Source organism: Burkholderia arboris, from assembly GCF_038723655.1.
GTDB lineage: Bacteria > Pseudomonadota > Gammaproteobacteria > Burkholderiales > Burkholderiaceae > Burkholderia > Burkholderia arboris.
In genome coordinates this window covers 2,842,115-2,898,085 of record NZ_CP109822.1, presented here as the reverse complement: position 1 = coordinate 2,898,085, position 55,971 = coordinate 2,842,115, and the positions used below count along the sequence as shown (strand labels likewise).

The 55,971-nt window shown below is 67.8% G+C and carries 53 protein-coding genes (2 of these 53 only partly in view); 32 read left to right on the top strand and 21 right to left on the bottom strand.

All coding sequences use genetic code 11. The features are described 5' to 3' along the window. The 4 genes in view from OHZ10_RS30455 to OHZ10_RS30440 are tightly spaced (at most 44 nt apart) and all read left to right on the top strand, a layout consistent with a single transcriptional unit that may run on beyond the window. Positions 1-1,015: the 3' portion of a DUF4178 domain-containing protein gene (locus OHZ10_RS30455; protein WP_340624723.1), read on the top strand. It extends 503 nt beyond the left edge of the window; only the last 1,015 of its 1,518 coding nucleotides appear in the window; its start codon lies off the left edge, out of view; its stop codon occupies positions 1,013-1,015. Further along, positions 1,012-1,161, top strand: a complete 150-nt coding sequence (locus OHZ10_RS30450; protein WP_155291822.1) for a hypothetical protein — start codon at positions 1,012-1,014, stop codon at positions 1,159-1,161. Before OHZ10_RS30455 ends, OHZ10_RS30450 begins: the two co-directional genes overlap by 4 nt. After that, positions 1,158-1,541 (top strand): adenosylmethionine decarboxylase, encoded by a 384-nt coding sequence (speD, locus tag OHZ10_RS30445; RefSeq protein WP_256086100.1) that lies wholly within the window; start codon positions 1,158-1,160, stop codon positions 1,539-1,541. The genes OHZ10_RS30450 and speD overlap by 4 nt, the downstream gene beginning before the upstream one ends. Before the next feature lie 44 nt (positions 1,542-1,585). Continuing rightward, entirely contained in the window at positions 1,586-2,530 is a 945-nt protein-coding gene (locus tag OHZ10_RS30440; protein WP_342705252.1) for a RidA family protein, read from the top strand. Between the two features lie 31 nt (positions 2,531-2,561). On the opposite strand, the gene OHZ10_RS30435 is transcribed toward OHZ10_RS30440, so the two are convergent. From OHZ10_RS30435 to OHZ10_RS30425, 3 genes are all read right to left on the bottom strand, one after another. Then, on the bottom strand, positions 2,562-3,350 hold the full coding sequence (locus OHZ10_RS30435; protein WP_196486617.1) for a lysozyme inhibitor LprI family protein: 789 nt from the start codon (positions 3,348-3,350) through the stop codon (positions 2,562-2,564). A gap of 106 nt (positions 3,351-3,456) precedes the next feature. Next, positions 3,457-4,344: a DUF4261 domain-containing protein gene (locus tag OHZ10_RS30430; RefSeq protein WP_342705251.1), complete on the bottom strand. Its 888-nt coding sequence runs from the start codon at positions 4,342-4,344 to the stop codon at positions 3,457-3,459. Between the two features lie 148 nt (positions 4,345-4,492). Beyond that, positions 4,493-4,945 carry a type II toxin-antitoxin system RatA family toxin gene (locus OHZ10_RS30425; protein WP_059239678.1) on the bottom strand — a complete coding sequence of 151 codons (453 nt, stop codon included), beginning with the start codon at positions 4,943-4,945 and terminating at the stop codon, positions 4,493-4,495. A 191-nt stretch (positions 4,946-5,136) separates the two neighbouring features. On the opposite strand from OHZ10_RS30425, the gene OHZ10_RS30420 reads away from it, so the two are divergent. Together OHZ10_RS30420 and OHZ10_RS30415 are read left to right on the top strand one after the other, a co-directional pair. After that, on the top strand, positions 5,137-6,177 hold the full coding sequence (locus tag OHZ10_RS30420) for a bifunctional nicotinamide-nucleotide adenylyltransferase/Nudix hydroxylase (RefSeq protein ID WP_059239680.1): 1,041 nt from the start codon (positions 5,137-5,139) through the stop codon (positions 6,175-6,177). 73 nt (positions 6,178-6,250) lie between these two features. After that, on the top strand, positions 6,251-7,684 hold the full coding sequence (locus OHZ10_RS30415) for a nicotinate phosphoribosyltransferase (protein ID WP_342705250.1): 1,434 nt from the start codon (positions 6,251-6,253) through the stop codon (positions 7,682-7,684). Positions 7,685-7,732: 48 nt separating this feature from the next. Here the strand turns inward: OHZ10_RS30415 and OHZ10_RS30410 are convergent, their stop codons facing one another. Next, on the bottom strand, positions 7,733-9,193 hold the full coding sequence (locus OHZ10_RS30410; protein WP_059239684.1) for a PLP-dependent aminotransferase family protein: 1,461 nt from the start codon (positions 9,191-9,193) through the stop codon (positions 7,733-7,735). A 126-nt stretch (positions 9,194-9,319) separates the two neighbouring features. On the opposite strand from OHZ10_RS30410, the gene OHZ10_RS30405 reads away from it, so the two are divergent. Beyond that, complete coding sequence (locus tag OHZ10_RS30405) at positions 9,320-10,207, top strand: DMT family transporter (RefSeq protein WP_059239686.1); 888 nt, start codon at positions 9,320-9,322, stop codon at positions 10,205-10,207. A 57-nt stretch (positions 10,208-10,264) separates the two neighbouring features. On the opposite strand, the gene OHZ10_RS30400 is transcribed toward OHZ10_RS30405, so the two are convergent. Further along, on the bottom strand, positions 10,265-10,633 hold the full coding sequence (locus OHZ10_RS30400) for a VOC family protein (RefSeq protein ID WP_059239687.1): 369 nt from the start codon (positions 10,631-10,633) through the stop codon (positions 10,265-10,267). Between the two features lie 77 nt (positions 10,634-10,710). Here OHZ10_RS30400 and OHZ10_RS30395 point away from each other — a divergent pair, with 77 nt between their 5' ends. After that, a complete protein-coding gene (locus tag OHZ10_RS30395) occupies positions 10,711-11,412 on the top strand; it encodes a helix-turn-helix transcriptional regulator (RefSeq protein WP_059239689.1) in 702 nt (233 codons plus the stop codon). Between the two features lie 85 nt (positions 11,413-11,497). Here the strand turns inward: OHZ10_RS30395 and OHZ10_RS30390 are convergent, their stop codons facing one another. The 6 genes from OHZ10_RS30390 to lysA all read right to left on the bottom strand — a co-directional run bounded on the left by OHZ10_RS30390 (position 11,498) and on the right by lysA (position 17,267). Further along, on the bottom strand, positions 11,498-11,842 hold the full coding sequence (locus OHZ10_RS30390) for a DUF3088 domain-containing protein (RefSeq protein WP_174994430.1): 345 nt from the start codon (positions 11,840-11,842) through the stop codon (positions 11,498-11,500). Positions 11,843-11,918: 76 nt separating this feature from the next. Next, a complete protein-coding gene (metC, locus tag OHZ10_RS30385) occupies positions 11,919-13,100 on the bottom strand; it encodes a cystathionine beta-lyase (protein WP_059239693.1) in 1,182 nt (393 codons plus the stop codon). Positions 13,101-13,150: 50 nt separating this feature from the next. Further along, positions 13,151-13,876, bottom strand: coding sequence for an amino acid ABC transporter ATP-binding protein (locus OHZ10_RS30380; protein WP_342706005.1), 726 nt, complete (start codon positions 13,874-13,876; stop codon positions 13,151-13,153). A 43-nt stretch (positions 13,877-13,919) separates the two neighbouring features. After that, positions 13,920-14,579: an amino acid ABC transporter permease gene (locus OHZ10_RS30375; protein ID WP_059239696.1), complete on the bottom strand. Its 660-nt coding sequence runs from the start codon at positions 14,577-14,579 to the stop codon at positions 13,920-13,922. A 67-nt stretch (positions 14,580-14,646) separates the two neighbouring features. Further along, positions 14,647-15,447, bottom strand: a complete 801-nt coding sequence (locus OHZ10_RS30370) for a transporter substrate-binding domain-containing protein (RefSeq protein ID WP_256086106.1) — start codon at positions 15,445-15,447, stop codon at positions 14,647-14,649. Between the two features lie 581 nt (positions 15,448-16,028). Then, a complete protein-coding gene (gene lysA, locus OHZ10_RS30365; RefSeq protein WP_174994428.1) occupies positions 16,029-17,267 on the bottom strand; it encodes a diaminopimelate decarboxylase in 1,239 nt (412 codons plus the stop codon). A 109-nt stretch (positions 17,268-17,376) separates the two neighbouring features. Between lysA and OHZ10_RS30360 the strand changes: the two genes are divergently transcribed. After that, entirely contained in the window at positions 17,377-18,291 is a 915-nt protein-coding gene (locus OHZ10_RS30360) for a LysR family transcriptional regulator (RefSeq protein ID WP_059239703.1), read from the top strand. Between the two features lie 56 nt (positions 18,292-18,347). After that, entirely contained in the window at positions 18,348-18,947 is a 600-nt protein-coding gene (locus OHZ10_RS30355; protein ID WP_256086107.1) for a GNAT family N-acetyltransferase, read from the top strand. A 92-nt stretch (positions 18,948-19,039) separates the two neighbouring features. On the opposite strand, the gene OHZ10_RS30350 is transcribed toward OHZ10_RS30355, so the two are convergent. From OHZ10_RS30350 to OHZ10_RS30340, 3 genes are all read right to left on the bottom strand, one after another. Continuing rightward, the gene (locus tag OHZ10_RS30350; protein WP_059239707.1) at positions 19,040-19,618 is read right to left on the bottom strand and encodes a DUF4142 domain-containing protein; all 579 of its coding nucleotides are present in this window, start codon (positions 19,616-19,618) and stop codon (positions 19,040-19,042) included. Between the two features lie 380 nt (positions 19,619-19,998). Then, entirely contained in the window at positions 19,999-20,622 is a 624-nt protein-coding gene (locus OHZ10_RS30345) for an HAD hydrolase-like protein (RefSeq protein WP_059239710.1), read from the bottom strand. A 17-nt stretch (positions 20,623-20,639) separates the two neighbouring features. Further along, on the bottom strand, positions 20,640-21,470 hold the full coding sequence (locus OHZ10_RS30340; protein ID WP_342705249.1) for a substrate-binding domain-containing protein: 831 nt from the start codon (positions 21,468-21,470) through the stop codon (positions 20,640-20,642). Positions 21,471-21,657: 187 nt separating this feature from the next. Here OHZ10_RS30340 and OHZ10_RS30335 point away from each other — a divergent pair, with 187 nt between their 5' ends. The 3 genes from OHZ10_RS30335 to OHZ10_RS30325 all read left to right on the top strand — a co-directional run bounded on the left by OHZ10_RS30335 (position 21,658) and on the right by OHZ10_RS30325 (position 22,973). Further along, positions 21,658-22,059, top strand: a complete 402-nt coding sequence (locus tag OHZ10_RS30335; protein ID WP_342705248.1) for a DUF4087 domain-containing protein — start codon at positions 21,658-21,660, stop codon at positions 22,057-22,059. Positions 22,060-22,253: 194 nt separating this feature from the next. Further along, entirely contained in the window at positions 22,254-22,697 is a 444-nt protein-coding gene (locus tag OHZ10_RS30330) for a GNAT family N-acetyltransferase (protein WP_256086109.1), read from the top strand. Between the two features lie 57 nt (positions 22,698-22,754). Further along, entirely contained in the window at positions 22,755-22,973 is a 219-nt protein-coding gene (locus OHZ10_RS30325) for a DUF1653 domain-containing protein (RefSeq protein WP_006480837.1), read from the top strand. A gap of 55 nt (positions 22,974-23,028) precedes the next feature. Here OHZ10_RS30325 and OHZ10_RS30320 read toward each other — a convergent pair whose 3' ends face one another. The 3 genes from OHZ10_RS30320 to OHZ10_RS30310 form a co-directional block, all read right to left on the bottom strand. Next, complete coding sequence (locus OHZ10_RS30320) at positions 23,029-24,240, bottom strand: winged helix-turn-helix domain-containing protein (RefSeq protein ID WP_174994424.1); 1,212 nt, start codon at positions 24,238-24,240, stop codon at positions 23,029-23,031. A 377-nt stretch (positions 24,241-24,617) separates the two neighbouring features. Then, on the bottom strand, positions 24,618-26,006 hold the full coding sequence (locus tag OHZ10_RS30315; protein WP_059239718.1) for an MFS transporter: 1,389 nt from the start codon (positions 26,004-26,006) through the stop codon (positions 24,618-24,620). Between the two features lie 205 nt (positions 26,007-26,211). Continuing rightward, positions 26,212-26,493, bottom strand: a complete 282-nt coding sequence (locus tag OHZ10_RS30310; RefSeq protein ID WP_342705247.1) for a darcynin family protein — start codon at positions 26,491-26,493, stop codon at positions 26,212-26,214. 116 nt (positions 26,494-26,609) lie between these two features. On the opposite strand from OHZ10_RS30310, the gene OHZ10_RS30305 reads away from it, so the two are divergent. Together OHZ10_RS30305 and treA are read left to right on the top strand one after the other, a co-directional pair. Further along, positions 26,610-27,230: a TetR/AcrR family transcriptional regulator gene (locus OHZ10_RS30305; RefSeq protein WP_059239722.1), complete on the top strand. Its 621-nt coding sequence runs from the start codon at positions 26,610-26,612 to the stop codon at positions 27,228-27,230. Between the two features lie 136 nt (positions 27,231-27,366). Beyond that, positions 27,367-29,085, top strand: coding sequence for an alpha,alpha-trehalase TreA (gene treA / locus OHZ10_RS30300; protein WP_340624730.1), 1,719 nt, complete (start codon positions 27,367-27,369; stop codon positions 29,083-29,085). A 97-nt stretch (positions 29,086-29,182) separates the two neighbouring features. On the opposite strand, the gene OHZ10_RS30295 is transcribed toward treA, so the two are convergent. Beyond that, positions 29,183-30,670 carry a carbohydrate porin gene (locus OHZ10_RS30295; RefSeq protein ID WP_342705246.1) on the bottom strand — a complete coding sequence of 496 codons (1,488 nt, stop codon included), beginning with the start codon at positions 30,668-30,670 and terminating at the stop codon, positions 29,183-29,185. Between the two features lie 119 nt (positions 30,671-30,789). After that, entirely contained in the window at positions 30,790-31,059 is a 270-nt protein-coding gene (locus OHZ10_RS30290) for a hypothetical protein (protein ID WP_059239728.1), read from the bottom strand. Positions 31,060-32,141: 1,082 nt separating this feature from the next. Between OHZ10_RS30290 and OHZ10_RS30285 the strand changes: the two genes are divergently transcribed. Continuing rightward, positions 32,142-32,279: a hypothetical protein gene (locus OHZ10_RS30285; RefSeq protein WP_174994420.1), complete on the top strand. Its 138-nt coding sequence runs from the start codon at positions 32,142-32,144 to the stop codon at positions 32,277-32,279. 122 nt (positions 32,280-32,401) lie between these two features. Next, positions 32,402-34,048, top strand: a complete 1,647-nt coding sequence (locus OHZ10_RS30280) for an Nramp family divalent metal transporter (protein WP_059239731.1) — start codon at positions 32,402-32,404, stop codon at positions 34,046-34,048. Between the two features lie 131 nt (positions 34,049-34,179). Here the strand turns inward: OHZ10_RS30280 and OHZ10_RS30275 are convergent, their stop codons facing one another. After that, a complete protein-coding gene (locus OHZ10_RS30275; protein WP_059240938.1) occupies positions 34,180-35,088 on the bottom strand; it encodes a helix-turn-helix transcriptional regulator in 909 nt (302 codons plus the stop codon). Positions 35,089-35,372: 284 nt separating this feature from the next. On the opposite strand from OHZ10_RS30275, the gene OHZ10_RS30270 reads away from it, so the two are divergent. The 15 genes from OHZ10_RS30270 (at position 35,373) to asnB (ending at position 51,694) form a co-directional block, all read left to right on the top strand. Next, complete coding sequence (locus tag OHZ10_RS30270; RefSeq protein WP_059239732.1) at positions 35,373-36,221, top strand: helix-turn-helix transcriptional regulator; 849 nt, start codon at positions 35,373-35,375, stop codon at positions 36,219-36,221. A gap of 234 nt (positions 36,222-36,455) precedes the next feature. Beyond that, the gene (gene sctV, locus OHZ10_RS30265; protein ID WP_174994419.1) at positions 36,456-38,657 is read left to right on the top strand and encodes a type III secretion system export apparatus subunit SctV; all 2,202 of its coding nucleotides are present in this window, start codon (positions 36,456-36,458) and stop codon (positions 38,655-38,657) included. Continuing rightward, positions 38,654-38,932, top strand: coding sequence for a type III secretion system export apparatus subunit SctS (sctS, locus tag OHZ10_RS30260; RefSeq protein ID WP_006480854.1), 279 nt, complete (start codon positions 38,654-38,656; stop codon positions 38,930-38,932). The genes sctV and sctS overlap by 4 nt, the downstream gene beginning before the upstream one ends. Further along, on the top strand, positions 38,932-40,974 hold the full coding sequence (gene sctC / locus OHZ10_RS30255; RefSeq protein WP_342705245.1) for a type III secretion system outer membrane ring subunit SctC: 2,043 nt from the start codon (positions 38,932-38,934) through the stop codon (positions 40,972-40,974). Before sctS ends, sctC begins: the two co-directional genes overlap by 1 nt. Beyond that, the gene (gene sctD / locus OHZ10_RS30250; protein WP_059239738.1) at positions 40,955-42,292 is read left to right on the top strand and encodes a type III secretion system inner membrane ring subunit SctD; all 1,338 of its coding nucleotides are present in this window, start codon (positions 40,955-40,957) and stop codon (positions 42,290-42,292) included. The genes sctC and sctD overlap by 20 nt, the downstream gene beginning before the upstream one ends. Positions 42,293-42,433: 141 nt before the next feature. Further along, entirely contained in the window at positions 42,434-42,646 is a 213-nt protein-coding gene (locus OHZ10_RS30245) for a hypothetical protein (RefSeq protein WP_059239740.1), read from the top strand. A gap of 148 nt (positions 42,647-42,794) precedes the next feature. Then, positions 42,795-43,271 carry a hypothetical protein gene (locus OHZ10_RS30240; protein WP_340624734.1) on the top strand — a complete coding sequence of 159 codons (477 nt, stop codon included), beginning with the start codon at positions 42,795-42,797 and terminating at the stop codon, positions 43,269-43,271. Positions 43,272-43,321: 50 nt separating this feature from the next. Then, positions 43,322-44,209, top strand: a complete 888-nt coding sequence (gene sctJ, locus OHZ10_RS30235) for a type III secretion system inner membrane ring lipoprotein SctJ (RefSeq protein WP_342705244.1) — start codon at positions 43,322-43,324, stop codon at positions 44,207-44,209. Then, on the top strand, positions 44,206-44,955 hold the full coding sequence (locus tag OHZ10_RS30230; RefSeq protein ID WP_342705243.1) for a SctK family type III secretion system sorting platform protein: 750 nt from the start codon (positions 44,206-44,208) through the stop codon (positions 44,953-44,955). The genes sctJ and OHZ10_RS30230 overlap by 4 nt, the downstream gene beginning before the upstream one ends. Then, on the top strand, positions 44,937-45,566 hold the full coding sequence (gene sctL / locus OHZ10_RS30225) for a type III secretion system stator protein SctL (protein WP_027781117.1): 630 nt from the start codon (positions 44,937-44,939) through the stop codon (positions 45,564-45,566). The genes OHZ10_RS30230 and sctL overlap by 19 nt, the downstream gene beginning before the upstream one ends. Continuing rightward, the gene (sctN, locus tag OHZ10_RS30220; RefSeq protein ID WP_174991383.1) at positions 45,563-46,939 is read left to right on the top strand and encodes a type III secretion system ATPase SctN; all 1,377 of its coding nucleotides are present in this window, start codon (positions 45,563-45,565) and stop codon (positions 46,937-46,939) included. The genes sctL and sctN overlap by 4 nt, the downstream gene beginning before the upstream one ends. Then, positions 46,932-47,600, top strand: coding sequence for a hypothetical protein (locus tag OHZ10_RS30215; RefSeq protein ID WP_059239749.1), 669 nt, complete (start codon positions 46,932-46,934; stop codon positions 47,598-47,600). The genes sctN and OHZ10_RS30215 overlap by 8 nt, the downstream gene beginning before the upstream one ends. Further along, the gene (sctT, locus tag OHZ10_RS30210; RefSeq protein ID WP_059239750.1) at positions 47,594-48,403 is read left to right on the top strand and encodes a type III secretion system export apparatus subunit SctT; all 810 of its coding nucleotides are present in this window, start codon (positions 47,594-47,596) and stop codon (positions 48,401-48,403) included. Before OHZ10_RS30215 ends, sctT begins: the two co-directional genes overlap by 7 nt. 16 nt (positions 48,404-48,419) lie before the next feature. Further along, entirely contained in the window at positions 48,420-49,451 is a 1,032-nt protein-coding gene (locus OHZ10_RS30205) for an EscU/YscU/HrcU family type III secretion system export apparatus switch protein (protein ID WP_059239753.1), read from the top strand. A 275-nt stretch (positions 49,452-49,726) separates the two neighbouring features. Beyond that, a complete protein-coding gene (gene asnB, locus OHZ10_RS30200) occupies positions 49,727-51,694 on the top strand; it encodes an asparagine synthase (glutamine-hydrolyzing) (RefSeq protein WP_059239755.1) in 1,968 nt (655 codons plus the stop codon). Positions 51,695-51,739: 45 nt separating this feature from the next. Here asnB and OHZ10_RS30195 read toward each other — a convergent pair whose 3' ends face one another. Beyond that, positions 51,740-55,971, bottom strand: partial view of an LWXIA domain-containing protein gene (locus OHZ10_RS30195; RefSeq protein ID WP_342705242.1) — the final stretch only. 7,357 nt of this gene lie beyond the right edge of the window; only the last 4,232 of its 11,589 coding nucleotides appear in the window; its start codon lies off the right edge, out of view — the gene reads right to left on this strand; its stop codon occupies positions 51,740-51,742.

Sequence of the window (55,971 nt, the reverse complement as noted above, 5' to 3'; positions counted from 1 at the left end):
CGTCGACCTGCGTACCGGCAACGCATTCGCGACCTACGACTATTCCGACGCCGACGCGAACGGCGGCAGCCCGGCCGTCTACACGGGCGAAGCGCTGGAGTTCGATGCGCTCGCGTTCACCGGGTTGCGCGATACGGAGAACGACACACGCGAGAAGCGCGGCGCGGAGATGGTGCCGTTCGCGTGCCCGAGTTGCGGCGCGTCGCTGTCGTATCTGCCGAACGTGGCCGACTACGTCGTGTGCGGAAGCTGCCACGCGGGCGTGCAGTGCACGGCCGAGCAGCAGACCGTGTTCGCGGCGCAGCGCAAGCTCGACTCGGTGAAGGGCGCGCTGGAACTCGGTGCGATCGGCACGTTCGACGGCGTGAAATACACGGTGATCGGCATGATGCGTTGTCGCGTGCCGGGCGATGACGAGACCTGGGACGAATACCTGCTGCTGAACCCGAAGCGCGGCTTTCTGTGGCTCGTGCAGAGCGAAGGGCGCTGGGAGCGCGTGCAGGTGCTCGACCAATGGCCGACGATCGGCAGCGAGTCCGACGTGACCGACGGCGGCAAGACCTACCGCCTGCGCGAGGAATACGACTCGGAGGTCGTCTACGTGGTCGGTGCGTTCAACTGGCGCGTGCAGGTGGGCGATCGCACGTCGATCATCGACTATGGCTGGCAGAAGGACAAGCTGACGCGCGAGCGCAGCGACGCGGAGATCGTCTGGTCGCGTGCCCGGCCGCTGTCGGGCAGCGCGCTCGCCGAACGTTTCGCTACGCCGGCGCTCGCGACGGCTGCTGCAGCGGCCGCCACGGGGGCCGCTGCGTCCACGGGCCTGTTCGGCGCGAAAGGCCCGCACAGTTTCGCGCCGCTGCCGTGGGTGTTCAGCGCGTTGCTCGTGATCTTCAACATGGGTTCGCTGTTCTCGTTCAGCGGCCGCACCGTCTACGTGCTGGTCGGCCTGCTGGTGCTGTGGCTGCCCGAATGGCTGTGGAAGGGGTTTGCGTCGGACGGGGGCAAGTCGTGATCCGGTACATCCTCTACGGCATCTACGGCCTGATCGTCGTCACGCTGTTCAGCTGCGCATCGATCGGCGGCAGCGGCTCGGGCGGCAGCGGCTGGGGCAGTTCGTCGGCCCGCAGCGGCTACTCGTCGTACGGGTCGCACAAATGACCGCGCGGGACGGGATCGAGCCGCCATGCGCGACGCTCGGCTCGCACGTGCTGGCCGACCTGACCGGCATCGATGCGGCGCTGCTGCGCGACGCCGCGCGGCTCGAAGCGATCCTCACCGGCGCCGCGCAACGGGCCGGCGCGCGCGTGATCGGCGCGCATTTCCATCACTTCGGCGGCGAGCATGGCGTGACGGGGGTCGTGCTGCTGGCCGAATCGCACATCACGATCCATACGTGGCCCGAGCATCGCTTCGCGGCCGTCGACGCGTTCATGTGCGGCGCGGCGCGCGCAGCCGAAGCGGTCGATGCGATCGCCGCGGCGCTCGGCACGCACGCGCAAGTCCGGCAGCAGGTCGCGCGTGGCGGGGCGTTGACCTGAAAGGGCGTTGCACAACCGTGACCGGCATGCGTAAAAGAACCAGAATGGCCGCATCGATCGGCTTGGCGTGCTTCGTTGGCAACGTTATCGCGGAGTCGCCGCCAAAGCCGCCGGGGCCAGTCGTGATGGTCCATTTCGACTACAACGAGCGGGACAAGGCGCGGCTTCATGCGCTGGAGCAGCGGCTGGATCGCGCCGTGCGGCAGGTCGGCGCGGGCGAGCTCGGCGAGACCGAACTGCATCGCGACGGCAACGACGGCTATCTGTACTTCTATGGCGCCAGCGCCGACCGGCTGTATGCGATCGCGCGCCCGATCCTGAAATCGTCAGGATGGCTGACCGGTCTGGAAGTGACGTTGCGTCGCGAGCCGGGCGCGGAAGCATCTTCAAGGGGGGGCGTCCGGCATACGCTAGCGCGTGGGCGTCCAGATGCCGCAGATCGGGCCGGAAAGCGCGCTGCTACCATTCCGGGCGCGTCGGCGGGCAAGCCATTGCGCGTGCGTTCGTCATTGGCGGCGGGCGTGTCGTCCGCGCCGACGAGCGTGCGGCAAAGCCGTGTACGAGCGCCAGGGAGCGTGTCAATGATCGATCGTGAAGTGATTGTTCCGCCGACGATGCAGCGCGTCGTCGAGCGTGCGGGGTATGCGCCGGCCGTGCGGGTCGGTGCGACCGTCTACTGTGCGGGACAGGTCGGGCGCACGCCGGATCTCGATGTGATTGCCGATCCCGAGGCGCAGTTTCTCGCCTGCTGGGACAACCTGCGCACGGTGCTGGAGGCGGCCGGCTGCACGTTCGACGACGTCGTCGACATGACGACGTACCACGTCGGGTTGAGCCGGCACATGGCCGTGTTCCGCGACGTAAAGAACCGGGTGTTTCCGCGCGGGACCTGCGCGTGGACCGCGATCGGCGTAGCCGAACTCGCGCATCCCGGCCTGCTCGTGGAAATCAAGTGCGTGGCGATCAGGCGGGACGCGCCGGCGGCATGAGTATTCGCCGCCGCGCGGGTGGCCGCGCCCGCTAGCGGTCGAACCGGAACGTCGACACGCTGTGCAGCGTCGCGTCGTCGGTGCCGACGATGCCCTGCGTCCCCGCGACGGCCGAGCGTTTGCCGTCGCTCAGCACGGCCCAGTAGCATTCGCCGCCGGCCGCGTGGAAGCCGGTTTCCGGATCGCTGATGCCGCACGTGATCGTCGCGCGCATGCCGCGCCAGCCGGGGCCGGAGAAGCGTTCGACTGCCTGCGGGATGCCGGGGCCGTACGACGTCACCCACTTGCCGTCGTCCTGCTTCACGAAGCCTGCTTCCTTCTCCGCGACCGGCTCCAGCGCGCCGTCGACGATCTCGAACGAGATGAAACTGCTGCTGTAGGTCATGTTGCGGCCGACGATCGCGACGCAATGGTCGCCGCCGCCTTCGGGGCAGGGCTTTTTCACCTGCCGGTTCGCGAGGTATTCGAACGAGATGCCGAGCGCCGGATCGCGATAGGTTTTCCAGCCCGCGTGTTTCACCTGCTTCAGCGCGGCGGTGCGGTCGCGGTACGCGGTGGCGATGCACGCGGCATCGGCGCACGCATCGCGTTGTGCGAGCCACGCGCGTTGCGACCGGATCAACGCCTGCTGGTCGGCGGCGATGCCGATCGCATCGTAGTACGCGTTCGACAGCATGCTGTCGGCCGAGACGAGCGCCTTGTCGCTGCAAATCAGGCGATCGGTGCGTGTCTTGGCGCGGGAGCAGTCGATGCTGTCGGCATGGGCCGACAACGAGAGGCCGATCGCGGCCAGCGTGAGCGCAACGCGAATGCCGAACACGGACATCTCCTCATCGGGTTGGGTCGGCGGCTGTCACGCCGCCGCCATGCGATGCCACGCGGTTCGAGAGCCGTCTTCGATCCCGCGCCACGCATCAACATGCGTTTCAGCGATTGATTTCGTCCGCCGAGATCAGTTCGGCCACGAGCACCTGCGCAGGCCCCTGCAGGTAATACTCGTGCTCGAGCGGTTCGCGCAGCTTCATGTACGTTTCCGAGCCGATCTGCATCGTTTCGCCCGCATGCATCCGCGCACCGCTTTCCAGCAGGTAGTGCATCACGTTGTTGAAGATGCCCGAATAGCGTTCGCCTTCGTGATGGCCTGCCGCGAGCGCGGCGAAATCGGGCAGGCCGAACACGTCGGCGCCGTATGTGCGCATCCACACGCCGTCGACGCCTTCGACTTCGTACTTCACGAAGCCGCAGAAGAACAGGTTCAACGGGATGTCGCGCAGCACTTCGAGGCTTTCTTCGCCGAGTTCCTTCGCGTTGAATACGCCGGCCGGCAACGACGTGTGCGCGTGCTCGTTCAGCACCGCGAGGCCGTTCTGTTCGGCCAGCGCGCCGGCGACGGCCGCCAGCGCGACATACTGGTCGAGCGGATTCGCGTCGTGCCCGGCGTAGTAAAGGATCACGTGGCTGCGGTTCGCGCGCACCTGCTGCTTCAGGTCCTGCCCGTAGTGGGCGGGCGCGACGCACGCTTCCAGCGCGTCGGACGGATAGGGCGCATCGAAGCCGACCAGCCGGACGACGTGGTTGCCCCAGCCGGCGAGCCCGAATACCTGCTCCAGCGTCGGCTCGGTTTCGACGCGCGCCTGCGTCATGCTCGGGTGGTACGCGCGCAGCGCGGCGGTCAGCGCGGCGATATCGACCTGCAGCGGGCCGTCGAAGACGACCGCGACGCTCAGCGGGTGCTCGACGTCGGGTGCCGCGACCAGCGCGACGGGATTTTCGGGTTCTTCTTTGCGGCCAAAGAATCGGGATATCAGGCTCATCGGATTATCTTTGTGTCGATGCCGTTACAGGCAGGCGTGCCCTGTTCTCTCGGTCAGGGCGGGCCGTCGGGATGACGGTGGCCCGTAGTTTCCCCGGGTTCGGCGAATCTGGCAAATATCCGACGGCGTGGCCGGCGGCGAGCGCGGGTCAGCGCGGCAGCGCTTCGGCCTCGGCCCAGCGCTTGAACGAATCGAGACGCCGGCGCGTCTGCACGAGATAGAACGCGCCGATCAGCGGTTCGAGCAGCCAGCGCAGCCAGGACGGCTGAGCGCGGAAGTGGTACGTGAACTTCACCTCGGTCGACCCGGGCGTGTGCTCGGTGAAGTTCCAGCTGCCGCTGAAGCGTTCGAGCACCTTCGGCCCTTCGACCATCTCGACGGCGGCAACCTGCGGCGGGCGGTAGGAGATGTAGCGCGACACCATCGTCGCGCCCGACTGGCTGCGGCAGAACGCGTCGACACCCACGTTGGCCGTCGTTCCGTCGAGCAGATAGGCGTCGGTGAGGAAGCTGTCCCACACGAGCCGCCGCGCGTAATCCTGCGACCACGTGAAGAGGCGTCTGCGATCGACGCCGACGGTCCGGCTGACTGAGATCCTCATGATGGCGGGCGCCAGGGCGCGGATTGGGATGAAATCGAGTGTAACCCGCCAAAACCTTGCGTTTCGTCAGACTTCGTCAAGTCGAGCGTGCGCTCGAATGCGCTTGATTGACGCATCTCGGGATTTCCCCTAGGATTCATTCCAACCCTTCGGGACAGACCCGGAGCGTTTCAATCTCTTGAGGGAGCCTCATGAGTACGCAACAGAACCGGCGCTTCGACGCGCTCGTTTTCATTGGTCGTTTCCAGCCTCCGCATCGTGGTCACCTGAACGTGCTGAAGTCGGCACTGAGCCGGGCCGAGCGCGTGTGCGTGCTGATCGGGTCGACCGACAAGCCCCGCACCGTCAAGGATCCGTTCTCGTTCGACGAGCGCCGCCAGATGCTGGCTTCGCTGTTCGACGCGTCCGAGCGCGACCGCGTGACGATCGCGCCGTTGCAGGATTCGACGTACAACGACGGCGACTGGGTGCGCTGGGTGCAGGAGGCCGTCGCGTCCACGCTCGGCGATATCGCGCAGCGCAAGGTCGGATTGATCGGCCACGAGAAGGACGCCACGTCGTATTACCTGCGGATGTTCCCGCAATGGGAGCTCGTCGACGTCGATGCGACGGAAGACATTTCCGCCACCGAGATCCGCGACCAGTATTTCGCCGAACGCACCAACAGCTTCGTCCAGTGGGCCGTGCCGGAACCCGTGTTCAGCTGGCTCGAGCGTTTCCGCACACAGCCGGAATTCGCGCAACTGAAGTCGGAAGCCGAATTCATCGCCGCGTATCGCAAGGCGTGGGCGGCCGCACCGTATCCGGTCACGTTCGTGACGGTCGACGCGGTGGTCGTGCACTCGGGCCATATCCTGCTCGTGCGTCGCCGCAGCGAGCCGGGCCGCGGCCTGTGGGCACTGCCGGGCGGGTTCGTGAACCAGGACGAGCGGCTCGACGCGGCCTGCATCCGCGAGCTGCGCGAGGAAACCGGCCTCAAGCTGCCGGAGCCCGTGCTGCGCGGCTCGATCAAGGATCGTCAGGTGTTCGATCACCCAACCCGCTCGCTGCGCGGCCGCACGATCACGCACGCGTGCCTGTTCAACTTCCCGACCGGCGAGCTGCCGCGCGTGAAGGGCAGCGACGACGCCGACAAGGCGCGCTGGGTGCCGCTCAACGAATTCGCGCAGATGCGCAACGTGATGTTCGAGGATCACTTCGACATCGCGTATCACTTCCTGGGGAAGCTGTGATCCGCTGATTCCCCGCATTCCGTCCGCCGCGACAGACGCGGCGGCACTTCACCGGCCTAGAGGAGCTCTAGCCATGCAAAACGATCCCGGCGGCTTTGCCGCGGTTCTCGCCAATCCGATCCTCAACACGGATTCGTACAAGGCTTCCCATTTCCTGCAGTATCCGCCCGACGCGTCGGCGATGTTCTCGTACGTCGAATCGCGCGGCGGCCGCTACGACCGCACGGTGTTCTTCGGCCTGCAGATGCTGCTGAAGGAATATCTGTGCAAGCCGGTCACGCATGCAATGATCGACGACGCGCGCGATTTCTTCACGGTGCACGGCGTGCCGTTCAACGAAGCCGGGTGGCGCCATATCGTCGAGCGCTACGACGGCTACCTGCCGGTGACGATCCGTGCGGTGGCCGAGGGCTCGGTCGTGCCGGTGCACAACGTGCTGATGACCGTCGAATGCGACGATCCGCAGGTGTTCTGGGTCGCGTCGTATCTCGAGACGATGCTGCTGCGCGTCTGGTACCCGGTGACGGTCGCGACCCGCAGCTGGCACCTGCGGCAGACGATCCGTCGCTTCCTCGAAAAGACCGACGACGATCTCGCGCAACTGCCGTTCAAGCTGCACGATTTCGGCGCGCGCGGCGTGTCGAGCGCGGAATCGGCCGCGATCGGCGGCGCCGCGCACCTCGTGAATTTCATGGGCTCGGACACGGTGCTCGGCGTGCTGGCCGCGAACCGTTTCTATCGCGAGCCGATGGCCGCGTACTCGGTGCCGGCGGCCGAGCACAGCACGATCACGTCGTGGGGGCGCGACGGCGAGGCCGATGCGTACCGGAACATGATCAACCGTTTCGGCTTGCCGGGTGCGATCGTGTCAGTCGTGTCGGACTCCTACGATCTGTTCGCCGCGCTCGATCTGTGGGGCGGCGAGCTTCGGCAGGCCGTGATCGATTCGGGGGCGACGCTCGTCGTGCGTCCCGATTCGGGCGACCCCGTGACGATCGTGCTGCAGACCGTGCGTGCGCTCGACGCGTCGTTCGGCTCGACCTTGAACGGCAAGGGGCGGCGCGTGCTGAACCGCGTGCGCGTGATCCAGGGCGACGGTGTCGACGAACAGTCGATCGAAGCGATTCTCACCGCACTCGACGAGGCGGGCTATGCGGCCGGCAACGTCGTATTCGGCATGGGCGGCGCGTTGTTGCAGCAGGTGAACCGCGACACGCAGCGCTTCGCGATGAAGTGTTCGGCGATCCGGCGCGGCGGCGTGTGGCACGACGTCCGCAAGGATCCGGTCACCGATCAGGGCAAGCGCTCGAAGAAGGGGCGGCTGACGTTGCTGCGCAATCGCCGCACCGGCGAGTATCGGACCGTGACGCTGCCGTTGGCATGGGACGACCGCGCGCTGGAAGGCGAATGGGACGAGGCGCTCGAAACGGTGTTCGATACGGGGCGCCTGCTCGTCGATACGACATTTGCCGACGTGCGGGCGAGGGCGCACGCAGGCGAGGTGTGACGCGGGCGGGGGAGGCATCGCGCGTCCCCCGCCGTTCGCTTCGCGCAGTTACGAGCCGTTCGCCTCCACGGGCACGCCGCTGCGATCGGCCGCCCGCACCGCATCCATCGCCCGCGCGAGCGCATCGAACACGGCGGGCCCCTTGCAGCGCGACACGTTGAAGCGCATGTACGACGTTGCGCCGTGCGACGGACTGAACACGTTGCCGGGCGCCAGCACGACGTCGTGATCCAGCGCATGTCGTGCGACACGCGCGGCATCGAGCCCGCCGGGCAATTCCGCCCACACGAACAGGCCGCCGCGCGGCTCCGTCCAGATCCCCAGCCCGGCCCGCGTGAGGCGTCGGATCGTTTCGCCCATCGCATCCGCGAGACGCGCGCGCAGGCTGTCGAGATGGCGACGGTACGTGCCGTCGATCAGCAGCCGGTGCACGACGTTCGCACCGATCTGCGCATTGCCGAACGACGTCGCGAGCTTCAGGTCGACGAGCGCGTCGATCCATTCCGGGCGTGCGGCGACGAAGCCGCAGCGGATCGCGGCCGACAGCGTCTTCGAGAAGCTGCCGATCGACACGACGCGCGACAGCCCGTCGAACGCCGCGAGGCGCGGCGCGGGCGTGCTCTCGAAATCCGCGAAGATGTCGTCCTCGACGATCAGCAGCCCGTGCTCGGCGGCGAGCGTCAGCAGCCGGTGCGCGACGGGAGGCGCAAGCGTCGCGCCGGTCGGGTTGTGCAGCGCTGAGTTGGTGATGTACAGGCGCGGGCGGTGTTCGACGAGCACCTGCTCGAAGCGCGCGAGATCGGGACCGTTCGGCGTATACGGAACGCTGACGATCCGCGCGCGGTGTGCACGCAGCAGTGCCTGGAAGTTGAAGTAGCACGGATCGTCGAGTACGACCGTGTCGCCCGGTTCCAGCAGCAGGCGGCACACGAGGTCGAGCGCATGCGTGCCGCCGTCGGTCAGCATGATCTGCGCGGGTTCCGCGTGCACGCCGTGCTGCGCGAGCCGCCACGCGAGCTGCTGGCGCAGCGCGGGCAGGCCGAGCGGCGTCGCGTAGTCGGTCAGCGCGTCGGCATCGTCGCGCGACACGGCGCGCAGCGCGCGGCGCAGGCTCTCGTCCGGCAGCCACGACGGCGGCAGCCAGCCGCAGCCGGGCTTCACCGACGTGGGTGCCGCCTCGAGCGACTGGCGCGACAGCCACAGCGGATCGAGTTCACGATCGAGGCGCGGGCCGAGATCGGCGAGCGCGAGCGGCGGCGCGTGGCCCGACACGTAAAAACCCGAGCCGCGCCGCGCGACCAGCACGCCTTCGCTCGCGAGCCGTTCGTAAGCGTCGACGACCGTCGATTTCGACACGCGCAGACTGTCGGCCATCATCCGGATCGACGGCACGCGTGCGCCGGGCATCAGCGCGCGGCTCGCGATGCGCGCGCGCAGGGTGTCCATCACGGTTTCGACGCGCGTGCGCGACACGGCGGGCGGAACGGGAGGCGGGACGGATTGGCTCATGGCGAAGAATGAACTGTACGGCCGGTTGTCCAGTACAGTTTGTCTGAATTGTATTGGGCTGTAGCTTACGCGCTTTTTGCGGGCGGCGGATCATCGGTCATCCACCTTTCCCGTTCAGGATTTACCGTGCAGAAAACGACCGACGGATGGCTCAGCGGCCTGCTGGGCGTGATCATCTTCAGTGGCTCGCTGCCCGCGACGCGTGTCGCGGTGCAGGGGCTCGATCCGCTGTTCCTCACCTTTGCGCGCGCGACGATCGCCGGTGTGCTCGGCCTGCTGCTGCTCGTCGTGCTGAAGCAGCGGCGGCCGACGCGGGCCGAGGCCGTGTCGCTGGCCATCGTCGCGCTCGGCGTCGTGGTCGGCTTTCCGTTGCTGACGGCGCTGGCGCTGAAGCACGTGACGTCCGCGCATGCGATCGTGTTCGTCGGGCTGCTGCCGCTCGCGACCGCATTGTTCGGCGTGTGGCGCGGCGGCGAACGGCCGCGGCTGCCGTTCTGGATCTTTTCGATCGTCGGCAGCGGTGCGGTGGCCGCGTTTGCGCTGCGCAACGGCGGGCAGGCATCGGTGGTCGGCGATGCGCTGATGCTGGCGGCGATCGTCGCGTGCGGGCTCGGCTACGCGGAAGGCGCGCGCCTGTCGCGCCAGCTCGGGGGCTGGCAGGTGATCTCGTGGGCGCTCGTGCTGTCGCTGCCGCTGATGGCGCCGCTCACGTGGCTCACGTGGCCCGCGTCGTTCGACGGCGTCGACGCCGCCGCGTTGTGGGGGCTTGCGTACGTGTCGCTGTTCAGCATGCTGATCGGCTTCGTGTTCTGGTATCGCGGGCTTGCGCTCGGCGGGATCGCCGGCGTCGGCCAGCTGCAGCTGCTGCAGCCGTTCTTCGGCTTCCTGCTGGCGGCCGGCCTGCTGCACGAGACGGTGCCGCCGTCGATGGTCGTCGTGACGGTCGTCGTGGTCGGTTGCGTGGCGGGCGCGAAGTATTTCTCGAAGATGGCGCCCGTGCAGCGCGCGGGGTGACGGGCGAGCCGGAACGCAGGCGCGGGCGCGACCGGTGGACGGTCTGCCCGCGTTCGTCTACTTGTCCGGCATGCACACGCGCAACCGGTGGCCGTCCGGATCGAGCGCGACGAACGTCAATCCGAACACGGCCGTCATCGGCGGCTGTTCGAACGGCACGCCGAGCGCTTTCCACGCTTCGTACAGGCGTTCGACTTCGCGCTCGTCGTCAACCATGAACGCCAGCTCGGAACGATGGCCGGTGCCGCCCGATACGAAATCGCGTGCGCCGGTCGACCACAGGCCCAGATGCAGCCCGTTGTCGAATGTGAAGGCGGCGTAGGCCGGAAACGCGGCGACGGGCGGGCGCCCGAGCAGGCGCTCGTAGAACTGCGCGCTGCGTGTCGGGTCGTCGACATACAGCAGAACGAGATTCGGGGAAGTCATGCGGAGCCGTCCGGGTATCGATTAAGATGCGTCCCATTCTATGAACGGATGCTGTCAGAAAATGGCAGCATTGAACGATGACGCGCGCCGAACGATTGCTCTCGCTATTGCAGCTGCTGCGACGCCACCGCCTCCCGGTGAGCGGTCGCGTGCTGGCCGAAGCACTCGGCATTAGCCTGCGCACGGTCTATCGCGACATCGCGTCGCTGCAGGCGCAGGGGGCGGACATTGAAGGCGAGCCAGGTGTCGGCTACGTACTGCGTGCCGGTTTCATGCTGCCGCCGCTGATGTTTTCGCAATCCGAACTCGAAGCGCTGATGCTCGGTTTTCGATGGGTCGGGAAGTTCGCCGATGCGCAGCTCACGACGGCTGCATCCGATGCGCTTGCGAAGATCTCCGCCGTACTGCCGGCCGACCTGCGCCGCGAGATGGAGTGCACGACGCTGCTCGTCGGGCCGCGCACGGTCGAGGATCGGGAGACCATCGACATGGGTGCCGTGCGTGCGGCGGTCCGTTCCGAGAGCAAGATCCGGATCCGATATGCGGGTGAAGGCCGCCAGGCGAGCGACGAACGGATCGTGTGGCCATTCGCGCTCGGCTATTTCAACGACGTGCGGATTCTGGCGGCGTGGTGCGAAGGTCGGAACGACTTCCGGCATTTCCGGACCGATCGCATCGTCGAGCTGGAACGGCTGGATCTGCGTTACCCGCGGCGGCGCGCGGCGTTGCTGAAGGCGTGGCGCGCGGCGGGGGCCGACGTTCGGGTGACGGTGAGGTAATGCGCGGGCGGCGACGGGGCGTAGAGCGGGCCGCGCATCGCGCGCCCCGTTCCGTGCGGCCGGGCGGCCGCACGCGCCGGTGTGCTTATGCGACGTGCGCCACGCCGTACTGTGCCGACAGGTATCGCCGGATATCGGCGGGCGAATCGATGAAGCGCCGGCCGTTGTGCTCGCGAATCGCGAGGGTGTCGTCGCTCGGTGCCTGTCCGTCGCCGAGCACGAGCACGGGCGCCGACTGGTTGTCCGCGCCGATCAGCGTGACGATCGGCTGGCGCGGACGCGGTGCGTCGATGTATTCGACGTCAATGGCGTCGCGCAACTGCGGATAGAAACTCAGCAGCCCTTCGACGGAAACCGAATCGCCGCAGTAGAACGGACCTTCGGAGTCCTTGAAGAAGCCCGGGCGAAGAATGAACAGCGTGTCTTTCATGATGGTCTCGCTATGACAGAGGGAAAAACGCCGAAGAAAACCTGATGCGGGGGGGGATGCGTGACGTCGCCGGATGTCACGCTTCCGCGAGTGCGGCGGCGCGCATTCTCGCGAAGCCGGCGGCGAGGTCGGCAATCATGTCGTCTGGATGCTCGAGCCCTGCATGAATCCGCAACAGCGGGCCGGCTGCCTCCCATTGGGTGGCGGTACGGTGGCGTGACGGATTGGACGGGACGATCAGGCTTTCGAAGCCGCCCCAGCTATACCCCATGCCGAAGCAGGTCATGCCGTCGAGCAGCGCGCGCACGGCTTCGTCGGCCTGCGGATGCAGCACTACACCGAACAACCCGCACGCGCCCGTGAAATCGCGCTGCCACAGCGCGTGGCCCGCGTCGCCGGGGCGCGCCGGATAGAGGATCCGCGCGACTTCCGGCTGCTGCGAGAGCCAGTCGGTCAGCACGTGTGCGTTGCGCTGGTGCCGCTCGAGCCGGACCGACAGCGTACGCAGGCCGCGCAGCGCGAGATACGCGTCGTCACCGCTGACGGTCATTCCGAGTTGCCGGTAGAAGCGCGTGACTTTCGGCGCGAGCGCCTCGGTCGTCAGGATCGCCCCCATCAACACGTCGGAGTGCCCGGCGATGTATTTGGTCGCGGCGTGAATCGACACGTCGACACCGTGCGAGAACGAGCGGAAGTTCAGCGGCGTGCCCCAGGTGTTGTCGAGCAGCACGACTGCGCCGTGCTCGTGCGCGGCGCGACTGATGGCCGGAATATCCTGCACTTCGAAAGTCAGCGAGCCCGGCGATTCGGCGAACACCGCGCGCGTGTTCGGTCGCATCAGCGACGCGATGTTCGCGCCGATAGCCGGATCGTAGTAAGTCGTCTCGATGCCGAGGCGCGCCAGCGTTTCGTCGCAGAACGACCGGGTCGGGTCGTACACGGAATCGGCCATCAGCAGATGGTCGCCCGGATTCAGCACAGCAAGCAGTGCAGTCGTGATCGCACTGAGGCCGCTTGGCGTCAGCAGCGCGGCGTGTGCGCCCTCGAGCCGCGCGAGCGCTTTCTCTAGCGCGCGCGTGGTCGGGCTGCCATGACGCCCGTACGCGAGCGGCGTGCCGCGTACGGCGTCGAGCGCGTCGGTGCCGTGAAAGAGCAACGTCGACTGGCGATAGACGGGCGGGTTTACCGGCGAACCGGGCTGGCCGTGTGCGCGGCCTTCATGGGCGAGAACGGTATCGGTCGAATGCAGGGGGTTCAAGATATCTCCTTGGGGTGTCGATCAATCGAAACGGGGCAGCTGTCGCGCGGTCAATGCAGGATCTTGTCGAGGAAGTCGCGCGCGCGTTCGGAGCGCGGTGACGCGAAGAACCGGTCGCTGGCCGCATCCTCGACCACCGCGCCCTGGTCCATGAAGATCACGCGATGCGCAACCTTCCGTGCGAAGCCCATTTCATGCGTCACGCAGACCATCGTCATGCCTTCGCGCGCGAGCTCGACCATCACGTCGAGCACTTCGTTGATCATCTCGGGATCGAGCGCGGAGGTCGGTTCGTCGAACAGCATCGCGACCGGGTTCATCGACAGCGCGCGCGCGATCGCGACGCGCTGCTGCTGCCCGCCGGACAACTGCCCCGGATACTTGTGCGCGTGTGCCTTCAGGCCGACACGATCGAGCAGCTTCATGCCGTTTTCGACGGCCTCGTCCTTGCGGCGGCCGAGCACCTTGATCTGCGCCAGCGTCAGGTTGTCGGTGATCGACAGGTGCGGAAACAGCTCGAAATGCTGGAACACCATGCCGACGCGGGCGCGCAACTGCGCAAGCTTCGTGGCGGGATCGCCGAGCCGCGTGCCGTCGACGGTGATGCTGCCTTTCTGGAACGGTTCGAGGCCATTGATCGTCTTGATCAGCGTCGATTTGCCCGAGCCCGACGGCCCGCACACGACGACCACTTCGCCCTTCGAGACTGCGGCGCTGCATGCCGACAGCACCTGGTGCTTGCCATACCATTTCGATACGTTGTCGAGCGTAATCATGTTCTGTCCGTCGATGGAGTTCATGTGAGTGCCGGATACGCGTTCAATGCGTGGACGGCAGCGCGAGGCGCGTCTCGACGCGACCCTGAAGCCGCGTGAGCAACGTGCTGAGGACCCAGTAGATCGCGGCGGCAGCGAGATAGAGCGGCAGCGGCTGGAACGTCGCGGCGATCACTTCCTGCGTCGAGCGCAGCAATTCGGTGACGGTGATCACGGAGACCAGCGACGTGTCCTTGATCAGGCTGATCAGCGTGTTGCCGAGGCTCGGCACCGCGAGGCGCAGCGCTTGCGGGCAGACGATGTAGCGCAGCGTCTGCACGTGCGTGAGACCGAGACTGTGTGCGGCGGCCCATTGCCCGCGCCCGATGCCGAGAATCGCACCGCGCATGCTTTCGGACAGGTAGGCGCCCGCATTGAGCGTCAGCGTGAAGATGCCGGCCGTCGTGGGGTCGAGGGTGATGCCGAGATCGGGCAGTCCGTAGTAGACGACGAACATCTGCACGAGCAGCGGCGTGCCGCGCATCAGGCTGACGTAGCCTTGCGCGAGGCTGGCGGCAAGCCGGTTGCTGCCGATGCGCATGATCGCGATCACGAGCCCGACGACGAGGCCCAGCGCCATCGACGCGACGGCGAACTTCAGCGTGAGCATGGCGCCCTTGACCATCACGGGCAGCGTATGAATGACCAGTTGGAGTGCTTCCATTGCGTGTCTCCTGATTGTGTGCCGGACGGCCCGCGCGTTCGTGCGCACGGGCGCGGGGCGGGCTGCGTTATTGCGTCACCGGCTTGGTCGTGTCCGTGCCGAACCACTGCATCGAGATCTTCTTCAGCGTGCCGTCCTGCTGCAGCGATGCCACTGCGTCGTCGATCGCCTTCGCGAATTTCGGATTGCCCTTGCGGAACGGGATGCCCATCCGGTCCTCGCCGCCCGCGAGCACGGAACCCGGGCGCAGCGGCAGGTGGGAGTTCTTGATCAGGTAGTTGAGCATCAGGCGATCGTTGACCGCCGCATCGAGCCGGCCGGCGGCGAGGTCGCGCAGGTTTTCCGGCGTACCGGGGTAGACCTGCAGGTCGATCGCGGGCACGGTCTTGACCAGGTCGACGTAGTTGCTGCCCATCGTCACGCCGACCTTCTTGCCTTTCAGCTCGTCGAGCGACTTGAATGCGCGCGCATCGTTTTGCCGTTGCAACAGTTGCGCGGACGAATACACGTACGGCGCGCTGAAGTCGAGCGCCTGCTGGCGCGACGGCGTGATTGCGACCTGGTTGACGATCACGTCGAACTTGCCGGCCTGCAGGCCCGCAAGAATCCCGCTCCATTCGGTCGTCACGAACTGCGGCTTCACGCCGAGGCGGGTGGCAACCGCCTTCGCGACGTCGACGTCGAAGCCTTCGAGCTGACCGTCGGCATTGCGGTAGTCGAACGGCGGGTAGGTGCCTTCCAGTGCGATCTTCAGCACGCCGGCCTGCTTGACGGTGTCGAGCAGGTCGGCTGCGTGCGACGTCGCGGCCGCGATGCAGAGGAGGGCGGCCGCGATGCCTTGCTTGAACGTCGGGGTGAAGTGCTTCATGGTTGTCTCCGGGGTTGTTGTCGAAAATTCAGGGTGTGCAACGCCGCGGCGACGGGCAGCGTCGCCGTGGGCGGGAAGTCGGTGAAGCCGTGAGGCGCGGCGAGTGTCGTGGCTCGCCGCGCGCGATGCCGTGCGTTACGGCATGCGTTCGGGCGCGATGAAGGACCGGTGCGCGTGCGGAGCGGAGCGGCCGGCGCGCGAGCCGTGGCGAAGGCCGGCGTGCGCGGCGAAGCGTTCAAGCGTGCGATTCATGATTGCCCGTACAGCATTGCGAGTGTGGTGGACCGGATGCATCGCAGATGCGTATCCGGCGACAGGAATGCGGTGCGACTGAGGGCAATCTTAGTTTTGTCAAAAGGGAATGTGTTTCCAAAGATGCGTGCACTTTTCACGCGACGTGGAATGTTTTTCTCTGCGTGCGAGAGGTGGCGCATGCGATCTGCTGCGGTTGCGCGTGATGGGAGGGAGGCGGTGCTACGGCACGCGCCGGCGGTTGCTCCGGGCTGCGATCCAGAAGCAAAACGGCCAGGCTGCCGGTAGTGGCAAGCCTGGCCGTTGGCCTTCGTCGCGAAGGATGCGTGTTACTCGAACGTCTCGAGCGCAAGCAGTTCTTCAATGGTCTGCCGGCGGCGGATCAACCGCGGCGCGCCATGATCGACGAGCACTTCCGGCGCGAGCGGCCGGCTGTTGTAGTTCGAGGACATCGATGCGCCGTATGCGCCCGCGTCGTGCAGGAACAGCAGGTCGCCGATCTGCGGTTGCGGGAGCTTGCGGTGCGTGACCACGCCGCCCGCGTCCTGCGTGAACACGTCGCCCGATTCGCACAGCGGCCCCGCGATCGCGAGATCGACGGCCGGCCGGCCGGCGGGCAGCGCGCCATCGTGCGCATGCACGGATACCGCGTGGTAGCTGCCGTACATCGACGGGCGCATCAGGTCGTTGAAGCCCGCGTCGATCAGCACGAAATCATGCTTCGGCCGGCGGTTCACGGCCTGCACCTCGGTGACGAGCGTGCCGGCTTCCGCGACGAGGAAGCGGCCCGGTTCGATCTCGATGCGCACCGGGTGGCCGAGGTGACGTTCGATCCGCTTGCGCGCGGCGTCCCACTGGCTGAAATAGTGACCGACGTCGACACGCGGCTCGCCGTCGCGATACGGGATCGACAGTCCGCCGCCGGCCGAAATCGCGTCGATGTCATGGCCGAGCGACGTGACGAGATCGACCATTGCATCGCAGACCTGCGACAGGTGGCCGTAGTCGACGCCCGAGCCGATGTGCATGTGGATGCCGACGAGCTTCAGCCCGTACTGGCGCACGATCTCGATCGCGCGCGGCACGTCGTCGATCCAGATGCCGTGCTTGCTTTGCGGGCCGCCGGTGTTGGTCTTGTTGCTGTGGCCGTGGCCGAAGCCGGGGTTGACGCGCAGCCACACGCGGTGGCCCGGCGCGTGCTCGCCGATGCGCGCGAGCATGTCGAGCGAACCGGCGTTGACGGTCACGCCATGCTTCAGCACCGCCGCGAGCGTCGGGCGGTCGATCAGGTCGGCCGTGAACACGACGCCTTCCGGCTCGCCGGCCGGGCTGAAGCCCGCTGCGAGGCTGCGCTCGATTTCGCCGAGCGACACGGCGTCGACGCACGCGCCTGCTTCGCGCATCAGCTTCAGGATATGGATGTTCGAGTTCGCCTTCTGCGCATAGCGGATCACGTCGAACTGGCGCAGTTGGGCGATGCGGTCGCGGATGACGTCGGCGTCGTACACCCACAGCGGGGTGCCGTATTGCTGCGCGAGCGTCGCGAGCTGGCGGGAATCGAGGGACATGGCGGATGAATCGGATCGAAAGAACGGATAGCGTGGATGATGCACCTGATCGCCTATACAGTAAAATGCCTGTTTATCCAAACACGATTCATTTCTGATATAGAAGATCATGCTGACGCACCGTCATATCGAAGTGTTTCGCGCGCTGATGGTCACCGGCAGCACGACGCGCGCGGCCGAGATGCTGTACACGTCGCAGCCGACGGTCAGCCGCGAGCTCGCGCGGATGGAGCAGGTCGTCGGCTTCGCGCTGTTCGAGCGCACGCACGGCCGGCTGCGGCCGACGATGGCCGCGCTGACGCTGTTCGACGACGTGCGGCTCGCGTATGTGGGGCTCGAACGCGTGGCGGCAACGGCCGCGCGCCTGCGCGAGTTTCGCGACGGCCAGCTGTCGGTGATCGCGCTGCCGGCGTTCTCGCACGCGATCCTGCCCGGCGCGTGCCGGCGTTTTCACGAGGCCCATGCGGGCGTCAGCGTGTCGGTCGCGACCCAGGAATCGCCGGTGCTCGAAGAATGGCTGACCGCGCAGCGTTACGACCTCGGGCTGACCGAGCATGACGTCGCGCCGGCCGGCACCGTGCTCACGCCGCTGCTCGAAGTGGATGAGGTGTGCGTGCTGCCCGACGGCCATCCGCTGCTCGCGCAGGACGCGATCGATCTGCTGGATCTCGCCGATCGCCCGTTCGTGAGCCTGTCGCTGAACGATCCGTACCGCATCCTGATCGACGAGGCATTCGCACAACTCGGCGTCGCGCCGCGCTCGGTGGTCGACACGCCGTCGGCCGTGTCGGTGTGTGCGTTCGTGCGGCAGGGGCTCGGCGCCGCGATCGTCAATCCGCTGACCGCGCTCGATTTCGTCGGGCGCGACCTGCACGTGCGGCCGCTCACGCGGTCGTTTCCGTACCGGGTCAGCGTGATCGTGCCCGAGCACCGGCCGAAGAGCCTGCTCGTCGATGCGTTCGCCGATGCGCTGCGCGGCGAAGCGAAGGCGATCCGGCGCAGGCTTGCCGCACACCTCGGCTAGCGGCACCGTATGATGGGCGTTTTGCCGCCATCGTCCTCACTTTCCGGAATCTCGTCATGACCGCCGCATCGTCTGCCCTCGAACCACCGACCCTCACCGGCGAACGCGTCGTCCTGCGGCCGCTCGACCGATCCGACCGGCAGGCGCTGCTGGACGCTGCGGCCGACGGCGAGTTGTGGAACCTCAAGGTCACGGTCGTGCCGGGTGCGGAGACGGTCGACGCGTATATCGATACGGCATTGCAGGGGCGCGCGGCCGGCACCGTGATGCCGTTCGTGATCGTCGATCGCGCATCGGGCCGCGTGATCGGCAGCACGCGCTTCTGGAAGGTCGACCGCAAGAACCGCAAGCTCGAGATCGGCCATACGTGGCTGAGCGAATCGGCGCAGCGCACGCGCGCGAATACCGAAGCGAAGCGGTTGCTGCTGGCCTATGCGTTCGACACGCTGCAGTGCGTGCGCGTGCAGTTCACGACGGACGAACTGAACGAGAAATCGCGTGCGGCGATCCTGCGGCTCGGGGCAAAACAGGAAGGCATCGTGCGTCACGAGCGGATCATGCCCGACGGCCGCAAGCGCAATTCGGTGCGCTTCAGCATCATCGACGACGAATGGCCGGAGGTGCGTGCGCGACTTGAGGCGAAGCTCGCGACGTAACGTGTGACGTGCATCGCGCTACCGGCAGGGGAGGCGGCAGCGCGACGACGGGGAAGCGGTGCGCCGCGCACGGAGCGCGGCGCTGCATCGCGTTACTGTGCCGATGCGAGGTGGTGACGTTGCGCGAGCTTCTGCGCGTCTGCGTAGTGCGCCTGCAGGATCGGCAGCGACTGGCGAGCGACTTCCTTCAGCTTCGTGTCGCGGCCCGACGCGATTTCGGCCTGGAATGCCGAGATCGCCTTCTGCTGGCCGGCGAGTGCGACCTGCTCGATATACGCCTTGTCGAACTCGGCGCCGCGCAGGTTCTTGATGCTGCCGAGCACGGCCGTGTCCGGGTCGTTGGCCGGCACGTCGACGCCGCGCGGGCTTGCCGCGCGCATCGCCTGGATGATCTTTTCATCGTCGGTCGACACGCGTTGCGCGAACGCCTTGACCTGGCTGTCCGACGTGCGCGCATCGGCGATGCGTGCGGCGTCGTGCTGCGTCGACACGGTCTTCGTGCCGTCCGTGATGAAGGCCTGGTCGGCTTCGTGGATGCGCGTCGCGGCTGCGGCGGGCGCAGCAGGCGTGGCCGGTGCCGGTTGTGCGGTTTGCGCGGTCGCCGTCACGGCGACGAGAAGCAGGCCAGCGGCAGACAATGCAAGGCGCGAGATTTGGGGAAAGCGGTTCATGAGACCTCCTTTCGATCGGGGCTCTGGTTGAAAAACGGATCGTGTGATCCGTCGCTGTGCGAGAGACCGGGCGCGCCCGGGCCGGATTCGACCGCCGCTCTGCCGCGGCGCCGGTCGAAGTGTTTCCCGGCCCGACTGATTCTAGGAGAGCGGTCGGGTAGCAGGTGCAACCGTGCTGTGGCTTGTGTAACCGATGGTAAGACGAATCGATGCGCTCACCCGCGGGCAGGTATTGCGTACCTGATGTGCACGCAATGGCGGCAATTTTTGCGCGCGTGGGGCGCATGCAATGCATGCGATGTGCGCACGTGCCGTCTGCATTGGAGGTGTCGTGCACGTCGAGCGACGTGTCGGGGCATGCCTGCGACGCGCGAGAGGCGTCACACGCGATCGAGCAGTGCGTCGAGGCGCGGCAGCAACGGCGTTGCGCAATGTGCCTGCAATGCTTCGGGCGCGGTGTAGCCCCACGCGACGCCCTGGAACGCGATGTGTGCGCGCCGCGCGGCCTCGGCATCGCGGATTTCGTCGCCGACATACAGCACGTCGTCGGCGCGCATGCCGGCCTCGCGAACCAGCGCGCGCAGACGACGTGCCTTGCCGAACAGCGGAATGCCGCAGGCGAAATGATCGACGCGGCGGCAAGCGCGCGTGCCGAGCCGGTCGCGCACGATGTCTTCGGTATTCGACGTGGCGATCGCGATGCGGATGCCGCGCATCGCGAGCGCGTCGAACGTTTCATCGACGCCGGGGAACAGCATCACTTGCGCGACGCGCGGCTGCATCAGCCGGCGCATGTCGATCGTTACGCGCGGCACCTTCCACATCGGCACGTCGAGCGCGCGGATGATGTCGCGCGCCGACATCCCGCGCAGCGCGGGACGCAGTTCGGGGGTGGCGTCGCGAAAGCCGTGCAGGCGCGACGCTTCCGACAGCGCCGCGAGAAAGCTGTCGAGCGAATCGGCGAGCGTGCCGTCGAAGTCGAATGCGATGAGGCGGTAGGGCATGAAGCGATGTGGCAGGTTCATTGGGCGGGTGACATTGTCACCGAATCGAGACCCGTTGCCCGCACCGTCGCTTGCGCCTGCGGCGAAGCGAGATAGTCGAGCAGCTTCTTCGCATCCTCCGGATGATCGGCGCCGACCGGAATGCCGCCGGCGAAACGCGTGACCGACTGCACGGATTCAGGCACCTTGCCCGCATACGTGACGCCCGGCACCGGCAGCAGTTCGCTGACCTGCTGGAAGCCGATTTCATAGTCGCCGGTCGCAACGACGGACGCAACCGGGATACGCGGCACCTTCTTCGCCTTCGGCTTCACCTGCTCCTCGACGCCGAGCTTCCGGAACATTTCCTTCTCGACGTAGACGCCGCTCGCGCTGTCCGAATACGCGACCGATTTCGCGTGCAGCAGCACGTCCTTCAGCTGGTCGACGGTGCCGATGTCGGGCTTCGGCGCGCCGGCGCGCACGACCATGCCGATCCGCGAATCGGCAAGCTCGACGCGTGACGCGGGAATCACCTTGCCTTCCTCGATCAGCTGGTCGAGCGCATAGCCGACCATGATCAGCACGTCGGCCTTCTCGCCGCGCGCGAGGCGGTTCGGGATCGCTTCCTTCGACTGGCCCATCGACGGGCCGGAGATCGTGTCGAGCGTGTCGCCGGATGAAGCGGTGAAACCGGGGCCCAGTTGCTTGTACGCGGCCGTGAAGCCGCCGGAGATCATCACGCGCAACTCGGCTGCATCGGCCGGCAAGGTGGCGGACGCGAGCGCGGCGGCGGCGAGCCAGAGCGCGGCGCGGCGCGCGGGGGAATGGCGGGGGGCAGCGGCGATGAGTGCGGCTTGGGCGCGCATGGGCGTGTCTCCTTCCAGTCTGTCTTTGTCGGGGTGCGCGGTCGCGAATGATCGGCACGGGCTACATGATCTACCGAAATGCGTGCGGGTGCCGCGCGGCGTGCGCATGTTGCCGGCTGGCGCGCGACGCAGGAAGGAAAGCCCGGTATGCTGTCCGGCGTCCGCGATGGCGGTTTCCCGATGCTTCTTGCTGCCTGAATTCGATCACATGACAATCGCTCGTGCCCGTTGTGCGATGTGGGCGCTTGGCGTGGCCCTCGCGTTGACCGCCGCTACGGAAGTGGCCGCGGCTCCGGTAAAACGCTGCGGATGGCTCGAGAATCCGACGCCGGCCAACTGGTGGCTGGTCGACAAGGACGGCAGCTGGACATTGTCGACCATGGGCAACGAGCCGGTGCCGGGCCTCGATGAGATGCCCGACATGTCGAAGCACGGCTGGGTCGTCACCAATGCGGGGATGCACGGCTATGGCTGCGCATGCCTCGATCTGGAGATCGATCCGCGTACGCGCGAGGTGACAAGGATCGCGGCAGCGAAGCCGCTTCCGCTGAAGCGTTGCAAGGCCGACAAGACGTTGCCGGCGCCGTAACGAGGGGAGAGGGAGGCCGCGCTACTCGCCGTGATAGCGACAAGAAACGATGCCGATCTGATGGTCATCGGCGTCGTGGCCCCGGCGGTTCGTGCCGGCGTTCAGCCGCAGCGGATGGGTGGCGTCCCTTGTCCCCCGCACCACAGCGCGGTATCGTCGAAGCTTCGCCTTCCACCCCCGACCGGAGAACAGCCGTGCCCGCAGCCGCCCCCGCCATGCTGAGATTTTCCACCGACAAGCGCGAACTCGACATCGACGCGATCTACGACTTCCTGCATCGCGACGCATACTGGTCGCAGGGCATTCCGCGCGACGTGGTCGAGAAGGCGATCGAGGGTTCACTGTGCTTCGGCGCGTACGTCGGCGACCGGCTCGTCGGGTTCGCGCGGCTCGTCACCGATCACGCGACGTTCGCATACCTGTGCGACGTGTTCGTGCTGCCGGCCGAACGCGGCAACGGCTACGGGCGCGCGCTGATCGACCATGTATTCGCGCAGGACATGGTGCAGCGGCTGCGTCGCATCATGCTCGTGACGACCGACGCGCACGAGCTGTACCGGCCGGTCGGCTTCGGGCCGTCCGCGAACCCCGAGCGGCTGATGGAGATCCGCCGCCCCGACATCTACGCGAAACGCTGACGCGCGGCGCAGCGCATACAATACGCGCTTTCCGTTTTTGCCGAAGAGAAGCACACCATGACCGAACAGGAAGCCGAACAGCTCGCGACGCATCGTCACTACAAGGGCGGGCTGTACCGCTACATCGGCGTTGCCCGCCATTCCGAAACCGAGGAATCGGTGGTCGTGTACGAGCATCTGTGGCCGCATGCGCGCGGGCTGTGGGTGCGGCCGGAAGCGATGTTCAACGGCAACCTCGAAGACGGCACGCCGCGCTTCCGCAAGCTGCGCGACTGATCGGCTCCCGGCAGCGTGCGCTGCCGGGAGGGCCGGCTGCGCGAACGCTCCCCCGTTACGCGCCGGCCAGCGCCTGCATCAACTCGGGTGGCGCATGCTTGACCGTCACCGCCGGCGTGCCGTGCCACGCCGCGAGTTTCTTCACGGCCTTCGCGACGTCGGCCGCGAGCCCCGTGCCGAAGCGCACGCCCGGCTCGACATGCACCGCTTTCAGTTCGAACGTGCCCAGCGTGCGATGCGCTTTCGCATCGACGCGGCCGACCAGCCGGCCGCGATGCAGCACGGGCAGGCAGAAATAGCCGTAGCGCCGCTTGGGTTCGGGCGTATAGCACTCGATCGTGTAGTCGAAACCGAACAGCGTCGATGCGCGCCGCCGGTCCCAGACGACCGGATCGAACGGTGACAGCAGCGTCGTGACCGTCGAGCGCAGCGTGTCGGCCTCGGCGGCCGGCAGCAACGCTTCGAGCGAGCGGTGCACGTAGGCCGGTTCCTGCCAGTCGTCGATCTGCACCGGGATCAGGTCGCCCGCGTCCGCGAGCCGCTCCAGCTCCACGCGGTACGAACGGCGCGGCAGCCGGTAGTAGTCGGCCACCCAGTCCGCGCGCACGACGCCGAGCGCGCGGCATGTGTAGTCGAGCAACGCCGGCAGGACGGCATCGCGCGGCGGCAGGTCACGCGTGTCGTCCCAGCCAGGCAGCACGCGCTCGCGCACGTCGTACACGCGCTGGAAATTGCGGCGTTCCGATACCATCAGGTCGCCCGTCGTGAACAGTACCTCCAGGTGCTGTTTCTCGGGCTTGCGATCCCACCAGCCGTTGCCCTTCGCGCCATCCTCGCGCACGAAGTCGGCCGACCGCACCGGGCCCCCTTCGCGAATCCGCGCGAGCAGCCGCTCGATGTCGGGACGATTCTGCTCGTGCCATTCGGCCGCGTATTTCCAGCCCATCCCCGACGGATCGAGCATCTTGTAGCGCATCAGCCCGAATTGCTCGACCGGCAGGAAACACGCTTCGTGCGACCAGTATTCGAACAGGCGCGCCTCGGCGAGGTGTTCGTCGAGCCACTGCGGCGAGTAGTCGCCAAGGCGGCTGAACAGCACGAGATACGGGCTGCGGGCGACGACATGGATGGTGTCGATCTGCAACTGCGCCATCCGGCGGATCGTGTCGAGCACGTCGGGCTTGGTCGCCTTGCGGCGGGGCGGTGTCAGCAGGCCCTGCGCGGCGAGATGCAGCGCGCGGGCGGCGGCGGGCGAGAGCGTAAGCATCGGAAGGGCGGTCGAGGGTGACGATCGGGGACCACTTTAGCGCGAAAGCGGCGCGCGCGTGCGACGCGCCGCTGCAACGCGTCTGACAATGGTTGACAGATGCGTTTCGCAAGTTTCCCTATAGTGCAGTTCATGGCGCGACGACACGTGCGCGCAACGATTCCGCTTCCGACGCACATATGTCCATGGCACGCAGGAAGCGAATCCGGGATTCTCAACCCCCATCGGGAATCCAGGAGCCCTGAGCGGACATCCATGCGGCTGTGCACCGGCCCCGAGTGGATGTCCGCTGATTTTTTTGTATTTCCGGTTTTTCACCCGTCGCCGCGCGGCGGGTCATGCGATGGCGGCGGAAACGATTCCGCCGCATCGGCCATTCATTGCCGCTTGCCGCGTGCGACTTCGTCGCCGGCACCGGGCGGCAGCCGCCGCGTGATCGGAATCGACGCGAACGAGCACAGCCCGACCACGAGGAACGCGGGCCAGAAATCCGACCACACCATCGCCTGGTGGCCCTGCAGCCAGTGAGACACATGCAGCACGAGGCCGGCCACCGTCACGCCGAGGCCGAGCGACATCTGCTGCACGACGCTGCCGAGGCTCGTCGCGCGGCCGGCGTCGCGCGGCGAGATGTCCGCGTAGATCATCGAGTTCAGGCTCGTGAACTGCAGCGCGGGGAAGATGCCGCCGACGAGCACGATCAGCCAGATCGCCCAGGTCGGCATGCCGGGATGGAACACGCCGTACGCAGCGATCGCGAGCCCCGCGAATGCCGCGTTGTAGATCAGCACCGTACGAAAGCCGAAGCGGCGCAGCGTATACGTGGCCGTCGACCGGCTCATCGCGCCGCCCAGCGCGGACGCGCACGTGATGAGCCCCGAGTGGAACGCGCTCATCCCGAGCCCTTCCTGCAGCGCGAGCGGCAGCAGGAACGGCACCGCGCCGAGGCCGATGCGGAACAGCGACCCGCCGACGACGCTCGCGTGATACGTCGGGATCTTCAGGAAACTGAGGTCGAGCACCGGGCGCTCCTTGCGGCGCGCATACGGCACGTAGAGCGCGAGCATCGCGGTACCGGCCACGCACATGAAGATCGCATTCGAGCGCGACGTGAGCGAGCCGTCGATCAGCGTGAGCCCCATCAGCAGCAGCGCGGCGCCGCTCGCCGACAGCAGGAAGCCGAACCAGTCGAGCGGGCCGGGATCGGGCTCGTGCGTGTTCGCGATGTGCTTGCTCGCGAGATAGATCCCGTAGATGCCGATCGGTACGTTGATGAAGAAGATCATCCGCCAGTGCAGGTAGGTCGTGATGAAGCCGCCGACGAGCGGCCCGACCGTAGGCCCGAACAGCGCGGGAATCGCGAGGTAGTTCATCGCGCGCACAAGATCGGAGCGCGGCACCGCGCGGAAGATGATGATGCGGCCCACCGGCACCATCATTGCGCCGCCGACACCCTGGATGAAGCGCGCGAACGTGAGCACGCCGAGCGAGTTGGACGCCGCGCACATCAGCGAGCCGACGACGAAGATGCCGATCGCGGTGCGGAACACGGCACGCGCGCTGAAGCGGTCGGCGAGCCATCCGCAGATCGGGATGAATACGCCGAGCCCGACCACGTAGGCCGTGATCGCGATGTTCAGTGTGACGGGGTTGTGCCCGAAGTCCCTCGCCATCGCAGGCAGTGCGGTGACGATGATGTTCGCGTCGACGCTTTCCATGAACAACGCACAGGCAACGATGAGCGGTGCTAGAAAGACGGGCGACATGGGCTGGGCGCGCGGTAAAGACGTCATTATGCCCACAATGTGACCGTTGAGTCACGCATGACAACAGATGTTTCGCATGTTGCAACAGTCGTCTTTTCTGGCGAGCGTGCAGAAAGAACGACTGCGCACGCGCGGTACGTGCACCGGGCATGCGTGCCGCATGTACTCAGCTGGTGGACAGCGCGGCCTCGTCGTGATTGGACGCCTATGCGTTCTCGATGCCCGGCAGAATCCCGGCGCTGTCGAAGCAGCGATCGCGGAACGGCGCGTCGCGCAGCGCCTCGACGACGCGTTCGTATGTGTGGCGATCCCGTGCGTCCCACACCCGCACGTCGGTCACGCGCACCGAGTGGAGCGCGGTGTCGTAGAAGCGCAGCGACACGCGTTCGCTGCACGTCTGCCGAATCGGCTCGACGTGTTCGCGCCGCAGCCGGAAGCGTTCGGGCACGGGACAGCCGAGCCGTTCGGGGCGGGTCTTCGCGAGCATGCACACGGTGAGCGGCGTCGAAGTGTTGGCTGAGTCATGTCGATTCCTTTTGACGGAGCGGACGTGCGTTTCTAGAATATGAGCGTTCGCTCATATTGGAAACTCGCATTCCCGCCATGTCCGAATCGTCTTCCCGCATTCCGCTTTCGCCCCGCAAGGCGCCGCGCCAGCGCCGTTCGGTGGCGACCGTCGATGCGATCGTCGAGGCCGCCGCTCGCATTCTGGAGCGCGACGGCTTCGACGGTTACACGACGAACGCGGTCGCGGCGCTGGCCGGCGTGAGCATCGGCTCGCTCTATCAATACTTCCCGAATCGCGATGCGCTGACGGCCGCGCTCGTCGAGCGCGAGAGTGCGCATCTGCTCGACGACGTCGACCGGGCTGCCGCGCTGTCGTCCTGCGACGACGTGCTGCGCATGCTGGTGCGCGGGGCCGTCGCGCACCAGATGCGCCGGCCCGTGCTCGCGCGGCTGATCGATTTCGAGGAAGCGCGGCTGCCGCTCGGTGCGCGCGCCGCACGCGTCGTGGACCGTATCCACGCGACGCTGCTGCATGCGCTCGGGCGGCGCGATGCGCCGCGCGTCGCGGCGCCCGACGTCGTCGCGCACGATCTGCTCGCGATCGTGAAAGGCATCGTCGACGCGGCGGGCGCGCGCGGCGAGACCGATGCGGAGGCGCTCGAAGCGCGTGCGTGGCGGGCCGTGCGCGGTTATCTGCGCGAATCGAAACTTGCTTGATGCGCACGTTTCGTGCGACAGTCGGACCCATTCGCACCACAACATGACGCGTATCGATCGAGGGCCATCGAGACGAACGCGCGCGCGAACGAGACCTCGTGCCGATCCACTCACCATCGAAAGGAGGGGACACGTCATGACGTCACGTCGTGCCGCACCGATTGCATCTCGCTTCTCATCCCGTCTGTCGCCGCGTCTGGCACCGCCCGCGCCGCGTCTGCGCTGGGCTGCCGCGCTGGCTGTCGCCTATCTTGCCGTCGCAGGCTGCGCCGCGCAGGCCGACAACGCGAACCAGGCCGCCGTGCAAGCGGCCAGCCAGTCCCCGGCCGCCCCCGCGGCGACGGCTCCCGCGTCAGGCACGCTGCCGCCGCCGAGCCAGCTCTACGGCGACCTGTTCGTCGCGGTGCAGACCGCGCAGATCTACCCGGACCAGAAGACCTTCGTCGACGCGACGCCCGATGCCGATCCCGCGACGATCATGCAGTTGTATCAGCAACAGAAATCGCAGCCGGGCTTCTCGCTGAAGACCTTCGTCGGGCAGCACTTCACGCCGCCCCCGGAAAGCGGCGTGACGCCGCCGCCGAACCAGACGCTGCGCCAGCACATCGACTGGCTGTGGCCGCAGCTCACGCGCACGAACACCACGGCGCCCCCATACGGTTCGCTGATTCCGATGCCGAAACCGTACGTCGTGCCGGGCGGGCGTTTTCGCGAAGGCTACTACTGGGATACCTATTTCACGATGCTCGGGCTGCAGGTGTCGGGCCGCGAGGATCTCGTCGACGACATGCTCGACAACTTCGCATATCTGATCGATACGATCGGGCACATCCCGAACGGCAACCGCACGTACTACGCGAGCCGCTCGCAGCCGCCGTTCTTCGCGTACATGGTCACGCTCGCCGCGCAGGCCGAAGGCGACAAGGTCTACCAGAAATACCTGCCGGAACTGCGCAAGGAGCATGCGTACTGGATGCAGGGCGAAACCACGACGCCGCGCGGGCAGGCCGCGCGCCACGTGGTCGCGATGCCGGACGGCGCGGTGTTGAACCGCTACTGGGATGCGAGCGACACGCCGCGCGACGAGTCGTATCTCGAGGACGTGACGACCGCGAAATCCGTGCCGTCCCGTCCGGCGAACGAGGTGTACCGCGACCTGCGCGCGGGTGCCGAAAGCGGCTGGGACTACAGCTCGCGCTGGTTCGGCGACGGCAAGACGCTCGCGACGATCCGCACGACGTCGATCGTGCCGGTCGACCTGAACAGCCTGATGTTCCATCTCGAGACGACGATCGTGAAGGGCTGCGTGGTCACGCGCGACGTGGCATGCGTGGCCGATTTCTCCGGGCGCGCGGCGCGGCGTGCGGCTGCGATCAACCGTTATCTGTGGAACCGTCACGGCTATTACGGCGACTATGACTGGCAGTTGCGCAAGCCGCGCGACGGCGTGACGGCGGCCACGCTGTATCCGCTGTTCGCGGGCGTCGCGTGGCCCGAGCGCGCGAAGGCGACCGCGCGCGAAGTGCGCAAGACGCTGTTGCAACCGGGCGGCCTTGCGACGACGACCGAGAACACGGGTCAGCAGTGGGATGCGCCGAACGGCTGGGCGCCGCTCCAGTGGATCGCGATCGACGGGCTGCGCCGCTACGGCGACCCGGCGCTCGCGAAGGACATCGGCACGCGCTTCCTGTCGGACGTGAAGCACGTGTATGCGACCGAAGGCAAGCTCGTCGAGAAGTACGTGGTCGAAGGCGCCGGTACGGGCGGCGGCGGGGGCGGCGAATATCCGCTGCAGGACGGCTTCGGCTGGACCAACGGCGTCACGCTGAAACTGCTCGGGCTGTACGGCGAGTGATACGCGGCGCGGGGCCACGCGTTCGTCCGTTTCACAAGCACACGGGCCGGCCGGTCGCGCAAGCGGCCGACCGGCCCGCGTCTTGATGCGGGTCGCATCAGAACGTGATCGTCGTGCGCACGCCGACCACCGTTTCGTCGCCGATGCGCGCACCGGCCGCGTTCGGGTTCGGGATACCGCCGCCCGGCCGGAAGAAGTGCTGCAGGTCGGCCTGCAGTTGCCACCACGGCGTGACCTGGTACTGGTACGTCGCTTCGACGACGGTTTCCGCGCGGCGCACCGGATAGCCGGGTGTCGTGTACACGCCGGTGTCGCCGTCGAGGCCGCGCGCATGCGAGCCGATCTTCGCGTAGCCGATCGCGATGCCGGCGACGTCGTTGTCGCGCCCGGCGAACGGCGCCTTCAGCGTCACGCCTGCGTTGGCGGCGAAATCGACGATATTGCGATCGCCCGGCGAGCCCATCACGCGCGCGAACACGCCGATCGCGCGCGGGCTGTCGGCCGACGGCCGCCACACCATCTGGTCCGCGACGGCGTAGAAGCCGTAGTTGCCGCGATGCGTGGCGGCCGTGCCGTTGCTGGCCGGATCCGCGAGCGACAGGCCGTCGGTGCCGTAGCGCGGATCGTTCGCGTGCTGCGACTGATACCAGAAGCCGAGCTTGTACGTACCGGGCAGGCCCGCCGGTTGCGGCGCCTTCGGATCGGCGGGCGGCGCGTTCAGCGCGTACTGCACTTCGCCGATCACGAATGCGCCGCTGCGCAGGTTGAAGTTGGTGCCGTGTGCGTTCAGCATCTGCGCGTCGCCGTCGGTGCGGCCGGCCGGGTTGCCGTCGAACACGCCGACCATCGCGGTCCACGCGTCGGCCGGCTTCACGCGCAGCCGCACGCCGAGCGACGACAGCGGATACGCGGGGCCGCCGGCCGGCAGGTCGGTCGACGGCAGCACGGGCCAGCCGAACGTCGCGTTCATGAACGTCGCCGCGTTCTGGCTCACCATGAATTCCTGGTCGACGCTCTGCTGGCCGACCTTCACGTCGACCTTGCCGTCGAGCAGCGACTGCTGATACCAGAGCTCCCACAGGCGCGTGGTCGAATTCGCTTCGATGCCCGTCGCGGTCTGCAGCGTCTGCAGGTAGCGCTGCGTGAGGTTGGTGCCGTGGATCTGCAGCCCCGACACGTTGAACGTGCCGCCCGGCAGGCCGATCGCCTTGCCGGTATCGACGTTGAAACCGAACTGCGTGAGCCCCTGGTACGCGCCGCCGCGATTCGTGCCGCCCGACGTGTTGTACAGGTACTCGCTGGTTTCCTGCAGGCTCAGCGTGACACCGTGATCGCCGAGGCGATCGCGCAGGCCGCCCATGTTGCCGAGCAGGTTCGAGCGCTCCCAGAAACCGGTGGGAGCGGGCGCGGCAGCATCGGCGGCCTGTTGTGCGGGGGCGGCGGCGTCGCTGGCGCCGGCCGCCGGTTCGGCCGCGGCCGGCGACGACGCCTGCGCGAACGCGGATGTGGTCGCGAGCGACAGCAGCAGCGTGGCGAGCGCATTGACGCGGAGCTTGCGCGGGACGGGTTCGAGATGATTCTTCATGTGGGCTCCGTTGGCAGTTTGATTAGTTGATCTGAAGAAGCGAAAACGTGATGCGGGAAGCACGGCGAGACGATCGCGCGGCGGTCCAGGGCGAGTGGGTCCGCCGCGCGGCGATGGGGTTACGGCAGCCAGCCGCCGACGCGCCACACCTGCGCGAAGCCGAGGCGTGGCGCGGCCGAGCACAGCAGCGCGGCGAGCGCGATTGCGACTGCCGTCGCGGCGACCAGCACGCAGTCGAGCGGGCGGGGCGTCGCCGGTACATAGGCGAGCGCCGTGCCGCGCCAGTTGCTGAATGCATGGGCAAGCGGCGACAGGCCGGAAACGAACGAGCGGTCGCACGCGACGTGCGCGATGCGCTTGAGTCTGACCACGAACGATTGAAAGAACATGACGCTGCCTCCGTCCGGTCCGGCGCGGGCCGGACGACGTGTTCGAGCGCGGGCGCACGATGCGGCCTGCGATCGGAGGGTGGAACGTAATGGAGCGTGCGACTGACGAGACGGCGATGGCCGGCCCGGGAGGAAGCGCGCTAACCCGACGAATGCGAGCTAGCGGCGAAAGACATGCGTCTGGCTGCTATCTCGCGATGGCTTGGCCGGCCTGGACCGGCATCGAACTGCAACTAGAGCATGTGTCCACGGAGGGACTCCCTTGATGAATTGCGGCGGATTGTAGTCGGGACTTTTGCTGCGGTGCAAGTAAAAAACGCATAAAAAGCGATCTGTGTCGCGGGCGCGTCGAAACGGACGACTGCGGTGCGGCTGCGGCACGGGATGGGTATGAAGAGAGCGGCACGGGACGCCGCGCCGTTGTGCGCACGCATCGTTGCACGACCGTGCCGTGACGCGCTGAAAGGTTCCGGCACGTCATTTCGGGGGCAAATCTTTCAGTGGCGCAAGGCGGGAAATTTATTTCGTGAAATGGGGTTTGGAGGGATTGACTTCACTCTCGGGCGGTCCATAGAATCCGCCATCTTCACTCTTGGGGCCGCCGCCTTGGACGCCTGCAGTAGTCGATCTTCGAACGAAATTTCCGCCTGAGCGACCGACGTCCGCGCCTCATCGAAGCCGCCGTTTGTCTCCCAGGCAAACGGTGCGCGCAGCAGTATTCCGCAGCAAATTCCTACGTGCACCCTGATTCGCGCCGGTTAGCGTGATGCGTTTTCGCATGCGTTGCCCGGTTTCACCGCCGCCAGGCTGGCGGCCGCGTTCGCGCATGCCTTTTCCGGGCTCGCGAGGGGCGGCCCGCCGGCCCGACGGCGGTCAACCGTGTTTTCCGGAACACCGCACAGAGGAGCCGCCATGAACGACAGTGACAGTTGTCCCTTATGCCCGTTGCACGCACAGACCCTTTTGAACCCGGGTCGCAGGGACAATCCGGCCCACTAGCCTGACACGTCGTTCAGGCCCCGGACTGGCCCCGCGCCCAAGACGCGGCCGGCACGCCTGCCGTCGCCGCACGGAGCCAGACCATGAACTTCGGCCTTCTGCTGTCGAACCTTCCGCACGTCACGGAATCGCGTAACCACTACGACGCGATGCTGACGCTCGACGCCCGTCCGCGGGTGTTCTCCCGCCTGCTGAACCAGCTGAAAGCGTTGATCCACTGAACAGAAGCGCCGAGCGCGCCTCGGCATGCGCACGCGCGGCCGCCTTCGAGCGGCCGCCCCGCGCGCATTCCAAGGTCACACGCTTATCGAATCGAATAACCCTTAGCCGTACGGAACACATCATGTCCACGCCATCCAACGTCTCTCCACCGATCGCCGTCGAACGCAGCGCTGTGCTCGACGAAGCCCACCTGGGCGACATCCGCGGCGCACTCGGGACGATCGCGCACCACGACACCGGTGCGCGCGGCTCGTGGTGGGCGCGCCTGCGCACGCTGCTCGCGATCATCGGCCCGGGCCTGATCGTGATGGTCGGCGACAACGACGCCGGCGCATTCGGCACCTACACGCAGGCCGGCCAGAACTACGGCACGACGCTGCTGTGGACGCTGCTGCTGCTCGTGCCGGTGCTGTACGTGAACCAGGAAATGGTGCTGCGTCTCGGTGCGGTCACGGGCGTCGGCCATGCGCGCCTGATCTTCGAGCGCTTCGGCAAGTTCTGGGGTGCGTTCAGCGTGATCGACCTGTTCCTGCTCAATGCGTTGACCATCGTCACCGAGTTCATCGGCATCACGTTCGTGCTGGATTTCTTCGGATTGCCGAAGGTGGCCGGCGTGTGCGTGGCCGCGGCGCTGACCATGGCAGCGGTGAGTACCGGCGATTTCAGGCGTTTCGAGCGGTTCGCGATCGGGTTGTGCGTGCTGAGCCTGCTGCTGGTGCCCGTGCTCGTGTCGATCCATCCGCCCGTCGCACAGATGACGCGCGACTTCTTCGTGCCGAACTGGCCCGCGCACGCGAAGCTGTCGGACGTGATGCTGCTCGTGATCGGCATCGTCGGCACGACGGTTGCGCCGTGGCAGTTGTTCTTCCAGCAGAGCTACGTGATCGACAAGCGCATCACGCCGCGCTTCATGAAGTATGAAAAGGCCGACCTGTGGATCGGTATCGCGTTCGTGCTGGTTGGCGCGGTCGCCATGATCGGCTTCAGCGCCGCGCTGTTCAACGGTCATCCGGAAGCCGGCAACTTCACCGACGCAGGCGGCATCATCGCGGGCCTCGAGAAGTATGCGGGCCGCACGAGCGCGACGCTGTTCGCGGTCGCGCTGCTCGATGCGTGCATCATCGGCGCGGCAGCGGTGTCGCTGTCGACCGCGTATGCGATCGGCGACGTGTTCAAGATCCGTCACTCGCTGCACCGCGGCGTGACCGACGCAAAGGGCTTCTATCTCGTCTATTTCGGCATCGTCGCGGCCGCAGCTACGCTCGTGCTGATCCCGGGCAGCCCGCTCGGCCTGCTGACCGAAGCCGTGCAGACGCTGGCCGGCGTGCTGCTGCCGAGCGCCACGGTGTTCCTGCTCGTGCTGTGCAACGACCGGCAGGTGCTCGGCCCGTGGGTCAACTCGACGAAGCTCAACGTGTTCACGGGCGCGGTGATCTGGGTGCTCGTGTTGCTGTCGATCATCCTGACCGCATCGGTGATGTATCCGGATATCAGCGGCGAAGCGATCGTCGACGTGCTGGTGGGCGGTACCGTGCTCGCGATCGCAGGCTATCTCGCGACGGTATTGATTCGCCGCAACAAGCGCGTGGTCGAGCCGGCGCTCGATCGCTCGCTGCGCGATACGTGGCGCATGCCGCCGCTCGATACGCTCGAGCCGCAGAACATGACGGTCGCGACGCGCATCTGGATGGCCGTGCTGCGCGGCTATCTGGTGATCGCGGTCGGTCTCGTGATCGTGAAGGTCGTCCAGATGACGCTGCTGAAGTAACGCAGGACGTCGTCTGACAGGAAGCGGCGCCGGACCCGGCACCGCGCCGCAACCCGTACATGCCGGCCCGCGAGGCCGGCATGTACGTTTACGCGCCCGGTTTCATGAAACGGCGCAGTGCCGCGCCGTGCTCAGATCAGCTCGAGCTTCGACGTCAGGTACGTGAGCTGGATCCGGTTCGCGACGCCGAAGCGCTTGCGCAGCTTGCGCAGGTGATAGTCGACGTTGTGCGCGCTGGTGTCGAGGCGCCGGCCGATTTCCTTGTCGGATGCGCCTTCGGCGATGCCGAGCAGCAGTTCCTGCTCGAACGGCGTGAGCCCGTTCACCGCGCGTTCGCGCGACGTCGAGATCAGTTGCGGCGACGCGAACTTGTGGACCGACAGCCCGATCGACAGCGCCTGCTCGATCGTCGCCGGCGTGATCCATTCGCGCGTGCGGCGCGGCGCGGTGAAGCTCATGAACGCGTGCAGCCGCGTGCCGGGCACGGCCATCGAGTACATGATGCCGCTGCACATCCCGTCGTCCTGCATCGTCTGCAGGAAGCCGTCGAGCGCGGCCGGGCTCACGTACGGGCCGTCGTCACGCTCGCGGTGATCGCGTCGCAACTGCTGCAGGTCCCACACGATCGGCATGTTGCACACGCGCGCGCCGAGCGTGCGCGGATCGACGTCGTGATGGTTGTGCCGCACGTAGTCGCCGCGATAGGTGGCCGGCGTGAACGCTTCGTGCAGGTAAAGACTTTCGACACGCTCGCGCGAGAATTCGAGTGCGAAGTAGGCGAACGTCGAGAAGCCGGTCAGGTGCAGCAGGCTCGTGACGATCCGGTTGCGCTCGGCCGTGCTCTGCGCGTGCGCGAGCGTATCGGCGACGCCGAGCTTCGGCGCGTGCGGCTGCGTGTCGTCGCCGCGCTTCACGTCGTCGCACCAGACGACCTGCACGGCGCGCTCGCGCAGCGCATCCGCGCATGCGCTCAATCCGCGCGGCGGGCGGGACAAGGTGGTTGGGGCGACCGCTTCTTCATGCAATGCAATATCGGACATGAGCCATCCCTCGGAATCGACGCGCATCGCCTGGCGGCGGCCGTATCGTGAACGGCATTCGCGGCGGTGCGATCGAGCATCGTTTTTGATATGCGCCGATCGTCATCCCTGACGAAACGCGGGGGCATTGTACAAAAATGCCTGTGTATGCGTAATATGCCGTAATACCAATTGCGGCGAAAGGTTCATATTCGCACGCATATATCAACGACCAGAAAATCATAAAGAAAAGACCAGATCGTGACGGGGCGCAGTTTCACATATTGGGAAAGGGCGGGCTCCTCATGACATATGCTGACGGCGCACCACGCGTCGAGTGGTTCTCACAAGCCGATATAGCGGCCGCTGCCGCTTATTCGAACGAATATCAGGCAATCGAGCGCGACGTTTTTACCGGCATTCAAATAACATCCGGTAAAACCGACCTTGTGCCGATCGATTTCGTGCAATGCCACGCGAGATTGCGGCAAATCGGATTCAGTACGCTCGGTTACGGCGCCTACGAAATGATCGGGCGGCGCATCCTGTGCGCGCATCTGCTGCGCGACCTCGCGCCGGCGACATTCATGCAGCCGTTTATCGAGGGAATGCTCTACGAGAGCGACCCGCGCTTCGCGCAGGTGCGGCAGAGCGGTTTCCCGGTCGCGTGGCGGCTCGACGAGATCGAGGCAGCCGCGCAGCGCAGCGGCGACCGCAAGGCACTGGCGCTCGCCGGCCATCTGCGTGCGCATGCGATGAACAGCGGCGTGCTCTTCAGCCTGTCGGCGCCGCGCCTCGATCTGCGCGTCGCGGTGAACGTAACTTCAGAGACGCACGGCACCGAGTGGATCGACGATCGCGTGATCGGTGGCGCGCTGTCGGTCAGTCTCGCCGTGCATCGCGTCGCGCTGCCGTTCCTCGAGGCGCGCATCGCGCGCATGCGTGGCTTCGCGCTCGGCGACGAGCAGCAGCAGGTACTCGACCGGCTCGTGCACGGGCTGTCCGACCAGGAGATCGCGAGCGCGTTGCGCACGTCGCTGCACAAGGTCGGCCACCACATCCGCTCGCTCGAAAAACTCTTCAACGTGCAGAACCGTGCGCAGCTCGCGTACCTCGCCGCACGGCGCCTGCCGTCCGACCTGACGTCCGCCTGACGCGCGCGCCGGCGGCCCGGCGCGCGATGGAAGCGGTTCCGGCGGCGCGTGCCAGAACGTGCCGCCGGGTTTCGTAGTCCGATTCGATCGTCGCCGGAAAACGCGCTTTCACGCTACGAGGCGCACCCCTTTTTCCATCGTTTCCCGTCGCTACACTCGTCCCATTCAACGGTCCGCGTGGCAGGGGGCAGGATTGCCCGTGCCAGCCGGCGATAACGACAGGACAACGGCACGATGGCAGAACCGAAGGCGCTCCCCCGCGACTGGCAGCGGTTGTTTTCCGCCGGCCGCGGCGTATCCGGACGGCGTCTCGGGGGCGCATCGCCGCGCGCCGACCTGTTTCTCGCGACGTTCATCGTCGCGGTCGTCGCGCTGTTCATCCTGCCGCTGCCGCAGGCTGCGCTCGACGGGATGATCTCGCTGAATCTTGCCGCGAGCGTGGTGCTGCTGACGGTGTCGACCTATGTGCCGTCGGCGGTCAGCTTTTCGTCGTTTCCCGCGCTGCTGTTGTTCACGACGCTGTTCCGGCTCGCGCTGAACATCGCGTCGTGCAAGCTGATCCTGCTGCACGCGAACGCGGGCCACGTGATCGACGCGTTCGGGCGGCTGGTGGTCGGCAACAACGTGGTGGTGGGCGGTGTGGTGTTCCTCGTAATCGCCGTCGTGCAGTTCATCGTGATCGCGAAAGGGTCGGAGCGGGTGGCCGAAGTCGGTGCGCGCTTTTCGCTCGACGCGATGCCCGGCAAGCAGATGAGCATCGACGCGGATTTGCGCGCGGGCATCATCAGTGCCGACGAAGCGCGCGAACGCCGCGAGAAGCTCGAGCAGGAATCGCAGATGCACGGCGCGATGGACGGCGCGATGAAGTTCGTGAAGGGCGACGCGATCGCGGGCCTCGTGATCGCTTTCATAAACATCGTCGCGGGGATTGCGGTCGGCACGCTGATGCACGGGATGGATATCGGCGAGGCGTTGCAGCGTTACGCAATCCTGACGGTCGGTGACGGGATGGCGTCGCAGATCCCGTCGCTGCTCGTGTCGATCGCGGCCGGCATCGTGACGACGCGTGTCGCGACGCGCGATGCGCGGCAGCGCCAGTTGGGCGAACAGCTCGGCGAGCAACTGGGTGCGCATCCGCGCGCGCTGCTGATCGCGGCGTTCGTGCTGAGCGGCTTTCTCGTCGTGCCGGGTTTTCCGAAGTGGTCGTTCGCGCTGATCGCGCTCGGACTCGGCGCATTCGCGTTCTCGCAGCTCAAGCGCAAGACGACCGCGCCGAGCTTCAACCTGATTCATGTGGCGGGGCGTGTCGGCGCGGCCGACGACGGTCAGCCCGCGAAGGTGTCGCACGCGGCGGGCGTCACGTCGCTGATCGCGGTGTCGCTGTCCGACGACCTGCGCACGAGCCTGAACCTCGCGCAACTGCAGGCCGCGCTGTCGAGCGCGAAGGCGCGCGTCGACGCGGACATCGGCACGGTGTTCCCGCGCATCACGCTGAACGACGACGAAGGCGCGGCGGCCGGCACGTACCGGATCTATCTGCAGGACGTGCTCGCCGCGCAGGGCGCGCTGAAGCCGGGCTGGCTGCTGTGGGACGGTGTCGCGCCGCTGCCCGAGCGGGCGGAGCGCCAGCCGGCCGAGGCGTTCGGCCCATTCGCGACCGCGTTGTGGATCAAGCCGGACGGCGCGGCGCCGGATGGCAAGTGGCTGTCGAGCGAAAACGCGCTGGCCGCGCACGTCGAGCAGATCGTGCGCCAGCATGCGGACGAACTGCTCGGAATTCAGGAGACGCAGGCGCTCGTGCACCTCGTGCGCCGCGATCATCCGGAACTCGTGGGCGAACTGACGCGGCTCGTGCCGCTGCAGCGCGTGACCGAAGTGCTGCGCCGGCTGCTCGCCGAACAGGTGCCGATCCGCAACCTGCGCGTGATTTTCGAGAGCCTGATCACGTGGGCGCCGAACGAGCCCGACGACGTGATCGCGCTGGTCGAGCTGGTGCGCGTCGACCTGCGCCGGATGATTACCGACCGCCATGCGGGCACGACGCGTCAGCTGCGGGTCGTGCTGTTCGAGCAGAACCTGCAGGAGCGGATCGAGAGCGCGGTGATGCGCACGAAGCAGGGCAATTTCCTTGCGCTGTCGAGCGCGGTCAAGCAGGACATCGGCGAGCAGGTGCGCGCGATCGTGCAGGCCGCGCAGGCGGCCGGCCCCGGCGGCAGCGCGCAAGGCGGCGCGCGGCTCGCGGTGATGGTCGCGCTCGGCGCGCGCCGCTACGTGAAGACGATCCTGCAGCCGGTGCTGCCCGATCTCGCGGTGCTGTCGTACCAGGAAGTCGAGGAGGACGTGCAGTTGCACACGGTCGGCTGGGTCAAGAACCCGCCGGACGACGGCACGGTCGGCGCGGGCGCTGACGTGCGTGTGCCGGGAGCCGTGCAATGACGAGCTCGACGATCCTCGACCTGACGCGCCAGGCGCTGATGCTCGTGCTGCTGCTGTCGCTGCCGATCGTATTGATCGCCACCGTCACGGGCCTCGTCGTCGCGATCCTGCAGGCCGTCACGCAGGTGCAGGACGCCAACATCGGCATCGCGGTGCGGCTGATCGCCGTGATGGTCGCACTCGTGCTGCTGTCGGGCTGGCTCGGCGGCGAAGTGCTGCGCTTTGCGCAGCAGGCGCTGGAACGCATGTTCGTTTCTTCCACAGGAGTCCTTTGATGCGTCGACGCGTCGCCTCGATCCGGTTTCAACCGCGCAGCCTGCAACGGGCCGCGCTTGCCGTGTGCGCGACCGCGCTGCTCACGGCGTCGCTGTGCATGGCGCCCGCGCAGCCTGCGCGCGCCGCGGACCTGCGCTGGCGCAACAAGCCGTTCACGATCGTCGCGAACGGCAAGAAAATCGGCGACTTCATCCGCGAGCTTGCGTCGTCGCAGGGTGTGACGGCCGTGGTCGACCCGAAGGTCGACGGGGTGATCAGCGGCCGCTTCTCGGGCACGCCGCAGCAAACGCTCGACACGATCTGCTCGACCTACGGGCTCACGTGGTACTACGACGGCTCGTTCCTGTACGTCGATCCGGCCGACCAGTCGCAGACGCAGATGATCCCGATCCCGCCGAATGCCTCCGGTGAAATCGGCCGCGCACTGCAGGCGATGCAGATTCCCGACAAGCGCTACACGCTCGTGATCAACGACCGCGCGAACAGCGTGTACGTGGCCGGCCCGCGCCGCTATGTCGAACTCGTGCGGCAGGCGGTGGGCTCGGTCGGCGATCCGTCGGCGAACGGCGCGCATGCGGATATCCGTGCGTTCCGGCTGAAATACGGCTGGGCGTCGGACTTCACGATCAACCGCTCGGGCAAGGAAGTGACGGTGCCGGGCGTCGCGACGATCCTGCGGCGGCTGTTCGGCAAGGCGGGCGACACGACCGCGGCGCCGTCGAGCACGTCGCTCGGCCAGGCCGCGCGCCAGGTGAAGCTCGGCTCGGGGCTGACGATCGCGGTGCCGCGCCTCGATTTCCCCGATATCTCCGGCGGCCCGCGTTCGGGCGGTTATTCCGGCGACGGCAGCATGGGCAGCGGGTTCTCGCCGTTCTCGAACAGCGGCGGCGGCGACACGCTGCCGCAGATCGTTGCGGACCCGGCGATCAACGCGGTGATCGTGCGCGACCTGCCGGAGAACATGTATCGCTATCAGTCGCTGATCGGCCAGCTCGACGAGCGTCCGCGCATCGTCGAGATCAACGTGACGATCATCGACATCAACGAGGATTCGCTCGACAGCCTCGGGATCGACTGGCGCCTGCACACGACGCACGGCGACGTGCAGATCGGCAACGGCCAGAACCCGCTGAACGGCAACACGCAGTACAACGGCGTCGGCAATCCGCCGCTGACGTTCGGTGTCGGTACGTCGGAAACCGGGCAGACGGGCACCTTCTTGCCGACCGGCATCGCGCTGACCGCGTCGATCGGCGGGTCGCTGCGCAATTACCTGCTCACGCGCGTGAACGCACTCGCGCAGAAGGGCCAGGCGCAACTGCGTTCGAAGCCGAAGGTGCTCGCGCTCGACAACACCGAGGCGATCCTCGAGAACCTCACGCAGTTCTACGTGCAGGTGCCGGGCTACCAGGATTCGTCGCTGTACAGCGTGACGACCGGCACGAGCATCAAGGTGACGCCGATGATCGTCGACGAGGCGATCCGCAATGCGGCCGCCGTGTCCGGCAATCCCGAGAGCGTGATGATGTCGATCGACATCCAGGACGGCAACATCGTGCAGGGGCAGGCCGTGTCCGGCGTGCCGGTGATCCAGCAGCGCAACATCGTCACCAAGACGATGATCGACGAAGGCAAGAGCCTGCTGATCGCCGGTTTCAACGACGACGAGGTGAAGCTGAACAAGAGCGGCGTGCCCTGGCTGTCCGACATTCCGCTGATCGGCAACCTGTTCAAGTACACCGACAAGTCGGGTAACCACATGGAGCGGTTCTACCTGCTGACGCCGCGCGTGGTGACGACCGCGTCGATGTATGCGCCGGACGGCTCGCCCGTGAACCCGGGCGCCGACGGGGCGGCCAATCGGGAAGGGATGTCGATGTATCGCCCGCCGGACAACGACGTGGCGGTGCCGCTGACGCCGAAGCCGCTGCCCGGCACGAAATTCGGCCCGCCCGCGCTGCCGCCGCCGCCGAAGGATGCGGCGTCGCAGCCGGCGGCGACGACCGCAGGAGCCACTCCCCATGTCGACGAGCATCATTGACCCGCACGGCGACGGCGCGTTGCCTGGCGGCGCAGGGGGCGGCGCGGCCGCGCTCGCGTCGCCGTGGAACCTGTGCTTCCTGAGCGGGCCGATGTACGGCCGCACGATGTCGCTCGCGCGCGGTGCGAACTGGGTCGGCACCGCGGCCGATTGCGAAGTCATCCTGCCCGATCGCGAGATCGGTGCGAAACAGGTGTGCCTGCAGGTCGGTGCGCTCGCGGTGACGGTGCAGAATCACGGCGGCGACACCGGCGCGCCGGTGCTGTTCAACGACGAGCCGCTCGGCACGGGCCGCCGTTCGCTGACGCCGCAGGACGTCGTGACGGTCGGCTCGATCCGGCTCGGCATCGCGCGGCATGCGCAGGCGAGCGTCGCGGTGCCCGACGAAGCCGATGCCCCGGACGCCGCGCGCGAGGCTGCGTGGCTCGGCTGGCTCACGGGCGGGCTGCGGCGTCTCGGCAGCCGGCGGCTCGTGATCGCGCTGGTCGCGCTGTGGCTCGGCGTGCTGCTCGGCGCGCTCGGCTACGGCTTCGTCACGTGGTCGGGGCGCCTGCCGTGGCAGCACGAATCGGTACTTGCGCGCACGCACCGGTTGCAACAGCTGCTGCACGCGTATCCGGAGCTGGCCGTCGCGCCGCGCGACGACGGCGTGATCGTGTCGGGCTACGTCGGCGATCCCGCGGCGCGCGAACGCGTCGCGCAGATCGTCGCGGGCGTCGACAACGCGGCGCTCGGCACGATCTACGTGGTCAGCGATCTGGTCGCGACCGCGCAGACCTATTTCAGCGATACGGCGCTGACGGTCACGTATCTCGGCCGCGGCCGGATCGAGCTGACGGGCGTGGCCGCGCGCGCGCAGATCGAGCCGCGCATCCGCAACTACATGAAGGACGCGCGTCCGGCGCTCGAGGTGGTCGATCACGTGCGCGATGCCGATCCGGCCGCACCGCGTACGGCGACGACGCTCGGCGGCATGGCCGGGATTCCGGAAATCACGACCGTGTTCGCCGGCGACGGCGATCAGCGTTACATCGAGACGGCCGACGGCAGCCGTTATTTCGAAGGGGCGCGGCTGAAGGAGGGCGCGACCGTCGTGTCGATCGGCCCGGACGAGGTGGTGTTCGAGCGCAACGGCCAGCGCATCACGATGCCGCTCGGCGGCTCGTCGGCGAGTGCGCCCGAGCAGGCGCCGGCGCCGCCCGTGGCGCCGCTCGCGAGCGGCGCGGCGGCGGGCGTCGCGCAGCCGGTGCCGGGGCCGACGCTGTTGCCGGATGCAGCGGCAACGGCCGGTGCATCGACGAAGGCGGCGGCGCGCTAGCGCCGCGACAGGTCATGCGCATCGCGTGGCACGCGGTGCGCACATTACGCGGGGCGTCGCGAGCGTGCGGCGGCCCACGTCGACGGCGGGGCATGGGGCTGCCGCCGCAAGGTGGATGACGTTCACGTAAAGGAGCGCAACATGGGTACGCAGGCAACAGGTGGGGCAACCAACACGAACCAGGTCCAGCAGCAGGCCGACGACCTGACCAAGACGCAGCTCGAACTGACGAAGATCAACTTCCAGGTCCAGCAGTCGACGGCGACGTTCGAAACCAGCAACGCGGTGACCGCGCAAGAGGGGACGGCGAACGCCCAGGTTGCGCAACACCTGAGCTCGGCCGGCCGCGCATGACGCCGGCCACCGGCCGCGCCGCGCGCCGCCGCGCGCCGGGGCCGCCCGTTACGGGCGCCCGGCGGCGGATGCGCGCGTGCCGGCCGGCCCGTTCCGGGCGGGCCCGACCGATCCGGTCCGGCGTCCGCTTTTCAAGGAGGGCATGACCATGTCAGTGACAGGCGTAGGCGCCGCGCCGCCGGGCGCGGCCGCGCTCGCGAGCGCCGCGCAGCAGCCGGGCGCGGCGTCCGATCCGGCGCAGGTGCGCCAGTTCGATGCGCTGATGCAGCCCGGCGCGTCGCCGGCCGCACCGCCGTCGTCGTCGGGCGTCGCGATGTCGCGCGCCCCGGCGGATGCGGCGCCGGCCGTGCAGATGACACCCGCGCAGGCGAACCAGTCGTCGCTCGTCGAGCGGTTGCGCACCTACGGCAACGATCTCGATACGCGGTACGCGAGCATCGACAAGCATCGCAGCGAGATGCTGACGTCGATGGCGGACAGCCGCAGCGACCCGCTGATGACGATGGTGAAGGCGATGGATTTCCAGTGGACGGCGACCACCACGATTTCGGAATACCAGTTGAGCCTGTCGGTCGCGCAGGCGGCGAACGGCTTCACGCACACCGTGCTGAAGACGCAGGAGTGAAAGCGCGCGTGGGCCGGATCCGGCCTCACGTGCACTGAAGCGGACAAACGATGACGACGATCGATTCGACGCCACGCGTGCATGCGTGGCGCAGCCGGGCGGCGCGCGCGCTGCTCGCGGGGCTGCTCGTGCTGCTGGCCGGCTGCCAGAAGGAGCTGTACTCGGGCCTGTCGGAGCGCGATGCGAACCAGATGGTCGCCGTGCTCGGCGACGCGGGCATCAGCGCGTCGAAGGACAACGACGCGCGCGACACGTCGGACCGCAACGCGTGGCTCGTGAGCGTCGCGGACGGCGACATGCAGCCCGCGCTCAGGGTGCTGCAGGCGAACGGGCTGCCGAAGCCCAGCTATGCGAGCCTCGGCGAGCTGTTCCAGAAGCAGGGCCTCGTATCGACGCCGGCCGAGGAGCGCGTGCGCTACCTGTACGGCGTGTCGCAGGATCTGTCGCGCACGCTGCAGGACATCGAGGGCGTGGTCGTCGCGCGCGTGCAGGTCGTGATTCCGGAGAACGATCCGCTCGCGGACAAGATCAAGCCGTCGTCGGCGGCCGTGTACATCCGTTATCGGCCCGGCGTCGATCTGCGCGCGATGGCGCCGATGGTCAAGGATCTCGTCGCGCACAGCATCGAAGGGCTGCAGTACGACAACGTGTCGCTGTTCCTGCAGCCGGCCGCGGCGCGTGCGGCGCGCGTGGACGGTATCGGCAGCGCGGTGTCGGACATCCTGCGGCTGCGTTCGCCGCTCGGCTGGCTCGTGTTCGCGCTGATCCTGCTGACCGGTGCGGTGATCGCGCTGTCGGCCGCACGACGCGGGATGTTCGGCGCGCGGCTCGTGGGCCTGCTCGGCGCGACGCGCGGGGCGAACGGCGCCGGCGGTGCGTCGGCGCAGCAGACCGGCGGCGGGTTGCGTACGCCGGATGGCGCGCGCGACGGCGCATGAGCGATCCGCATGCGCTGCCGCCGGGTGACGGGCCGGTCTCACCCGATCCGGCGCCGCTGCCGTGGCTGCAGCCGCTCGCGCCGCCACCCGCCGCGCGCCGCGCCGCGTTTCATGCGCTCGTCTGCGACTTCAACCTGCGGCCCGACCGCTATCTGCACGTGACACGCGTGCCGGCGGACTGGCCCGCGCGCTACCGCTCGCCGGACGCGTTCGGCGCAGCCGGCCGCAAGCTGCTGGCGCGGCACCTGCTCGATGCGAACGGCGTGGCCGCCCGGCACGACTTCGACGTGGCGAACCCGTGCGCGCGGCTTGCGCTGCTGCCGGGCGCGGCACTCGAGCAACTGGCTGCGTACGCGGGGCTGCTGTTGCATCGCAACTGGTTGCGCGACGCGCTGTCCGGGCGGCGCATCCGCGCGGAAGTCGCGGCGCGGCTCGGCGGCGATGCGCTCGAACTCGCGCTCGAACGCGCACCGGAATTCGGCGCGCTCGCCGAAACGCTCGAACCGTGGCGTGCCGACCCCGCCGCATTGCCGACCGTGATCCGCGCACGCGGCGGCCGCCTGCTCGCGGATTTCATCGGTGTGTCCGGTGACGCGGTCGCGCAGCGCGTGCGCCTGAAGTTAAACCGCGCGATCGACGACGAAGCGCCGTACTGGCTGAACCGCGCGCAGCGCGACCAGTTCGGTGAGCTGATGTTCCTGTTTCTGATTCCCGAGAGGCTTGCGTCATGGGACTGGCTTTTCTGATCACGAGCGACAACCTGCAGCTGCTGTCGGAGCGCAAGGTGCTCAAGGAGCGCGAATACGCGGCGCTGCTCGATGCGTCCGCGGTGATCGCGACCGCGCACGAAGAGGCCGCGCGCATCGTCGCCGACGCGCAGCGCGAATTCGACAAGCGCCAGGCGGCCGGCTACGACGAGGGGATGCGCCGCGCGCAGCGCGAGCAGGCCGCGCAGGCCTACACGCAGGCGCTCGCCGCCACGCGCACGATGGAGACGATGAAGGACGCGATGGCCGATATCGTCGTGAAGGCCGTGCGCGCGATCGTCGGCGAGATGAGCACGCAGAAGCTGTACGAGGCCGCGCTCGCGCGGATCGCGCCGCTCGTGCGCGACGAGGCGTTTCTGATCGTGCGCATCGCGCCCGGTCGCACGGACGAGATGCGCGACGCGCTCGACGGCGCGTTCGCAGGGCAGTCGAACCGCCAGAAGATCCGCATCGTCGAGGATGCGCAGCTCGAGCGCCACGCGTGCACGGTCGAAACACCGTCCGGGCGTATCGACGCGAGCCTCGACCTGCAGATCGACGCGTTGCGCCAGGCGATCCGCCGCGACGCGCTGAAGGGCGCCGCGCGATGAACGCGCCGCTCGACGATCCGCAACCGTTCGGCGACGACGACGGCGCGCCGTTCGATCGCGGCCGCCTCGTCGGCGAACTCGACGCGGGGCTCGCGTTCTTCTCGCCGGTGTCGGTGCAGGGCCGCGTCAACCACGCGGTCGGGCAGATATTGAACGCGACGGGCATCCGCGCGCGGCTCGGCGAGATCTGCGAGCTGCGCACGCCGAACCAGCCGACGCTGCTCGCCGAGGTGGTCGGCTTCTCGCGGCAGACGACGTTGCTCACGCCGCTCGGCGACGTGGCCGGCCTGTCGCCGGAGACGACCGTCGTGCCCTCCGGGCGCGAGCATGTGTTTCCGGTCGGCGAAGGGCTGTTCGGCCGTGTGCTCGACGGGCTCGGCCGGCCGCTCGACGATCGCGGGCCCGTGACGGGCGCTGCGTGGGTGTCGACGCAGCAGGATCCGCCGAACCCGCTCGCGCGCAAGATGATCGACACGCCGTTTCCGACCGGCGTGCGCGTGATCGACGGCCTGATGACGCTCGGCATCGGGCAGCGCGTCGGCATCTTCGCGCCGTCCGGCGTCGGCAAGAGCACGCTGCTCGGGATGATCGCGCGCGGCGCGCAGGCCGACGTGAACGTGATCGCCCTGGTGGGCGAACGCGGCCGCGAGGTGCGCGAATTCATCGAGCACAGCCTGTCGCCCGAGGTGCGTGCGCGTTCGATCGTCGTCGTGTCGACCTCCGATCGTCCCGCGATGGAGCGCGTGAAATCCGCGCTGGTCGCGACAGCGATCGCCGAGCATTTCCGTGATGCGGGCAAGCGCGTGCTGCTGCTGGTCGATTCGCTGACGCGTTTCGCCCGCGCCCAGCGCGAGGTCGGCCTCGCGAGCGGCGAGCCGCCGACGCGGCGCAGCTTTCCGCCGTCGACGTTCGCGGTGCTGCCGCGCCTGCTCGAACGCGCGGGGCAGGGCGCGCACGGGTCGATCACCGCGCTCTACACGGTGCTCGTCGAAGGCGACGAGGAGTCGGACCCGATCGCCGAGGAAGTGCGTTCGATCCTCGATGGCCACATCGTGCTGTCGCGCAAGATCGCGCTCGCGAACCGCTATCCGGCGATCGACGTGCTCGCGAGCCTGTCGCGCGTGATGCCGCTCGTCGCGAACCGCGCGCACCAGCATGCGGCCGCACGCGTGCGCGAGCTGATCGCGAAATACCAGGAGATCGAGCTGCTGGTGCAGATCGGCGAGTATCGCGAAGGCAGCGACCGGCTCGGCGACCTCGCGCTGCGCGCCCGCGACGCGATCGGTGCGTTCTGCGCGCAGGCGTCGGACGAGGACGTGCGCTTCGACGTGCTGCTCGCGAAGCTGACGAAGCTGGCGAACGATCATGTCTGAAGCCGACGACCGCCTCGTGCTCGCGACGCTCGCGCGCCTGAAGCGCGTGCGCGAGATGCGCAGCCAGATCGCGCGCGTCGCGGCCGCGCGCCAGCAGGGCATCGCCGCGCAGAGCCGCCGCGCGCTCGCGGCCGCGCAAGCGCAGCTCGCGCAGCAGGTCGCGGCGAAGGCTGCGATCCAGACGCGGCTCGCCGACGACGTGCGCGAAGCGCGCGCGCTGCAGAACGCGGCGGCCGACACGCGTACGTTCGACCGGCACATCGGCACCGCGAATGCGTCGGTGAGCGAGGCCGCGCACGTGCATCGCGGCCACGAGGCGACGCTCGCCGACCTGCAGCGCGCCGCGCGCAAGGCGAAGGCCGCCGAGGACAAGCTGGAGAAGGCCGGCGAGAAGGCGCTGCACGCGCGCGCCGCGCGAGTCGAACGCGACGCCGACGAAGTCGCGGACGGCTACGCGGTGCGGCGTTTCTCGACGGCCGGTGCGTGGGCGGCCGGGGCCGGCGACGCGGCCGCCCATGCCGGCGCGCAGCCTGAAGCGGCCGCCGCGTTCGATGCGGCGATGACCGTCGCGGAAACGGGCGCCGACATCGCCGCCGCAACCGGTGCATCCGCCCCGGCCGACGATGCCGCGCCGCCTGCCGCCGCGGAGCGCCGATGCTAGACCAGGCCGCGGGTTTCAACGATGTCGCCGGCATGCTGCGGCCGCTGCTCTACGTGATGCCGCGCCTGTTGCCGATCATGTTCGTCGTGCCGGTGTTCAACGAGCAGATCATCACGGGCCTCGTGCGCAACGGCATTGCGGTCGTGATCGCCGCGTTCGTCGCGCCGACGATCGACGCCGCGCAGGTGGCCGCGCTGCCGTTCCTGATGTGGTGCCTGCTCGTCGCGAAGGAGGCGATGGTCGGCATGCTGCTCGCGGGCGCGTTCAGCGCGGTGCTGTTCGCGATCCAGGGCGTCGGCTACCTGATCGACTTCCAGACCGGCAGCGGCAGCGCCGCGTTCTTCGATCCGATGGGCGGCCACGAAGGCGGCCCGACGTCGGGCTTCCTCAATTTCGTCGCGATCGCGCTGTTCGTCACGGCGGGCGGATTGCAGGTGCTGGTGCAGCTGTTCGCGCAGTCGTACGCATGGTGGCCGATCGGCTCGCTCGGCCCCGATTTCGCGTCGATGCTGCAGACTTTCATCGTGCGGCAGACCGACACGATCTTCGAATGGATGGTGAAGCTCGCGGCGCCCGTCACGATCGTGCTGGTGCTCGTCGAGCTCGGCGTCGGCCTGGTCGGGCGCGCGGTGCCGCAGCTCAACATCTTCGTGTTCTCGCAGCCGCTGAAGAGCGCGCTCGCGCTGCTGATGATGATGCTGTTCCTGCCGGTGGTGTATGCGTCGCTGCATTCGCTGCTGAGCCCCGACAGCGGGCTGATGGCGCTGCTGCGCGCGCTGTTCGCCGCGCACGGCGGCGGCTGAGCGCGGCGGAGCCGGCATGGCGGAAAAGGACCAGAAGCCGACCGCGAAGCGCCTGCGCGACGCGCGTGAGAAAGGCGATGTGCCGAAGAGCGCGGAAACGGTTTCGTCGGCGTTCTTCGTCGGCGTGTGCGTCGCGCTCGCGGTGGGCATCGGGTCGCTGTTCGCGCGGCTGCAGGCGCTGTTCCGGCTCGTGTTCGACGCGGTCGGCGCGGCCGATCCGTCCGCGCGGCTCGCGGTGCTGATCGACGGCGCCGCGCGCGACTGGGCGACGCTGTCCGCGCAGATCGTCGCGGCCGGGCTGCTCGCGGGCCTGCTCGCGGGCTTCGTGCAGGTGGGCGGCGTGATGGCGTGGAGCCGCCTCGTGCCGCAACTGTCGCGGCTCAATCCCGCCGAGGGGATGAAGAACCTGTGGTCGCTGCGCAACCTCGTCAATCTCGCGAAGATGCTGCTGAAGACGGCGCTGCTCGTCGCGACGCTCGGCTGGCTGATCGTCGAGTCGCTCGACCCGTCCGTGCAGTCGGGTTTCACGCGGCCCGTCTCGATCCTCGCGCTGATCGTGAAGCTGCTGATGCTGCTGTTCGGCTGGGCCGCGCTGATCTATATCGTGATGGCGCTGATCGACATCGTGCACCAGCGGCACGAGTTCAACCAGAAGATGAAGATGTCGGTCGACGAGGTGCGGCGCGAGCACAAGGAGGACGAGGGCGATCCGCACATCGAGGCGAAGCGCCGGCAACTCGCGCGCGAAGCGCAGTTCGCGTCGCTGCCCGACCGGATCGGCTATGCGTCGGTGGTCGTCTATTCGCCGCGCGTCGCGGTCGCGCTCTATTACGGCGGCATGGGCTCGCTGCCGTGGGTGCTCGCGCGCGGCGAGGGCGACGCGGCCGAGCGGATCGTGCGGCTTGCCCGCGACGCGCTGCGCCCGACGCTCGCGAACGTCGGGCTCGCGCAGGCGCTGTACGAGTCGACGCCCGAGAACGGCACGATCCAGCCGCAGCATTTCCGTGAGGTTGCGCAGTTGCTGAAATGGGCGACCGGCGCGGGTTGACGCGTGCCGCTGCGGCCGTGGCAGGCCCGTCGCCATGTTGCCCTTTTTTATTCCGCTGGGCCTGGCTGCTCGCCGTTCCAATTCGATATGGCCCCTTTGGCCGGTCATGCGTGCAAGGCGCTTGACGTCATTTTTTTTCCGCACTGCATCGACGTTCACCAGTGAATTATTGCTGATTTATTTCTTCGTAATATGGCTCGACCGTCACGCCGGACGGCGGACCGCGAGGTTGCGCCATGCGTGACGGAACAGGTCAACAGGGGCAGACAAATCAAATGTGCGGAATCGACGGCTTCTTGAATAGCGGCGCCTTCGATGAGGAGACTGCGCGCGGCACGCTCGCGCGAATGACGGCGAGCCTCGCGCATCGCGGGCCGGACGGGCAGGGGATCTGGGTCGACCCGGAAGCCGGCATCGCGCTCGGCCACCGGCGGCTGGCGATCGTCGACCTGTCGGTGCACGGCCGGCAGCCGATGGCATCTGCGTGCGGCCGCTACGTCATGGTCTTCAATGGCGAAATCTACAACCATCGCGAACTGCGCGCGGAACTCGAGCGTGCGGGGCGTGCACCGGCGTGGCGCGGCCACTCCGACAGCGAGGTGCTGATCGCGGCGATCGTCGCGTGGGGTGTCGAGGCAACGTTGCGCCGGGCGACCGGCATGTTCGCGTTCGCGCTGTGGAATCGCGCGTCGCGGGTGCTGACGCTCGCGCGCGACCGGATCGGCGAGAAGCCGCTTTACTACGGGCGGATCGGCGACGCGCTCGTGTTCGCGTCCGAACTGAAGGCGTTGCGCGGCTATCCGGGCTTCGACGGCACGATCGACCGCGACGCGCTGTGCCTGTACCTGCGCCAGTCGAGCGTGCCTGCGCCGTATACGATCTACCGTGGCATCCACAAGCTGCCGCCTGGCACGTACATGCAGTTCGAGCATGCGCGCGATACGCCGCGCGCGCGGGCGTACTGGACGCTCGAACAGGCGATCGAGGATGGCCGTGCGCAGCCGTTCGAGGGCAGCGCCGACGAGGCCGTCGGCCAGCTCGACGCGGTGCTGCGCCAGGCCGTCGCGCGACAGATGGAAGCGGACGTGCCGCTCGGCGCGTTCCTGTCGGGCGGCGTCGATTCGTCGGCGATCGTCGCGCTGATGCAGGCGCAATCGTCGACGCCGGTCGACACGTTTACGATCGGCTTCCATGAAGCCGGCTACGACGAGGCCGGTTACGCGAAGGCCGTCGCGCGCCACCTCGGCACGCGCCATACCGAGCTTTACGTCACGGCCGACCATGCGCTCGACGTCGTGCCGAAGCTGCCGTCGATCTACGACGAGCCGTTTTCCGATGCGTCGCAGATCCCGACCTTCCTCGTATCGGAAATGACGCGCCGGCACGTGAAGGTGAGCCTGTCGGGCGATGGCGGCGACGAACTGTTCGGCGGCTATACGCGCTACTTCCTGACGCCGCGCCTGTGGCGCAAGCTGCATCGCGTGCCGGCCGCCGTGCGCGCGCGGATCGCCGCCGCGCTGCATGCGTTGCGGCCCGATCACGCGGACCAGCTCGCGGCCGTCGCGCAGGGCGCGTGGGGCAGCGTGGAGGCGCGCGAATCGGCCACGCGCATCGGCGATCGCCTGCACAAGCTCGGCCACGTGATGACGGCGGAGAGCCGCATCGGGCTGTACCGGCTGCTGATGTCGGCGGTGCATCATCCCGAGCGCATCGCGCTGTCGGGGCAGGAGCCGCCGACGCCGCTCGACACGGTGTCCGCGTGGCCCGCGCACCTGAGCTTCGCCGAGCAGGCGATGGCGATCGACACGCTCACGTACCTGCCGACCGACATCCTCGCGAAAGTCGATCGCGCGGCGATGGCCGTGAGCCTCGAAACGCGCATGCCGTTCCTCGACCATCACGTCGTCGAATTCGCGTGGCGCGTGCCGGCGGCGGTGCGCTTGCCGGAAGGGCAGTCGAAGGCGCTGCTGCGCCGGCTGCTCGACCGGTACGTGCCGTCCGCGCTGATCGACCGGCCGAAGCAGGGCTTCTGCGCGCCCGTCGACCACTGGTTGCGCGGCGCGCTGCGCGACTGGGCCGAGGCGTTGCTGCGGCCGTCGCGGTTGCGCGAGGAAGGCTTCTTCGATGCGACGGCGGTCGAGCGGCTGTGGCGGCAGCACCAGACGGGCCGGATGAACTGGCAGCACCAGTTGTGGACGGTGCTGATGTTCCAGGCGTGGCTGGAACATCAGCGGACGACGTGACGGCCGCGTCGCGCCGCCCGTCCAGGCCGCGCGGTGCGCCGGTCGTCATCCGACGACCAGCGGCGTGCCGATCTTCAGATTGCCGGGATCGCGCGCGGCGGACGGATTGAGCTGCAGGATCTCGTTCAGTGCGAGCTTGTCTTGCTCGTTGCGCGTCATCGCCTGCTGATCGGCACGCGACACGTTCGCGGCGTCGAGCAGCGACTGGCGATGCTGGTCCGCGATCACCCACAGCGAATCGCCGTCGACGACGATGTAGGGCTGCGGGGTGTTCGACGGTGACGGCGGGCTCGACGGCGTGCCTGGCGACGGTTGCGACGGCGTGGCGCTCGCCGACGGCGACGGCGGGGTGCTTGGCGACGCACTCGGTGATGCACTCGACGATGCGCCCGGCGCGACGTTCGACTGCGACGATCCGCCGCCGAACATCCAGTTGAAAACGCCCCCGATCACGGGCGCGATGCCGACGACGAACTTGTAGCCGAATGCGGCGACCGGAATCATGACCACCGCGGTCGGGATCTTCTTGACGAAAGGCGTCGCGTTCGGGAAGTGCGTATTGAGCCGGCCGGCGAGCAGCAGCGAGGTCATGGTGCCGGTCGCGATTGCGAGATCGTAGTTGCCCTGCCGCCATTGGGACACGGCGGAGAGTCCGCCGAGCGCGACCGACGTGAAGTCGCCCGTCGAATCGAGCAGGCGCACGACGCGACTGCGTTTGTCAGCGTTCACGCGTCGCGACACCATCAGGAGCGACGTACCGGCGTAGGCGGTGCCGATCACGCCGCTCGCGATGGCCGTCCAGCCCAGCGTGACGTCGAAGCCCGTGAGCGGGTGCGTCGGATAGAAGTTCTTGAGGATCCCGGTCGCGACCGACGCAACCGACGCGACGGCCATGCCCGCGCGCGCCGTGACGCCCAGCCCGCTGCGCGGATTGCCCGCATGAAGTTGCTGCAGCGACGTGCCGCCGACGAACCCCTGCATTTGCGTGAGCACGTCCTCGGCGAGCGCGGTGATGTTCGTCTTCGCGTCGTCGAAGCTCATCGTCCCCTGCTGGTATTGCTCGACGTATTGCGCCGCCTTTGCCTGCGCATGGCGTACCGCGGAGTCCAGCTGAGCGAGCCGATGCGCGCCGTAGTCATGCGTCGTGGAGTTGAATTGGCGCGCCAGCGTTGCGCCGAGGCTCGTGATGGCTGCCACCGCGGCCCTCGGGTCGCCCGACTGCAGGCTGCGGATGGCGCCCTGGTGCATGACCTGGAACACGCGTCCGAGGCGCGACGCCAGCAGAAGCGTCGACGACGCATTGCCCAGCCCGGTCGTGTCGAGCTGATGGAACCCAAAGCCGATCCCGGTCGAGAGGCCGAGGACGGCTCCGCTCGCAATCCATGCATTCCGGATGTCCGATCGGGTTTTCGACAGTCGGTGCACGCGCAGCGCGTTGAGCCGTGCGCTGGCCTCGTCCATCGTGGCGCTCGGCATATCGGGCTGCGCGATGGCCTTGCGTGCGGCGCCGATCGGCAGGGTCGCGTCATACTGCAGCGCTTTCTGGCCGGTGACGTTCTTCCAGTACTCGCGGCTGTCGGCCGCCGATACCGATGCAAGCGACGGTCGCTCGGGAACGCTGTCGCGATGGCTGTCGAGCCAGTCTTTGCCGGCCGCGTGGGCCCGCTTGGCGAGCCGGTTGTGGGGCGCGTTGTCGTTCCATCGCGTCTGCGACGTCTCGTTCGTCGCCCGGCGTGCCAGATTCAGCAGCGTCGACGTGTTGCCTTCGTACAGCGCGTCGCGCAATTCCGCGATCTCGGCGTCGGACATCTGATGCGCCTTTTTCGCGATGCGCTCGATTTCCGAGAACAGGAATCGCTGCTGGTTCGCGAAATCCTGCGCGCCGACCGGTTCGAACACGCGCGTCAGCGCATCGCCGCCGTGCAGTCTCGCGAATTTTTCAGGCGCGTTTTTCCCGTAGTCGGCGATCTTCGCCGCCAGGGCGCGCGTCAGATCGGCATTCGCGATGAAGTCGTCGCCGTGCGTGCCCCACGACAGGCCGACATGCACCCAGTCGAGCTGCTTGCGGCTCAGGATCGCGTCGAGCAACGCGACGTGGCCTTCGCCCGGCACCGGCTCGAGCACGGCGTCCGAACCGTGGAAAGTCAGCAGCACGAGCGGCGCGGGTTTGCCGCCGTTCTGCGCCGCCCATACTTCGAGCGCCTCGCCGATGCGCCGGATTTCCGCGTAGCCGTTGTTCGTGCCGGCCATCGCATGGCCGTCTTCCAGGGACACGCGGGGCCGGGACGGTGCAGCTTCGATGCGCAGCAGGAAGCCGTATTCGGAGGCCGCCGTGAGCCACTTGTGCAAGTGGGCGAGATCGTCGAGTTCGAGCGTGTGCCGCGTGCCGTCGGCGTCCGTGCGCGTGAGCGTCGCCGTATCGTCGTCGTAGCGGGCGCCGGACGGATCGCCGAAGCGTTTGGCGCGCTGGATGAACCCGGGATCCTGCAGGGCGCCCATCGCGGCGGCGAGCGAATACGGATCGACCTGCAGCGCGACGGCCGGCAGCGCGCCGCCATACCGCTTGACGTAGCGCTTCATCTGGTCGGGATCGTCGCGCAGCGAGAACGAGCGCGACATCGGGACAAAGCGGTCGGCGAGATCGGTCAGACTGGCCAGCTTCACGTATCGCCTGATCAGCTTTCTGTCCGCGCTGCGCGCCGCGCCGATCCACTGCGCGCCCCGCATGACCAGATTGCGCTGGGCGGGGGCCCGGGTAAACGCGCCGTGCGGGTGCAGGCTCGATGCTTCACGCCACATGTGCAGCGTCCCGAAGATCTTCTTCGCCAGCACGGCATCGGCGAGGATGGCCTTCGGCGGGTCGGTGAACGTGAGGCCGTTGCCTTCTTTACGCCCGACGTCGCGCTTGCCCCATTCGGTGAGGCGCTCGAGTGTCGACGCGAAATCGGCGATCTTCGCGTTGCCGTAGCGCGTGACCGATTCGACGATCGAGCCCGATACGTACGCGGGCTGGAACGGCTTGAGCGTGATCGGTTTCGGGGGCGGCGCGGCAGGCGCGGCGGGTGGCTTGGCCGCTGCTGCCGCGGCCGGCTGCGTTCGCTGGCCGCCGCGCGCGGCGTGCTTGCCTTTGCGACCTTTTCGGCCGGCCTTGCCGCCTTTGCCCGCTTGCGTGCCGTTGCCGCTTTGGCGCGCAGCGGGTGGCGGCGGCGCCGTCACCGCTGCCGGCTGCGCGGCGTGCAGAGCGGCCGCCTTGATCGCGGCGGCGCGCGGCTCGAACACGTCGGGGGCGAGCCGGGAAAGCAGGAAATGCTGATTGCCGCCATACGGCCCGCGGCCGATCGTCGACCGCTCCAGCGGCAGGCCGGGGTTGTCCGGATCGCGGAACTGGCCGACGTCGTCGTACCAGCGCACCGTGCCGTTCTCCACCGCGATGAGGCCGGTCAGCGACCCGGTCAGCACGTCGGTGACGGTGCCTTCGTGGTCGTACACGTACACGTAGTGCCCGTCGGGAATCTTGCCCATCTCGAGCGCGCGTTTCAGCTCGTCCGCGTGGTGCGCGTTGAAGTCGAGCGCGCCGTCCGCCGTCGTCGGGAGGATGTCGGGCACGCCCGCGCCGGCCGCCGCGCGGTTCTGGCGCCGCAGCGACGGATGCGTGTTCCCGAGCACGCGCTGCACGTACGTGTCCGGCTTCGACAGCGGCGTCTTCGGCTTGCTGATCGGGCGACGCATCTTGGCCGGCGCGAAGCCGCCGTAGCTTTCGACGACGTCGTGCGGGACCTTCGCGACGACGAACCGCACGCCGCGGCGCCCGCCGGGCAACGGGCGGAAGCGACGCCGGAACGCAACCGCGAGGTCGCGCGATTCGATCGTGGCATCGCCGAGCGACGTCTTTTCGACGTAGGTCCATTTCCCGGCGCCATCGCGCGTCGCGTAGCCGAGGACCGTGCCGGTCTTGCGTTCGACCGCATAGACCGTCGTCCCCGCGCCGGGATCGTGTCGCGCCGCCGGTTTCGGCCGCAGGAAGCGCGGCGCGCTGTCGAGCGCGTTCACGTTTGCGACGACCTCCGCGTCGACGCCCGTGTCCGACGGCTCGACATCCCACGCGCGGGGTTCGCCGAAGTACGCGTCGATGCGCGCGGCGCCGCCGAACTTGCGCAACTCGGCGAGCGCGACGGGCGACACATAGTAGTCGTAATCCCCGCGGTTCGCGGCGCCTTTGTCCTTCAATGCAAGATATGCGTCCTGCAACAGGTTCTGATCGATATCGTCGGATACCT

What these genes read in the sequence shown, in the direction of transcription:
- OHZ10_RS30410 (WP_059239684.1), bottom strand. Translation starts at nt 9,193, where the DNA reads ATGAGCCAATCCGTCCCGCCTCCCGTTCCGCCCGCCGTGTCGCGCACG.
- OHZ10_RS30345 (WP_059239710.1), bottom strand. Translation starts at nt 20,622, where the DNA reads ATGCCCTACCGCCTCATCGCATTCGACTTCGACGGCACGCTCGCCGAT.
- sctT (WP_059239750.1), top strand. Translation starts at nt 47,594, where the DNA reads ATGCTAGACCAGGCCGCGGGTTTCAACGATGTCGCCGGCATGCTGCGG.
- sctS (WP_006480854.1), top strand. Translation starts at nt 38,654, where the DNA reads ATGACGAGCTCGACGATCCTCGACCTGACGCGCCAGGCGCTGATGCTC.
- OHZ10_RS30420 (WP_059239680.1), top strand. Translation starts at nt 5,137, where the DNA reads ATGAGTACGCAACAGAACCGGCGCTTCGACGCGCTCGTTTTCATTGGT.
- lysA (WP_174994428.1), bottom strand. Translation starts at nt 17,267, where the DNA reads ATGTCCCTCGATTCCCGCCAGCTCGCGACGCTCGCGCAGCAATACGGC.
- sctD (WP_059239738.1), top strand. Translation starts at nt 40,955, where the DNA reads ATGTCGACGAGCATCATTGACCCGCACGGCGACGGCGCGTTGCCTGGC.
- OHZ10_RS30440 (WP_342705252.1), top strand. Translation starts at nt 1,586, where the DNA reads ATGGCCGCATCGATCGGCTTGGCGTGCTTCGTTGGCAACGTTATCGCG.
- OHZ10_RS30360 (WP_059239703.1), top strand. Translation starts at nt 17,377, where the DNA reads ATGCTGACGCACCGTCATATCGAAGTGTTTCGCGCGCTGATGGTCACC.
- OHZ10_RS30240 (WP_340624734.1), top strand. Translation starts at nt 42,795, where the DNA reads ATGTCAGTGACAGGCGTAGGCGCCGCGCCGCCGGGCGCGGCCGCGCTC.
- speD (WP_256086100.1), top strand. Translation starts at nt 1,158, where the DNA reads ATGACCGCGCGGGACGGGATCGAGCCGCCATGCGCGACGCTCGGCTCG.
- OHZ10_RS30400 (WP_059239687.1), bottom strand. Translation starts at nt 10,633, where the DNA reads ATGACTTCCCCGAATCTCGTTCTGCTGTATGTCGACGACCCGACACGC.
- OHZ10_RS30380 (WP_342706005.1), bottom strand. Translation starts at nt 13,876, where the DNA reads ATGATTACGCTCGACAACGTATCGAAATGGTATGGCAAGCACCAGGTG.
- sctJ (WP_342705244.1), top strand. Translation starts at nt 43,322, where the DNA reads ATGACGACGATCGATTCGACGCCACGCGTGCATGCGTGGCGCAGCCGG.
- OHZ10_RS30415 (WP_342705250.1), top strand. Translation starts at nt 6,251, where the DNA reads ATGCAAAACGATCCCGGCGGCTTTGCCGCGGTTCTCGCCAATCCGATC.
- OHZ10_RS30430 (WP_342705251.1), bottom strand. Translation starts at nt 4,344, where the DNA reads ATGAGCCTGATATCCCGATTCTTTGGCCGCAAAGAAGAACCCGAAAAT.
- OHZ10_RS30295 (WP_342705246.1), bottom strand. Translation starts at nt 30,670, where the DNA reads ATGAAGAATCATCTCGAACCCGTCCCGCGCAAGCTCCGCGTCAATGCG.
- OHZ10_RS30205 (WP_059239753.1), top strand. Translation starts at nt 48,420, where the DNA reads ATGGCGGAAAAGGACCAGAAGCCGACCGCGAAGCGCCTGCGCGACGCG.
- OHZ10_RS30350 (WP_059239707.1), bottom strand. Translation starts at nt 19,618, where the DNA reads ATGAACCGCTTTCCCCAAATCTCGCGCCTTGCATTGTCTGCCGCTGGC.
- OHZ10_RS30340 (WP_342705249.1), bottom strand. Translation starts at nt 21,470, where the DNA reads ATGCGCGCCCAAGCCGCACTCATCGCCGCTGCCCCCCGCCATTCCCCC.
- OHZ10_RS30290 (WP_059239728.1), bottom strand. Translation starts at nt 31,059, where the DNA reads ATGTTCTTTCAATCGTTCGTGGTCAGACTCAAGCGCATCGCGCACGTC.
- OHZ10_RS30390 (WP_174994430.1), bottom strand. Translation starts at nt 11,842, where the DNA reads ATGAAAGACACGCTGTTCATTCTTCGCCCGGGCTTCTTCAAGGACTCC.
- sctL (WP_027781117.1), top strand. Translation starts at nt 44,937, where the DNA reads ATGGGACTGGCTTTTCTGATCACGAGCGACAACCTGCAGCTGCTGTCG.
- sctV (WP_174994419.1), top strand. Translation starts at nt 36,456, where the DNA reads ATGGCAGAACCGAAGGCGCTCCCCCGCGACTGGCAGCGGTTGTTTTCC.
- asnB (WP_059239755.1), top strand. Translation starts at nt 49,727, where the DNA reads ATGTGCGGAATCGACGGCTTCTTGAATAGCGGCGCCTTCGATGAGGAG.
- OHZ10_RS30230 (WP_342705243.1), top strand. Translation starts at nt 44,206, where the DNA reads ATGAGCGATCCGCATGCGCTGCCGCCGGGTGACGGGCCGGTCTCACCC.
- OHZ10_RS30315 (WP_059239718.1), bottom strand. Translation starts at nt 26,006, where the DNA reads ATGTCGCCCGTCTTTCTAGCACCGCTCATCGTTGCCTGTGCGTTGTTC.
- OHZ10_RS30285 (WP_174994420.1), top strand. Translation starts at nt 32,142, where the DNA reads ATGAACTTCGGCCTTCTGCTGTCGAACCTTCCGCACGTCACGGAATCG.
- OHZ10_RS30395 (WP_059239689.1), top strand. Translation starts at nt 10,711, where the DNA reads ATGACGCGCGCCGAACGATTGCTCTCGCTATTGCAGCTGCTGCGACGC.
- OHZ10_RS30280 (WP_059239731.1), top strand. Translation starts at nt 32,402, where the DNA reads ATGTCCACGCCATCCAACGTCTCTCCACCGATCGCCGTCGAACGCAGC.
- OHZ10_RS30310 (WP_342705247.1), bottom strand. Translation starts at nt 26,493, where the DNA reads ATGCTCGCGAAGACCCGCCCCGAACGGCTCGGCTGTCCCGTGCCCGAA.
- OHZ10_RS30275 (WP_059240938.1), bottom strand. Translation starts at nt 35,088, where the DNA reads ATGTCCGATATTGCATTGCATGAAGAAGCGGTCGCCCCAACCACCTTG.
- sctC (WP_342705245.1), top strand. Translation starts at nt 38,932, where the DNA reads ATGCGTCGACGCGTCGCCTCGATCCGGTTTCAACCGCGCAGCCTGCAA.
- OHZ10_RS30215 (WP_059239749.1), top strand. Translation starts at nt 46,932, where the DNA reads ATGTCTGAAGCCGACGACCGCCTCGTGCTCGCGACGCTCGCGCGCCTG.
- OHZ10_RS30375 (WP_059239696.1), bottom strand. Translation starts at nt 14,579, where the DNA reads ATGGAAGCACTCCAACTGGTCATTCATACGCTGCCCGTGATGGTCAAG.
- OHZ10_RS30425 (WP_059239678.1), bottom strand. Translation starts at nt 4,945, where the DNA reads ATGAGGATCTCAGTCAGCCGGACCGTCGGCGTCGATCGCAGACGCCTC.
- OHZ10_RS30270 (WP_059239732.1), top strand. Translation starts at nt 35,373, where the DNA reads ATGACATATGCTGACGGCGCACCACGCGTCGAGTGGTTCTCACAAGCC.
- OHZ10_RS30245 (WP_059239740.1), top strand. Translation starts at nt 42,434, where the DNA reads ATGGGTACGCAGGCAACAGGTGGGGCAACCAACACGAACCAGGTCCAG.
- OHZ10_RS30320 (WP_174994424.1), bottom strand. Translation starts at nt 24,240, where the DNA reads ATGCTTACGCTCTCGCCCGCCGCCGCCCGCGCGCTGCATCTCGCCGCG.
- treA (WP_340624730.1), top strand. Translation starts at nt 27,367, where the DNA reads ATGACGTCACGTCGTGCCGCACCGATTGCATCTCGCTTCTCATCCCGT.
- OHZ10_RS30325 (WP_006480837.1), top strand. Translation starts at nt 22,755, where the DNA reads ATGACCGAACAGGAAGCCGAACAGCTCGCGACGCATCGTCACTACAAG.
- OHZ10_RS30305 (WP_059239722.1), top strand. Translation starts at nt 26,610, where the DNA reads ATGTCCGAATCGTCTTCCCGCATTCCGCTTTCGCCCCGCAAGGCGCCG.
- OHZ10_RS30370 (WP_256086106.1), bottom strand. Translation starts at nt 15,447, where the DNA reads ATGAAGCACTTCACCCCGACGTTCAAGCAAGGCATCGCGGCCGCCCTC.
- OHZ10_RS30355 (WP_256086107.1), top strand. Translation starts at nt 18,348, where the DNA reads ATGACCGCCGCATCGTCTGCCCTCGAACCACCGACCCTCACCGGCGAA.
- sctN (WP_174991383.1), top strand. Translation starts at nt 45,563, where the DNA reads ATGAACGCGCCGCTCGACGATCCGCAACCGTTCGGCGACGACGACGGC.